General features: G+C 39.7%; 46 protein-coding genes (1 of these 46 running past the window's edge). 18 read left to right on the top strand and 28 right to left on the bottom strand.

Annotated elements, in window-relative coordinates; all coding sequences use genetic code 11:
- On the bottom strand, positions 1-83 hold the 5' portion of the coding sequence (locus tag WAA15_RS20240) for a DUF7935 family protein (protein WP_337044655.1). It extends 442 nt beyond the left edge of the window; only the first 83 of its 525 coding nucleotides appear in the window; its start codon is at positions 81-83; its stop codon lies beyond the left edge, outside the window.
- 113 nt (positions 84-196) lie between these two features.
- Between WAA15_RS20240 and WAA15_RS20235 the strand changes: the two genes are divergently transcribed.
- From WAA15_RS20235 to pnuC, 3 genes are all read left to right on the top strand, one after another.
- On the top strand, positions 197-475 hold the full coding sequence (locus WAA15_RS20235; protein WP_337044654.1) for a HesB/IscA family protein: 279 nt from the start codon (positions 197-199) through the stop codon (positions 473-475).
- Between the two features lie 133 nt (positions 476-608).
- Positions 609-4,259 carry a sensor histidine kinase gene (locus WAA15_RS20230; protein ID WP_337044653.1) on the top strand — a complete coding sequence of 1,217 codons (3,651 nt, stop codon included), beginning with the start codon at positions 609-611 and terminating at the stop codon, positions 4,257-4,259.
- A gap of 84 nt (positions 4,260-4,343) precedes the next feature.
- Entirely contained in the window at positions 4,344-4,997 is a 654-nt protein-coding gene (gene pnuC, locus WAA15_RS20225; protein WP_337044652.1) for a nicotinamide riboside transporter PnuC, read from the top strand.
- Between the two features lie 38 nt (positions 4,998-5,035).
- Here pnuC and WAA15_RS20220 read toward each other — a convergent pair whose 3' ends face one another.
- Complete coding sequence (locus WAA15_RS20220; RefSeq protein WP_337044651.1) at positions 5,036-7,387, bottom strand: prolyl oligopeptidase family serine peptidase; 2,352 nt, start codon at positions 7,385-7,387, stop codon at positions 5,036-5,038.
- A 275-nt stretch (positions 7,388-7,662) separates the two neighbouring features.
- Between WAA15_RS20220 and WAA15_RS20215 the strand changes: the two genes are divergently transcribed.
- On the top strand, positions 7,663-9,762 hold the full coding sequence (locus WAA15_RS20215) for a BatA domain-containing protein (RefSeq protein ID WP_337044650.1): 2,100 nt from the start codon (positions 7,663-7,665) through the stop codon (positions 9,760-9,762).
- Between the two features lie 89 nt (positions 9,763-9,851).
- Here the strand turns inward: WAA15_RS20215 and WAA15_RS20210 are convergent, their stop codons facing one another.
- From WAA15_RS20210 to WAA15_RS20175, 8 genes are all read right to left on the bottom strand, one after another.
- On the bottom strand, positions 9,852-10,355 hold the full coding sequence (locus WAA15_RS20210; protein WP_337044649.1) for a DUF6265 family protein: 504 nt from the start codon (positions 10,353-10,355) through the stop codon (positions 9,852-9,854).
- A 106-nt stretch (positions 10,356-10,461) separates the two neighbouring features.
- On the bottom strand, positions 10,462-11,514 hold the full coding sequence (locus tag WAA15_RS20205) for a 2-oxoacid:ferredoxin oxidoreductase subunit beta (RefSeq protein WP_337044648.1): 1,053 nt from the start codon (positions 11,512-11,514) through the stop codon (positions 10,462-10,464).
- A gap of 4 nt (positions 11,515-11,518) precedes the next feature.
- Positions 11,519-13,321 carry a 2-oxoacid:acceptor oxidoreductase subunit alpha gene (locus WAA15_RS20200; RefSeq protein WP_337044647.1) on the bottom strand — a complete coding sequence of 601 codons (1,803 nt, stop codon included), beginning with the start codon at positions 13,319-13,321 and terminating at the stop codon, positions 11,519-11,521.
- A 57-nt stretch (positions 13,322-13,378) separates the two neighbouring features.
- Positions 13,379-15,175 (bottom strand): FAD-dependent oxidoreductase, encoded by a 1,797-nt coding sequence (locus WAA15_RS20195; RefSeq protein ID WP_337044646.1) that lies wholly within the window; start codon positions 15,173-15,175, stop codon positions 13,379-13,381.
- A gap of 128 nt (positions 15,176-15,303) precedes the next feature.
- On the bottom strand, positions 15,304-16,701 hold the full coding sequence (locus WAA15_RS20190; RefSeq protein ID WP_337044645.1) for an NAD(P)(+) transhydrogenase (Re/Si-specific) subunit beta: 1,398 nt from the start codon (positions 16,699-16,701) through the stop codon (positions 15,304-15,306).
- Between the two features lie 42 nt (positions 16,702-16,743).
- Positions 16,744-17,049: an NAD(P) transhydrogenase subunit alpha gene (locus tag WAA15_RS20185; RefSeq protein WP_337044759.1), complete on the bottom strand. Its 306-nt coding sequence runs from the start codon at positions 17,047-17,049 to the stop codon at positions 16,744-16,746.
- 61 nt (positions 17,050-17,110) lie between these two features.
- Entirely contained in the window at positions 17,111-18,229 is a 1,119-nt protein-coding gene (locus WAA15_RS20180; protein ID WP_337044644.1) for a Re/Si-specific NAD(P)(+) transhydrogenase subunit alpha, read from the bottom strand.
- A 136-nt stretch (positions 18,230-18,365) separates the two neighbouring features.
- Positions 18,366-19,598 carry a carboxypeptidase-like regulatory domain-containing protein gene (locus WAA15_RS20175; RefSeq protein ID WP_337044643.1) on the bottom strand — a complete coding sequence of 411 codons (1,233 nt, stop codon included), beginning with the start codon at positions 19,596-19,598 and terminating at the stop codon, positions 18,366-18,368.
- Positions 19,599-19,784: 186 nt separating this feature from the next.
- Here WAA15_RS20175 and WAA15_RS20170 point away from each other — a divergent pair, with 186 nt between their 5' ends.
- Positions 19,785-20,216 carry a (4Fe-4S)-binding protein gene (locus tag WAA15_RS20170; protein ID WP_337044642.1) on the top strand — a complete coding sequence of 144 codons (432 nt, stop codon included), beginning with the start codon at positions 19,785-19,787 and terminating at the stop codon, positions 20,214-20,216.
- A gap of 66 nt (positions 20,217-20,282) precedes the next feature.
- Here the strand turns inward: WAA15_RS20170 and tatC are convergent, their stop codons facing one another.
- The 5 genes from tatC to WAA15_RS20145 all read right to left on the bottom strand — a co-directional run bounded on the left by tatC (position 20,283) and on the right by WAA15_RS20145 (position 26,610).
- Positions 20,283-21,161, bottom strand: a complete 879-nt coding sequence (gene tatC, locus WAA15_RS20165; RefSeq protein WP_337044641.1) for a twin-arginine translocase subunit TatC — start codon at positions 21,159-21,161, stop codon at positions 20,283-20,285.
- 50 nt (positions 21,162-21,211) lie between these two features.
- Positions 21,212-21,823, bottom strand: coding sequence for an OmpH family outer membrane protein (locus WAA15_RS20160; protein ID WP_337044640.1), 612 nt, complete (start codon positions 21,821-21,823; stop codon positions 21,212-21,214).
- Between the two features lie 125 nt (positions 21,824-21,948).
- Positions 21,949-22,305, bottom strand: coding sequence for a hypothetical protein (locus tag WAA15_RS20155; RefSeq protein WP_337044639.1), 357 nt, complete (start codon positions 22,303-22,305; stop codon positions 21,949-21,951).
- A gap of 45 nt (positions 22,306-22,350) precedes the next feature.
- Positions 22,351-24,810, bottom strand: coding sequence for a penicillin acylase family protein (locus WAA15_RS20150; protein WP_337044638.1), 2,460 nt, complete (start codon positions 24,808-24,810; stop codon positions 22,351-22,353).
- A 294-nt stretch (positions 24,811-25,104) separates the two neighbouring features.
- Positions 25,105-26,610 carry a xylulokinase gene (locus WAA15_RS20145; RefSeq protein WP_337044637.1) on the bottom strand — a complete coding sequence of 502 codons (1,506 nt, stop codon included), beginning with the start codon at positions 26,608-26,610 and terminating at the stop codon, positions 25,105-25,107.
- Positions 26,611-26,798: 188 nt separating this feature from the next.
- On the opposite strand from WAA15_RS20145, the gene WAA15_RS20140 reads away from it, so the two are divergent.
- Both WAA15_RS20140 and WAA15_RS20135 read left to right on the top strand, forming a co-directional pair.
- The gene (locus WAA15_RS20140) at positions 26,799-28,349 is read left to right on the top strand and encodes an NFACT RNA binding domain-containing protein (protein ID WP_337044636.1); all 1,551 of its coding nucleotides are present in this window, start codon (positions 26,799-26,801) and stop codon (positions 28,347-28,349) included.
- An 85-nt stretch (positions 28,350-28,434) separates the two neighbouring features.
- Positions 28,435-29,055 (top strand): pseudouridine synthase, encoded by a 621-nt coding sequence (locus WAA15_RS20135; RefSeq protein ID WP_337044635.1) that lies wholly within the window; start codon positions 28,435-28,437, stop codon positions 29,053-29,055.
- Between the two features lie 20 nt (positions 29,056-29,075).
- On the opposite strand, the gene WAA15_RS20130 is transcribed toward WAA15_RS20135, so the two are convergent.
- From WAA15_RS20130 to WAA15_RS20105, 6 genes are all read right to left on the bottom strand, one after another.
- On the bottom strand, positions 29,076-29,684 hold the full coding sequence (locus WAA15_RS20130; RefSeq protein WP_337044634.1) for a TerD family protein: 609 nt from the start codon (positions 29,682-29,684) through the stop codon (positions 29,076-29,078).
- Positions 29,685-29,696: 12 nt separating this feature from the next.
- Positions 29,697-30,254: a TerD family protein gene (locus WAA15_RS20125; RefSeq protein WP_337044633.1), complete on the bottom strand. Its 558-nt coding sequence runs from the start codon at positions 30,252-30,254 to the stop codon at positions 29,697-29,699.
- Positions 30,255-30,265: 11 nt separating this feature from the next.
- Positions 30,266-31,075: a PspA/IM30 family protein gene (locus WAA15_RS20120; RefSeq protein ID WP_337044632.1), complete on the bottom strand. Its 810-nt coding sequence runs from the start codon at positions 31,073-31,075 to the stop codon at positions 30,266-30,268.
- A gap of 244 nt (positions 31,076-31,319) precedes the next feature.
- The gene (gene recA / locus WAA15_RS20115; RefSeq protein WP_337044631.1) at positions 31,320-32,387 is read right to left on the bottom strand and encodes a recombinase RecA; all 1,068 of its coding nucleotides are present in this window, start codon (positions 32,385-32,387) and stop codon (positions 31,320-31,322) included.
- Positions 32,388-32,429: 42 nt separating this feature from the next.
- Complete coding sequence (locus WAA15_RS20110) at positions 32,430-32,666, bottom strand: hypothetical protein (RefSeq protein WP_337044630.1); 237 nt, start codon at positions 32,664-32,666, stop codon at positions 32,430-32,432.
- A gap of 11 nt (positions 32,667-32,677) precedes the next feature.
- Positions 32,678-33,217: an SRPBCC family protein gene (locus WAA15_RS20105; protein ID WP_337044629.1), complete on the bottom strand. Its 540-nt coding sequence runs from the start codon at positions 33,215-33,217 to the stop codon at positions 32,678-32,680.
- 452 nt (positions 33,218-33,669) lie between these two features.
- Here WAA15_RS20105 and WAA15_RS20100 point away from each other — a divergent pair, with 452 nt between their 5' ends.
- From WAA15_RS20100 to WAA15_RS20090, 3 genes are read left to right on the top strand one after another with little or no spacing between them, the layout of a single operon-like run.
- On the top strand, positions 33,670-34,755 hold the full coding sequence (locus WAA15_RS20100) for a hypothetical protein (protein ID WP_337044628.1): 1,086 nt from the start codon (positions 33,670-33,672) through the stop codon (positions 34,753-34,755).
- 57 nt (positions 34,756-34,812) lie between these two features.
- Positions 34,813-35,907: a helix-turn-helix domain-containing protein gene (locus tag WAA15_RS20095; protein ID WP_337044627.1), complete on the top strand. Its 1,095-nt coding sequence runs from the start codon at positions 34,813-34,815 to the stop codon at positions 35,905-35,907.
- A 54-nt stretch (positions 35,908-35,961) separates the two neighbouring features.
- On the top strand, positions 35,962-37,026 hold the full coding sequence (locus WAA15_RS20090; RefSeq protein ID WP_337044626.1) for a serine hydrolase domain-containing protein: 1,065 nt from the start codon (positions 35,962-35,964) through the stop codon (positions 37,024-37,026).
- Between the two features lie 105 nt (positions 37,027-37,131).
- Here the strand turns inward: WAA15_RS20090 and WAA15_RS20085 are convergent, their stop codons facing one another.
- The gene (locus WAA15_RS20085) at positions 37,132-38,640 is read right to left on the bottom strand and encodes a cytochrome c peroxidase (RefSeq protein ID WP_337044625.1); all 1,509 of its coding nucleotides are present in this window, start codon (positions 38,638-38,640) and stop codon (positions 37,132-37,134) included.
- A 357-nt stretch (positions 38,641-38,997) separates the two neighbouring features.
- On the opposite strand from WAA15_RS20085, the gene WAA15_RS20080 reads away from it, so the two are divergent.
- The 5 genes from WAA15_RS20080 to WAA15_RS20060 all read left to right on the top strand — a co-directional run bounded on the left by WAA15_RS20080 (position 38,998) and on the right by WAA15_RS20060 (position 47,915).
- Entirely contained in the window at positions 38,998-40,575 is a 1,578-nt protein-coding gene (locus tag WAA15_RS20080; protein WP_337044624.1) for a Na+/H+ antiporter, read from the top strand.
- Positions 40,576-40,642: 67 nt separating this feature from the next.
- Entirely contained in the window at positions 40,643-41,680 is a 1,038-nt protein-coding gene (locus WAA15_RS20075) for an MBL fold metallo-hydrolase (RefSeq protein ID WP_337044623.1), read from the top strand.
- Between the two features lie 47 nt (positions 41,681-41,727).
- Complete coding sequence (locus tag WAA15_RS20070; protein ID WP_337044622.1) at positions 41,728-42,471, top strand: hypothetical protein; 744 nt, start codon at positions 41,728-41,730, stop codon at positions 42,469-42,471.
- A gap of 446 nt (positions 42,472-42,917) precedes the next feature.
- A complete protein-coding gene (locus WAA15_RS20065; RefSeq protein ID WP_337044621.1) occupies positions 42,918-46,526 on the top strand; it encodes a M1 family aminopeptidase in 3,609 nt (1,202 codons plus the stop codon).
- Positions 46,527-46,703: 177 nt separating this feature from the next.
- Complete coding sequence (locus WAA15_RS20060; protein WP_337044620.1) at positions 46,704-47,915, top strand: GTP-binding protein; 1,212 nt, start codon at positions 46,704-46,706, stop codon at positions 47,913-47,915.
- 60 nt (positions 47,916-47,975) lie between these two features.
- Here WAA15_RS20060 and WAA15_RS20055 read toward each other — a convergent pair whose 3' ends face one another.
- The 3 genes from WAA15_RS20055 to WAA15_RS20045 form a co-directional block, all read right to left on the bottom strand.
- A complete protein-coding gene (locus tag WAA15_RS20055) occupies positions 47,976-48,806 on the bottom strand; it encodes a fumarylacetoacetate hydrolase family protein (protein WP_337044619.1) in 831 nt (276 codons plus the stop codon).
- Positions 48,807-49,006: 200 nt separating this feature from the next.
- Positions 49,007-49,909: an alpha/beta hydrolase gene (locus WAA15_RS20050; protein ID WP_337044618.1), complete on the bottom strand. Its 903-nt coding sequence runs from the start codon at positions 49,907-49,909 to the stop codon at positions 49,007-49,009.
- A gap of 80 nt (positions 49,910-49,989) precedes the next feature.
- Positions 49,990-51,006 carry a zinc-binding alcohol dehydrogenase family protein gene (locus tag WAA15_RS20045; protein ID WP_337044617.1) on the bottom strand — a complete coding sequence of 339 codons (1,017 nt, stop codon included), beginning with the start codon at positions 51,004-51,006 and terminating at the stop codon, positions 49,990-49,992.
- A 402-nt stretch (positions 51,007-51,408) separates the two neighbouring features.
- Between WAA15_RS20045 and WAA15_RS20040 the strand changes: the two genes are divergently transcribed.
- Both WAA15_RS20040 and WAA15_RS20035 read left to right on the top strand, forming a co-directional pair.
- Positions 51,409-52,446, top strand: a complete 1,038-nt coding sequence (locus WAA15_RS20040; protein WP_337044616.1) for a LacI family DNA-binding transcriptional regulator — start codon at positions 51,409-51,411, stop codon at positions 52,444-52,446.
- Positions 52,447-52,560: 114 nt separating this feature from the next.
- On the top strand, positions 52,561-53,250 hold the full coding sequence (locus WAA15_RS20035) for an SAM-dependent methyltransferase (RefSeq protein WP_337044615.1): 690 nt from the start codon (positions 52,561-52,563) through the stop codon (positions 53,248-53,250).
- Between the two features lie 91 nt (positions 53,251-53,341).
- Here WAA15_RS20035 and WAA15_RS20030 read toward each other — a convergent pair whose 3' ends face one another.
- A complete protein-coding gene (locus WAA15_RS20030) occupies positions 53,342-53,785 on the bottom strand; it encodes a hypothetical protein (RefSeq protein ID WP_337044614.1) in 444 nt (147 codons plus the stop codon).
- Between the two features lie 543 nt (positions 53,786-54,328).
- On the opposite strand from WAA15_RS20030, the gene WAA15_RS20025 reads away from it, so the two are divergent.
- Complete coding sequence (locus WAA15_RS20025) at positions 54,329-54,922, top strand: hypothetical protein (protein ID WP_337044613.1); 594 nt, start codon at positions 54,329-54,331, stop codon at positions 54,920-54,922.
- A 13-nt stretch (positions 54,923-54,935) separates the two neighbouring features.
- Here WAA15_RS20025 and WAA15_RS20020 read toward each other — a convergent pair whose 3' ends face one another.
- Entirely contained in the window at positions 54,936-56,174 is a 1,239-nt protein-coding gene (locus WAA15_RS20020; protein WP_337044612.1) for an outer membrane beta-barrel protein, read from the bottom strand.
- A 158-nt stretch (positions 56,175-56,332) separates the two neighbouring features.
- On the bottom strand, positions 56,333-57,568 hold the full coding sequence (locus WAA15_RS20015) for a hypothetical protein (protein WP_337044611.1): 1,236 nt from the start codon (positions 57,566-57,568) through the stop codon (positions 56,333-56,335).
- Positions 57,569-57,671: the final 103 nt, after the last annotated feature.

Below are 57,671 nucleotides of genomic sequence, written 5' to 3'. Positions count from 1 at the left end.
AAGGTCTGGGTAGTGAGGTACATTCCGTACAAAACGGCCGCTGCGGGAATAAGTATTTTTAATAATTCAGCTATTATCTCCATTCTTGATGCTTATTTCAGGATTTTGTTCCGCAAAATTATAAATTACTGCATTAGGGAATATCATAAATGAGTGATTATTTTTGTAAGTAGACTACCGGTATTAATAAAATAAAATGATAACATTTACAGCCAGTGCCAAAGAAGAAATAACGAAGACTTTTAGCTCGCCGGAGATTCCGGCTGAGTATGCCTTGCGGGTAGGGTTAAAAGGAGGGGCGTGTTCGGCTAATTATCTTCTGGGCTTGGATAAAGCTACCGAAAACGACGAAGTGTATCACATAGAAGGAGTGAAAGTAGTAATTGACCGTAAGCATCTGATGTACCTGATAGGAGTGAAAGTAGACTATACCCAAACCGAAACAGGTACAGGCTTTGTAATACTGAAAGGATAATTAAAAAAGTGCAGTTTTGGCATGGTTTTCGTGTAAGTATTTCCTGAGAATTAAATTGGTGAACATGGATTGGCAGTTACTAAAAAGACATCTCTTCCTTATTCTCTCTGTAGTATTTACCATCATAGCTGCGTTGAATTTTTTTATTTTTGAGAAAGATGCCCCCAGAGCATCGCAAGAACACTATGTAAATGCTATCAGAGAAAAAATAAGGGCTGAAATCTTACGGTCTAAAGACGAACTTTTTAACATAGGAACAAAGTATCAGAAAGCTACCGAGAATACTTTCCTGAACTTTGAAACCGCAACAGAATACCCCTATTACATATTTCGTAATGGGCAGTTGGTTTATTGGTCTGACCACCGATTTGTACCAAATTATCAGGATATTGCCGGTAATCAGGAAACCCGCCTGCTTAGTACCGACAACAGCATTTATATTGTAAACGCCATTAAGTTCGGCGACAAAGGCGGAAATGTAGAGGTTTTTTCTTTGATTAACCTTTACCGCAAGTTTCATAACGAGAACGATTACCTGCATAATGGCTATAATCACCACATTTTTACTACTGAACCAAACAACGTACTGAATCAGGCCAGTAAAGAAACTTTTCTGAATATTACCGACGACAAAGGTCGTTTTTTGTTTTCGGTTGTTCCGCCTCAGGTCGAAAAACTTACCGCTTCTAATATTCCAAGCAATACGCTGTTTTTGTTGGCTATCAGTATTCTGCTACTAGGTATTTATATTGTATTCTGGATAGGAAGCCTTATCAGAGCGCATCAGTTTGGGCGCGCATTTGCGTTGTTGGCGGCGTATCTGATATTTATTCGCCTCATGATGCTCTCAAACAGTATCCCGTTTATTGTTTATGAGTCAAATCTTTTTAATCCGAAATTCCTGACCATTAATGGCTTAGCTCCTTCTTTAGGCGATATGCTACTAAACGCCATTGTGGTGCTGATACTGGTGGGGTATCTGGTAACGTTCTTTTATAGGTCAAACACCTATTACAAGTTATTCAAAACCAGTTCAATTTTCCAGTCAGTAGTATCGGTTATATTAGTAGCTACCTCTATTGGGTCTACAATTATATTTTTCCGTAACCTCTGCCATATTTACGAAAAATCGCAGTTTACCTTAGACCTTGCACTGAGTATATCGTTTTCATCCTTGAAAATAGCTACCCTGCTTTTCTACGTTATATTGTCTGTTATTTTCTTCCTGCTGAATCACTTGTTTTGCAGCCTTTTTATTCGTTTGAATAAAGATTATAAAATCGCGCTCATTCGCTGGGTTCTAGGGGTAATAATAGGCTATATTATTGTAATATTGGTAGATGAATTCAGTTGGGGATATCTGGCCGTAGCATTATACTTTCTGTTGATATATGTTAATAAACTGCCTCGCTTTTTTTATACGTTCAAATACAAAACCACTATCTATTTTTTTACGGGGGCTTTTGTTTTTGCATTTATGGCTATGTTTGTTATTTACAGAGAAGAACAAAAAAAGGATTTCTTTGATAAACAGAAGTTTGGCCAGAAATATCTGGCCGAAAATGATGTGTTAGGCGAAGGGCTACTGGCCAGAGTAATACAAACCGTGCAGAAAGATACGGCTATCGGTACCGCTCTTAACAGAGCCTTGCTAGCTCGTGAGCAAACCCAGCAGATTGTAAAAAGTAAGCATCTGGACTTATATTTTGACCGATACGACACCGACGTGCTGGCTTTTGATAAAAATGGCAAATCGTTAGATATTTCGGAAGGAGTCCATAACCTGAATTATTATGAAGAAAACTACAAGAAACCCGTTTATAAAACGGGCAATCCTGATATTTTCTTTGTCGATGATTTAAGCGATAGCTTTATTAAACAATATGTAGTTTTTATTCCTATCAGTAGGGAGGGCAGTCAGGTAGGAAGTGTAGTACTTGACTTAAAACTCAGAGATGAGTTTGCTCAAAGTGTTTATCCTGAGTTATTGATGGATAAAAAATTTGTACAAACCCCTGAAACAAAAAATTATAGCTACGCCGTTTTTGATGAGAAAAACCAGATGCTTTTTACTTCTGGTAATTACAATTATATGCGTAAGTTACCGGTTTCGGTACTTAACGACAAACAACTTTATGAAAAAGGCATTGAACTTAATGAGTATAACCATGTAGGTAAAATCGGGCAGAACGGGCGTAAAATAGTTATTTCATCAAAGCACCAGATATGGCATAATATATTCCCGAATTTCTCATTCCTGTTTCTGTTATCAGTACTTTGTATTGTGTTTGTGATGCTACTTTATACCATGAAGTATAGCCTCAGAAACATGAATGTAAATTTTTCTACCAAAATTCAGTTATACCTCAATGCGGCTTTTCTGGTTCCGTTAGTATTGGTGGTAATGATTACTCTGAGTGTTATTAACTCAACTTTTGTGAGTAATCAGGAAAAAGCATATCTCGACAACACCAAGAATATTACTTCAACCGTACAGCTTCAACTCGAAAACTTCATTCAGAAGCGTATGAGCAGGGCATTTCTGGAGCAGGAAATCAATGACTTGGCACATGATACCAAACTAGATATTAATCTGTATAATCTGGATGGCAAACTAAACCTTACGACGCGCCCTTTGGTATATGAATACGGACTAATCTCTAATTTTATTAACCCCCTTGCATACAGACGCATTATTGAAGAAAAAGAAAACGAAGCCTTGTTGACCGAAACGCTCGGAAGCCTTAAATATAAAACCGCTTATATGAGTATTAAAGGGCAAGACAGTAAGCCATTAGGGGTAATAGGTATTCCGTTTTTTGATGCTAAACCTGCACTCGACCGTCAGGTGACAGAGGTGGTCGCTTCTATTCTGAATATTTTTACATGGCTTTTTCTGATTTTATTGATTATCTCGTACTTCGCTTCTAATATTCTCACGAATCCGTTAAGAATAGTTGCTCAGAAATTGAAGAAAACTAATCTGGATAAGTTACATGAACGCCTCGACTGGAACTCAGACGATGAGATAGGGTTATTGATGCGGGAATATAACAAGATGCTTAAAAAACTGGAAGAAAGTAAAGTGGCACTTTCGTTAAGTGAAAAACAAACTGCGTGGCGTGAGATGGCCAAGCAGGTGGCACACGAAATCAAGAATCCGCTAACACCAATGAAGTTGTCTATTCAGCAACTACAACGAACGCTCACTGTCGATAATCCTAAGGCTAAAGAGCGGATTGAGCGGGCTTTGAACTCGTTAACAGAACAAATTGATAATATCAGCGAAATAGCCAATTCGTTTTCTGAGTTTGCAAAAATGCCAGTACCACGGAACGAGGTATTTGATTTGGTGCCTTTAATTCAAAAATCGGCCGATTTATATGCCGAAGATGAGAAAATTGCCCTTAATGCTTATATCAAAGAAAAAGATGCGTGGGTATTAGGCGACCGCCAGTTTATGAGCCGCGTTATTACAAACCTGATAATTAATGGCATACAGTCAGTGCCGGCTGGTAAAAGACCTATTATTAACTTAAGGCTTTATCGTAGTGAAGACGACAAAGCAATTATTGAGATTCAGGATAACGGTTCGGGTATTCCTGAGAACCATCGCCAGAAAGTATTTTTACCAAACTTTACTACTAAAGTGGGCGGCTCAGGCTTAGGCTTGGCAATGGCACGCCGTGGAGTAGAACACGCTGGAGGAAATATCTGGTTTGAAACCGAAGATGGAAGAGGCACAACTTTCTTTATTGATTTGCCTTTGGCTTCGCCGAAATAACCTTAAAGCTCTCCAAAGAAAAAAGGCATTACACTACAAAATAACAATTACAATCTCCTATATTGGAGGCAAAAGTGTAATGAAATGGATTTCTTTGATATTAATAACATATTTTTTGAGCTACTAGGGGTAAAAATGAGCTACCTTGAGTTTTATGCAACCCTGACGGGCCTAATTGCGGTAATACTCTCGGCACAGGAAAATGTCTGGAGCTGGATTGTAGGCTTAGCCAATGTAGTACTGGCCTTTATTATGTTTTATCAGATACAACTGTATCCTGATATGTTTTTGCAAATCTTCTTTTTTATTACCAATCTGATTGGGTTCTGGCAATGGAAGTTTCCTAAGCAACAGGAGGCTAACCAACGAAACGAACTGAAAATAACACAATTATCGCTTCAACAATTTGGGCTGCTTACTTTAATAGGTTTATCAGGTACTTTTTTATTAGGCACTTTTGCGAAGAATCTGAGCGGATGGCTGCCACTGGTTTTCAGTAAACCAAGTGCTTTTCCTTACATGGACTCATTCACGACTGTAATGAGTATTTTTGCAACTTTTTTACTAATACGCAAGAAGGTAGAATCGTGGTGGGTATGGCTGGGTGTAGATATTATCAGTACATATATGTACTATATAAAAGAAGTGAAATTATATGCCTTGCTGTATGCGGTGTTTTGTATAATTGCCTTGTTTGGCGCACTTAGCTGGACACGGGAGTATAGAAAATCTTTATAAAAAACTATGGGGCCATAGTGTGGCCCCTAGTTTACGCGCTATTTCAGGCGTTCTTCAAATAATTTTAATATCCTTTTGTATTCGTCCATCCATGAAGTTGGTTCCACAAAGCCGTGGTCTTCCATCGGATAACTTGCCATTTCCCAGTTTTCTTTTCTTAGTTCAATCAGCCGTTGCACCAATCGGTAAGAGTCCTGAATATGAACGTTTACGTCTACCATACCGTGGCAAATTAGCAAGTGTCCTTTAAGTCCTGCCGCATGGTAAATAGGCGAACTTTTACGATAAGCCAGACTATCAGTCTGTGGCTCGTTCAGAATGTTGGCTGTATAACCGTGATTATACGCTGCCCAGTCGGTTACAGGGCGTAGTGCAGCTCCAGCGGCAAATACATCAGGCGTGGTAAACATAGCCATCAGCGTAATGAATCCACCATACGACCCACCATAAATGCCTATTTTTTTAGGGTCAATGCCATATTTTTCTACCAAAAGTTTAGCTCCATCAACATTATCGGTCAGGTCTTTGCTACCCATAAACCTATAAATACCAGTACGTGAGTCACGCCCATAGCCTGCGCTGGCGCGGTAATCAATATCAAGTACGGTATAGCCTTTATCTACTAATAAGTTATGAAACATATACTCACGGAAATACTGGCTCCACCACTTATGTGCATTTTGTAAATAACCTGCTCCATGTACAAAAATTACGGCTTTTTTATTTTTAAGTTTTTTGGCAGGCTCATAAATTCGGGCATAGATGTCAACGCCGTCGCGGGCTTTAAAAGAAATTACCTGTGCATCTTTCCAGGCATAAGCTTTAAATTCATCTGTTAATGAGGTCGTAATTTGCTCGGCCGCAGCCCCTGAGTTGTTTTCCTGCAAAAACAATTCCCACGGTTTATTGATGTATGAATAACGGATAGCCAGTTTGGTTTCATCTGGCGACAAGGTAACCTCATTGCCACCTTTCATGCTTGTTAATTTTATTCTTTCGCCACCATTTACCGACATTTTATAAAAATGCGTTTCGCCCGGGTGAACCTCGTTGGTGCTTAAATAAAACCATTGCTTATCGTTTGATAATTGTGCCTGTTGTATTTCAAATTTACCGCTAGTAAGTTGCTTTTTCTCGCCTGAAACCACATTAATAGTATACAGATGAGAGTACCCGTCTGCCTCTGACTGGAAGAACAAAGTTTGGGCATCAAGCCAACCTATATTGCCTGTGCTAAGCGTAAAACCAATGCCGGGGCCGCCAATCCATGCTTCGTCATGCTGGCGGTCAAGTAGTTTAAGTTTTCCCGTGGCTGTATCGAGTAGCATAAGCCAGCGGTCTTTGTTATCAAAAGAGCGAACCACAACTACGGCATACGCACCGTTTTCCGACCAGTTGGGGCCTACAATAATCAGTTTACGGCCAGCGGGTTTCTTTTGAGTAGTGTCTTTTTTCGGATAATCCTTTAAAAACTCTGGTTGTTGTGTAATACCCGCTAAATCTTTTGTATTGATTTGATAAACGGTGTCTCTCTTGGTGTCATAAATATAGCTCTCATAACTACTCATGGGGCTACCTACTTTTGTGCGTGCAGGTAGGTCTTCGGTATAGCCCGATTCTGTTACGTAGCTTGGTACAACTGTATTTTTTGCCCCACTTGCCGGTGTAGAGAGGCGGTAAGTAATATAGCGTAGGTCGGGGCTAACTAAAGGTATTTCAAGATTTTTACCTTCCAGATAAATTTCTTTCGGGCGTTTAGGTTGGTCGGCTTTGGTATTTTTTTCTGTTTCTTCTTTCTTTTCTTTACGCTCTTTCAATACTTCAAACATAGCCAGTTGGTCGGCTTTCAACCATTTTTCTTCTTCGTTTAGCTTCGCTTCAGTTTTTTTATTACCCTGAATAAAATTCGATAGCTGCGTAATACTTCCATCGGCCAGACTTAAACTAAATATATTGCCATTTCTGAGAAATATAATTCTGGTTTCATCGCCACTGAAATACGGGTTCGACTCCCGTTCAATAGTATTGGTCAATTGCTTGATTTTTAATGTTTTGTTGTACATTAAAAAAAGTTCTCCTTGTTTTTCGTAAACTTTCATGGAGTTGTCACGATTATAAACTCCTGTTTGCGCAGGCAAACTCCTTCTTTCTTGAGGCGATACTTTTACAGGCGTTTTGTCAGGAAGAACAATTTTATAAAGTGAGTCACTTTTGTTTCTATCTGGATTCCACGAGAAATAAATGGTTTTTGAATCTTCCGACCAAAAAATATTACTTGGCGAAGTACCTATCCATTTATAGGGTTCCTGCATAATTTTTTCGACGGTGAGTTGGGCTTTGCTGGTTAGGGCATACAATAAAACAAGTAGTAAAATGAAGTGTCTTTTCATGTGATTCAGGGGGGTATTTAGTTTTGACAAAATTACTGTATTTTATTAAGTTTGCTAATGCTTAGCAAGTTTTTGATGAGTGCTGCTGCTAGCATATAACAACAGATAGCCACACGAGCCTCCGAAAAAACAGTTTTTTATGAGGCTTTGGCATAATAATTGGCTTACAAGCCTATATAAGCACAAAATAACAGCACAACATTGAAAGGAATTTCACACTTTTACGTTTAATTATAAAACTATTCAATTCATATACCCTTTAGGGGCTTGGTTATATGCAGTTTCTCTTTCCGTCTTTTTTATGGGGTTTATTGGCAGTTGCGGTGCCAATTATTATTCATTTATTTAACTTTCGTCGTACTAAAAAGGTATTCTTTACGAATGTAGCCTTTCTGAAGGCAGTCGAAACTGAAACAAGCTCATTCAGGCGTATCAAGCAATGGCTTATTCTGGCAGCACGTGTGTTGTTTCTGGCTTTTCTGGCACTGGCATTTGCACAGCCGTTTCTGCCAGCAAAAAATGCTAGTAGTGGCCGTTCGACAGGTTTGGGGGTAAGTAGTCTTTATCTGGATAACTCATTGAGTATGCAGAACACAACCGAAAATAAAAGATACCTCGATTTGGCCGTAACCAAAATAGACGAACTCCTTACGTTGTTCCGGCAGTCACCAAACGTACAGTTGGTAACAAACGATTTTTCGGGCGAAGACCAAGCCGTAACTAACGCAACTAAAGTAAAAGACCGCCTTACGTCGGTCGGATTATCGCCAAACCCACGTACCCTCGAGAACGTATACAAACGCCAGAGAAGTCTGGCACAGAAACATAATGCAAGTGCCAGTAATCAGTTTTTCTGGTTTTCTGATTTTCAGAAAAGCACAGCAGGAGACCTGAGCAAGATTAAAACAGATTCGTTGGATAAACTTTTTCTAGTGCCTGTACAAGGTAAAACCTCTCAAAACGTTTTTGTGGATTCCGTATGGTTGGCTTCGCCTTTCATCAGAGAAATGCAGAATAATGTGCTTTATGTTAAAGTATTTAATTCGGGTGGCAGCGAAGTAGAGAAACTACCCGTAAAACTTTTCATTGACGATGCACAGGCCTCAACGGCTTCGGTCGATATTGCGCCTAATGGCTCGGCAACGGCTACTTTTAACTTTACTGTGAAAGACAAAGGGTTTCATCGGGGAAAGGTGTCTTTCGATGACCAACCTGTTACCTTTGATAACGACTACTACTTCGTGCTGGATGCCTCGCCTGTAATTCAGGTACTACATTTATATCAGCAAAGAAGTGCCGCCGACTATATCGGAAAAGTATTTGATAACGACAGCCTTTTTGCTTACCATGCGTATAGCGCAAGTAACGTAGATGTAGGGCAGTTCAAGAACGCTAACCTGATTGTGCTTGAGGGAGTTGAAGCAATAACAGGCACGTTCAGGGCAAGCCTTGAAGAGTTTATCCGGCAGGGTGGAAGTCTGCTTGTATTTCCGCCGTCAAACCCTGAACTAGACGATTACGGGCAGTTTCTGGGCGCATTTGGGATACAAAGCATTAGTGTAAACAATCAGCCTCCGTTGCCTCAAAGCCACTTACCTGTGGCAGAGCCTAACAGGCAGAACCCATTCTATGCCGATGTATTTGAGCGTACTACCCTGCAAGGAGTAGCCAATACACCTGCTATGCAGCCTGTTCTGAACTGGTCGGGAATAGGCGAGAAGATACTCACGTTTAAAAGCCAGCAAAATTTTATTACAGTTACCAATGCTTATCAGGGTAAAGTGTATCTGTGTGCTTCACCTTTAGAAAAAGCCTATGGTAATTTTGCCGAACACGCATTTTTTGTACCAACTATGTTTAAAATAGCGTCGATGAGCGTAAGGCAGGAAAGAGCCGCCTATAATTTCAGTGAAGGTAGTATTACCCTTGACCTCCCAAATATCAAGAAAAATGCAACTTATAAGTTAACCAGTGTAGCTAAAACAGGCACAGGTGGTAAAATTGAAATTATTCCTATTCAGAGAATTACGGGGAATCAGCTAACACTAGAATTGCCCAAAGCTACACAATTAAGCGATAATCAGATACTTGAGTCGGGTTATTATGAATTGCAGCTTGATGGAAAAACCGAGAAGTTGCTGGCGTTAAATCATGATAACGAAGAGTCGAAGATGGAGTTTTATACGCCTGACGAATTAAGGAAGTTTTTTGCCGGACAGAAAAATGTAACGATTTTTGATAATTTGCTGGATGGCGATTTTGTGAAAACTTTTCAGGAAAGTAACGTAGGTACACCCCTCTGGAAATATTGTATTATACTGGCTTTAGCCTTTTTACTAGTAGAAATCCTGTTAATTCGGTTTATGAAAGGATAAAACTCGCTACTTGGCAAAGAGTCATTGTATTAAAAATAACAAGCGCATCAGGCCATGATGCGCTTGTTAAATATATAAATAACCGAGCATTATTTAACTGCATTAAATATAAACAGGTCGGTAAATACCCATTTTCCACTTTCCTGTTTACCGCGCTGAACAACTAACTGGTTTTTATTTCTTTTTTCATAAATGATACGAATAGAGCCATCTTGTTTTTCAAAAAGTGCCCAGTCTTTTTTAGCTTCAATAAAGTTATATCGGTCCGACACCTCTTTTTCTTCAACACTAATCAGGCCGGGTTTAAAATGTTTTACCAGTACAACAGGTCCTTTTTCGGTTTGTTCAAAAATAAGCATTTCGTACATGGTTACTTTGTCATCTTTCATCATACGAATGAAACCTGTAAGGTTGTCGCCTGCTGGTTTTGCCCAGAAAGCCTCAATAGGACCACCATTAAATGTGCCTTGCCAGTGGCCGTGCATAAAAGCTACTTCATTGAGTGTGCCGTTGGCCTGTGCAAATACGCTGCTAATGCCTGAAAAGCTGATAAAAAAAACTAGAAATAAAACTTTGAACGTCGATTTTTTCATAGGAATAGTAGATTAAGGGTTGATAATCAGAAATAATGTACACAAAAATAGGACTTATACATGAAACTTATATAGCCATGTATAAGCCCTATTATAACTTTATGGGTTATCGTAAGCTCTGATTCAGTGCTTCTAAGGCATCAATACCCGGGCAAAGAACATCCTCTTTTAGCATATTCAGAGGGGTTTCACACGTGCCCAGTACTTCATGTAAATTTTGTGTTTCAGGCTCTATGTAAATTAAACCTGTTAAAATTTCGCCTTTGCTTTTAGCATTTTGCAGGGCTATCATTGCCGATAATTTATCTTCTGGATTCCACCCTTGATTCAGTTTTTGCAGATTCAGCACCGAACCATCATGCAAGGTTACTTCTTTGCTGTCGCCTTCTTCATAGGTAGTAGTAATTTCTTCCATAGACGGCACAAAATCAACGGTAGAAGTAGCCTCTATGTGTTCACGTACGTAATCATACGATTTGGTTGACCCTGTATTGTTATTGAATGTAACGCAAGGTGAGATAACGTCGATTAGTGCAAATCCCGGGTGGGCCATAGCCGCTTTTATGAGCGGAATTAGCTGGGTTTTATCACCTGAAAAACTACGTGCTACAAAAGTAGCTCCGAGTTCAAGCCCTAGCCCTACGAGGTCAATGGCATTAAACATATTGGTTGAGCCAGCTTTACTGATTGAGCCTACATCGGCCGTAGCAGAATCTTGCCCTTTGGTTAACCCATAACAACCATTGTTCATGACAATATATACCATGTTCAGGTTGCGGCGAATGGCATGCACAAACTGCCCCATACCAATAGAGGCCGAATCACCATCGCCTGAAACACCAAAATATATTAAGTCACGGTTGGCCAGATACGCGCCCGTAGCCACCGAGGGCATTCGGCCGTGAACAGAGTTAAACCCATGAGAATTACCCAGAAAATAGGCTGGTGTTTTAGAAGAACAACCAATGCCCGATAACTTAGCTAAACGGTGTGGCTCTATTGCCAGTTCAAAACAAGCCTGAATTATGGCACCGCTAATGGAGTCATGCCCGCAACCTGCACAGAGTGTCGACAAGGCTCCTTCGTAGTCCTTTTTCGTATAGTTGATTTTGTTTTTCGGTAATTTTGGGTGCCGAAATGTTGGACGAATGTATGTCATCTGATTAGTTAATTGCTAAGTTTTTATTGATTTCTTCAATAATTTTATCGGCTGTGATAGGCATTCCATCATAGTTTAGTACCCGAATGAGTTTTTTCGGATTTATCTCCAGCTCATTAATTAATAATGAGCGCATTTGCGCATCGCGGTTTTGTTCAATAACAAAAACAATTTCATGTGTTTCAATGAATTGCTCAACATCTTCATTAAACGGAAATGCCTTTATACGCATGGCATCGAGTACGATTTCTTGCTGACGTAACAAATCAATGGCTTCTTCTGACGAATAAGTTGAGGTTCCAAAGAAAATTACACCCATAGGGCTCATGTTTTTTTGCTGATAAAAATAGGGCTTAGGCACAAGTGTTTTAGCGGTGTCCCATTTTTTCGACAATCGTTCCATGTTTCTGACATACACAGAACCGTCTTCAGTATAGACTGCGTATTCGTCACGAGAAGTACCACGTGTAAAATAAGAGCCTTTGGTTGGGTGTGTGCCCGGGTATGTACGGTAAGGAATACCGTCTCCGTCTACATCAAGGTATCGTCCGAAACGTCCCATATTTTCGAGGTCCTGAGCATTCAAGACTTTCCCTCTGTCATACTTTCTTTCCTGATTCCAGTTAAAAGGCTCGCATAGGTGGTCATTCATGCCGAGGTCGAGGTCGGTCAGTACAATGATGGGTGTTTGCAGGCGTTCGGCCAAATCAAAGGCATCGGCGGTTAAGTCAAAACATTCTTTAGGGTTGCTCGGAAACAGTAGTACATGTTTGGTGTCGCCATGTGAAGCATAAGCTGCAATAGTGATGTCAGACTGTTGCGTTCGGGTAGGCATACCTGTTGATGGCCCTGTGCGTTGAACGTCAATTAATACAGCAGGAACTTCTGCAAAGTAGCCTAAACCGAGAAACTCGTTCATTAAAGAAACACCCGGGCCGCTGGTGGCCGTAAAAGACCTTGCGCCATTCCAGTTAGCACCAATTACCATCCCGATAGCAGCAAGCTCATCTTCGGCTTGTACAATGGCATAGTTTTTCTTTCCGGTTGCTTTATCTGTACGGAATTTTTTAGCGTATTTATCAAATTTTTCAACCACCGAAGTAGAAGGCGTAATAGGATACCAAGCAGCTACGGTAGCACCGGCAAAAACAGCCCCTAAAGCGCAGGCACCGTTGCCGTCAATCATAATTTTGTTGCCTACGTTATTTCGTCTTTCTACACGAATATCAAGCGGGTAAGAGAAGTTTTCATGTACGTATTGGATTCCCAACTGTAACGCCTGAATATTAGCCGGAATCAGTTTTTCTTTCCCTTTAAATTGTTCGGCCAGTAGCTGTTCTAATACCCCAAATTCGATGTCGAGCAAGGCAGAAAGCGCACCTACGTAAATAATATTTTTAAATAGCTGCCGCTGGCGTGGGTCGGAGTACTGTTCCATGCAAATCTGCATTAACGGAATACCAAGATACGTAATGTCTTCTCTGATGTATTCTTTGTGCAGTGGTTTGGTGCTATCGTACATGAAATAACCACCCGGGCGCACACTCTCGACATCTTTAAGCATGCTTTGAGGGTTAACAGAAACCATCAGGTCAATGCCATCACGACGGCCGAGGTAGCCTTTTTCGCTGATTCTGACTTCGTACCAAGTAGGCAACCCCTGAATATTGGACGGGAAAATATTTTTAGGTGTAACCGGAATTCCCATCCGAAAAATGGCTTTGGCAAACATACTGTTGGCACTGGCCGAGCCAGTACCATTAACATTAGCAAAGCGCACTACAAAATCGTTAATGAGTTTTGACATATTCCTTCCCCAAAGGAGAGTTTTTATCGTGATTAAAAAAGGTCTTGATTAATTAGTTTAAGCGTGGGCTGTTTGGCAACCGTGGTGCGCTTTTGTAACATTATAGAAAAACTTCTGCATATCCCACGCAGAGGTTGGGCATCTTTCAGCACATAAGCCACAATGTAAACAAACATCTTCATCTTTTACCATGACTCTACCCGTGGCTAAGGTTCCAGATACTAACAGTTCCTGTTCCAGATTAAGTGCTGGAGCCATCAGGCGTGTACGGAGGTCTTCTTCTGGGCCGTTTTCTGTAAAAGTAATACATGAAGTAGGGCAAATATCCATGCAGGCATCGCACTCAATACAGCGATTGGTGGTAAAAACAGTCTGTACATCGCAATTGAGGCAACGCTGTGCTTCTTTAAAGCCTGCCAGTTTATCAAAACCAAGCTCAACTTCTTTTTTGCGGTCTTTCAGCGTAAGGTCTTTGCTGGCTTGTGGTACTACGAAACGGTGGTCGTTGGCTACTACGCTATCATAACTCCATTCATGAATACCCATTTTCTGTGAAATTAGGTTAGTAAATGGCGCAGGGCGTTCGTGAAGTGCTTTGCCTTGACAGAACAAATCGATTGAAACGGCTGCCTGATGCCCCTGTGCTACGGCAGTAATTACATTCTTAGGGCCAAGTGCGGCATCTCCTCCGAAAAATACCTTTGTATGGGTTGATTGAAACGTAACAGGGTCAACTTTAGGCATTTCCCACTTGTCAAACTCAATGCCTAAGTCGCGTTCAATCCATGGGAAGCTATTTTCCTGCCCGATGGCTACCAGTACATCATCTGCTTCGATAAAAACGTGGTCTTCTCCGGTAGGTACAAGCGAGCGTTTACCTCTTTCATCATAAACAGCTTTCACTTTTTCAAAAGTCATGCCTTTTAACTGACCGTTTTCTACCACAAACGACTTTGGTACGTGGTTATCCAGAATCGGGATGTCTTCGTGCATGGCATCTTCTTTCTCCCACGGCGAGGCCTTCATGTCGCTGAATGGGCTACGTACCACTACCTTTACGTTTTCGCCCCCTAAACGGCGCGATGTACGGCAGCAGTCCATAGCGGTGTTTCCTCCACCCAGTACAATTACATTTTTGCCAATTTTGCTGGTATGTTCAAAAGCTACACTAGCCAGCCATTCGATACCAACATGAATATTGGCAGCACCTTCCGTACGGCCGGGTAAATCGTTCAGGTCGCGGCCTTTAGGCGCACCTGTTCCGATAAAAACGGCATCATAATTTTGTGCAAGAACATCTTTAAGGCTTGAAACATACGTTTTAAAATGGGTATGAATGCCCATTTCAAGGATATTGTTCACTTCTTCATCAAGTACGGCTTCGGGCAAACGGAACGACGGTATCTGGCTGCGCATCATGCCGCCTCCTTTTATCTGCTCGTCAAATACGTGTATTTCATAACCTAGCGGAGCAAGGTCACGGGCTACGGTAAGCGAAGCAGGGCCTGCGCCAATTAGTGCAACTTTTTTGCCATTACCAATGGCCGGAGCTTTTGGAATCAGGTTTTTAATATCTCCTTTATTATCGGCGGCTACTCTTTTTAAGCGACAAATAGCTACTGGTTCTTCTTCTACACGTCCGCGTCGGCAGGCGGGTTCACAGGGTCTGTCACAAGTACGGCCCAATACTCCCGGAAATACATTTGATTCCCAGTTAACCATATATGCTTCTGTATAACGCTCGGCAGCAATAAGTCTGATGTATTCAGGTACAGGGGTATGCGCAGGGCAGGCGTACTGACAATCTACTATCTTATGATAGTATTCTGGGTCATTGACATTTGTAGGTTCCAACGGTTGAATATTTTATATTTAAATCGTAAGTAAATCTACTTAATTCTTTTTTTGAGTACCAAATAATATTCTGTAAAAATATAAAAGTGGCAATTATTATATGATATTTTGTCAATAAAGTACAAATTTTACATTTGTTTTAGCTCACTAACCAGTTTTGTTAGCACCCCTTTGGCATCTCCGAAAAGCATACTGGTTTTTGGCTGATAAAACAGCAGGTTGTCGATACCTGCATAGCCTGCATTCATGCTACGTTTGTTCACGATAACATTACGGGCATTTTCTACGTCCAGAATAGGCATTCCGAATATCGGAGAAGATGGGTCTGTTTTGGCAGCAGGGTTTACCACATCGTTGGCCCCTACAACCAACACTACATCGGTTTTGGCAAATTCAGGATTAATATCTTCCATTTCTACTAGTTTATCGTAAGATACATTACTTTCTGCTAGAAGTACATTCATGTGGCCGGGCATACGGCCAGCTACCGGATGAATGGCATATTGTACATCAACGCCTCTTTCTTCAAGTAGTGTTTCCAGTTCATGAATTACGTGTTGTGCCTGCGCTACCGCCAGCCCATATCCGGGTACAATAACTACTTTTTTAGCATAGTTCATCAGAATAGCGGTATCTGAAATAGAAATATCTTTGATACTCCCTTTTACGTCGGTCCCAGTGCTTGCACTACTTGCACCAAAGGCTCCGAAAATAACGTTGCTTAACGGGCGATTCATGGCTTTACACATAGCCAATGTAAGAATAGTACCAGCCGAACCTACCAGAATACCTCCGGTGAGCATAACCTGATTCTGGTAAAGGAAACCTCCGAAGGCAGCTGCCAGCCCAGTAAAAGAGTTTAACAGAGAAATAACCACGGGCATATCTGCTCCACCAATAGGAATCACAAATAAGACTCCGTAAATAAGTGCTGCCACAAATAAAATGATAGGCAAAAGTAACTCTTGGGGTTGTGCATAAACAATATATGCTCCAAAAGCTATTAGGGCTATCATAACAACCGTGTTCAGAATGTTATAAGAGGGTAGCCTGATGGGTTTTCTCATGGTTTCGTTGAGCTTCAGGAAAGCAATAACACTTCCGCTGAAAGAAACCGAGCCTATTATCATGCCGGCAATAATAGTAGCTAAAGCCCCCGTTTTGCCTACATTATGTTCGTATTCCATGATGCCTATCAGAGCCGCACAGGCTCCGCCCATACCATTAAAGAGCGAAACCAGTTCGGGCATTTTAGTCATTTGTACCCGATTCGCCGTTAACCAGCCTGCCAGTGACCCTATGCTTATGGCCACCAGAATCAGAATTATTTTGAGAGGTTCACGCGTGGTGTAGCCGTCGGGGTGGTTGTAAAGCAGAATAGTTCCGGCTATGGCTAAGGCCATTCCGAAGGCTGCATACAAATTACCTTTGCGGGCGGTGTCGGGGTGGCTTAACATTTTTAAGCCCATTACAAATGTGACAGACGCTATTAAATAGACTATATCAAGAATATATTTTATTTCCATTGTCAACGGCTAGTTGTTAGGATGAATAGTTGATTTATAAGCTTATTTTTTCTTAAACATTTCCAGCATCCGGTCGGTAACGGCAAAGCCGCCCACTACATTAAGGGTGCCTAAAACTACTGCCACAAAACCCAATGCTAATGCCAGTATGTTGTCGGCAGGTGTGTTGAGCATAACAATAATAGCCCCGACAATTACTACACCATGAATTGCATTGGCTCCACTCATTAAAGGAGTATGTAAAACAGCAGGTACCTTTCCGATGACCTCTACCCCCACAAATACAGACAATATAATAATGTATATCATCTGGATATTTTCGCCGAAAAAACTAACTATGTCGTTAATCATGTTTAAATAAGCTTATATGATGAGTTGCAATATGAATATACAGATAGTGAAAACTGTGTTAGACAGATACCGACGGATGTACAATACTACCATTATGTACAATCAGAGAACCTTTGGTTATTTCTTCGTCTAATTCCCATTTAAAACCATCTTTAGTGGCCAGATGAAGCAGAAAAGTAGCAATGTTTTTGGCATACAGTTCGCTGGCATTCAGCGGAAGTAATGAAGGGATATTCGGCTCGCCTACAATAGTAACACCATGTTTTACTACTGTTTTGCCATATTCGCTACACGCACAGTTACCCCCTTGCTCAACAGCCATATCAACAATTACCGAACCGAGTTTCATACGTTTTACTACTTCTTCGGGTACGAGTAAAGGAGCTTTTTTACCCGGAATTAAGGCCGTGGTAATAACGAGGTCAGCTTCGCTGATATGTTTGGCAATAACCTCCTGTTGCTTTTTCAGAAAATCTTCCGAAACACCTTTTACGTAACCACCCTCTATTTTAATGGAGTCATCGCCTTTAACTTCAATGAATTTACCACCTAACGACTCAACCTGTTCTTTGGTTTCGGGGCGAATATCACTTACCTCTACTACCGCACCCAGTCGTTTGGCGGTGGCAATAGCCTGTAAGCCGGCCACACCTGCTCCCATTATTACCACTTTGGCTGGTTTAATGGTGCCTGCGGCAGTCATGAGCAGTGGGAATATTTTACCTAAATGATAAGCTCCTATAATAACAGATTTGTATCCTCCCAGATTGGCCTGAGAGCTGAGTGCATCCATTTTCTGGGCGCGTGAGATACGCGGGATGGCATCAACCGAAAAGGCAGAAATGCCTTGCTGTGCGCAGGCAGCTACCAAATCTTTGTTAGTAGCAGCGTACATAAACGAAATACTTACCGCACCTTTTTTCAGATGGCTTACTTCGTCAGTAGTTAAAGGATTAACTTTCAGCACTATGTCGGCACCTGAAAGTAAAGAATTTTTGTTCTTTTCAATCTGTACACCAACGGCTTCATAGGAAGCATCATCAAAAAAAGAAGACATTCCGGCTTCTTTCTCAATAGCACATTCAAATCCGGCTTGAATCAGTTGTTTGCAGACTTCTGGGCTTAGGGCAACACGTTTTTCGAAAGGCTTGGTTTCTTTGATTATCGCTATTTTCACAGGGCTTGTCAGCTTGGTTTTATGTTGCCACTAATGTAGAAATAATTCAAATATTTATCAATATATTTATAAATTAAATTAAGGGGCCTTTTTTTTAATATAGCTTTTAAAAATAGCGGTATGTATAACAGAAAAATTAGTTAGAAGGTGCTTGGGGGAGGTAGTCTAAGGGTAGTAATTCACCTATTTTTTCATATCCCCAGCGTCCTTCAAAAATAATAGCCAGTGGATTAATAAGATGCCCGTTGCGCTCAACAATAGTTGACGGCTCGAGCAGCGACAATGTAGAGGTTTGAGGAATGTTTTTTTGCCCTGTTTCCAGAAACTGTGCTTCTTCAAACTCTTTGTTATAAATAACGTATAGGTAGTTGTCAAAATTTAATATGAATGCTTCGCCTTGTTGTTTAATTATTTCGTCTTCTTTCAGCGGAGTTCTGACCAGATACTGCACATATTTAGAAAACAAATTTGTTGGTACTTTTTTGAGCGATTGATTAATTCTGAGTTTAAGGTCGGTTGAATCAACGCTTATTTTTTCTCTCGAAGCCTCGCTGATAATTTTTCCGGTACTGTCACGTTGTTCGGGTTTCAACGGAATCAGATACGGTTTTTTCTGTTCTCTGATTAATGTATGAATTTCAAAGCCTTCGGCTTCCAGTTTTTTCTCGGTTAGTGCCTTAAAAAAATGTTGTGATGACCCATAATAGGCGATGTCACGGTTTTTGAGCCATTGTTGTTTCTTTTTATCGCTTTTGGTTTGCATTTCTTCAAAAAACGGATACCCCCAGTAAGAAAGATACTGTTTAGTGAAATGATACCTGAATTCTTCTAACTGATATTTTACTACATAGCCAAGCATCTTATTTTCAATTTCGAGCGGTTCGTCGGCAGTAATAATCAGTTCTGAATTATCTTCGTTCATACTGAAAATCAATGCCTCAGGGTTTTTTAATTTGCAAGCTGCCGAAAATGTTGTTTTTCCGAAAAAGCCTTCCTGAAAATAAGGGAAATATCTCTTTAAGCCGTTTTTGATGCGTTTAATGGTTACACCTTTCAGTTCAATGGCATCGGGTTGAAGCATAATCAGAAGGGGGCGTTTCAGGGTATCTGCGCGCATTTGTAAAGAAAAAGTACGGTAACCTATATAACTGATTACTAAATCGATAGTGCCAGAAGGTGCGTTTGTAATTTTGAAATGCCCTTTTTCATCGGTTTGTTGCCCTTTGGTGGTATTACTGATAAATACATTGGCAAAGGGAAGAGGCTTTTTGTCGTCTACGCTAATTACTCTTCCTTCAATAGTAGTCTGGCTATAAACCAGTACAGGTAAACTGGCAAGTAAAAAGCAAAAAATAAAAATCCGGGTCATTCTCAATTCTGGGCTAATCGTTTATCATAGGTTTTACAAATGTATAACTAATTAATTAGTTACTCGTATATTAAGTACTAAAAAATATGAGAATATTACTGTTCTACATGAAGCACATAGTTACGTATAGCCCAGATTTGATATTGAAGCGGAGATTCGTTAATATTGAATAAAATTTTTAAACCCATGGAAGAACAAAGAAAAATTGTTAAAAAATACCCTAATGGGGAAGTAACGGTTGTTTGGCAACCAGAAAAATGTATTCATTCTGCTATTTGCTTTCGTGGGTTACCACATGTATTTGACCCACGCAAACGCCCGTGGGTGACACCTGAAAAAGAAACAAACGAAAAAATAATGGAACAGATAGATAAATGTCCGTCAGGGGCTTTATCTTATATCAAGACGGAATCAGCAGAAGAAACACAAATTGAAACAGAAACAATTGTAGAAACCACCAAAAACGGGCCGCTGATAGTATATGGCAATATTTCGATAAAAGATTCAGAAGGAAATATTACAAAAAAACATAAAGTTACGGCTTTGTGTCGTTGTGGGTCGTCCGAAAACAAACCCTTTTGTGATGGCTCACATATTAAAGTAGGTTTTATTGCTTGAATAAGCTAGTAGTAAAAAAGCCACTTTTCCATCGGGAAAGTGGCTTTTTTAATGATATTATTACGTTTAATTATCTGATGGTTTTTCATCCAACGAAGCTAGCCGTCGTTTTTCTTCTCTAGCCGAAATAATAATACTTATTTCATAAAGAATATAAAGCGGGAATGCCACTAACAACTGGCTTGTTACATCGGGCGATGGCGTAATAACAGCCGCTACTACCAGAATAACTACAATTGCATGTTTACGATAGGTGCGCATAAACTTAGGCCCTATAATACCTATTTTGGTTAACACAAAAATAGCAATAGGTAGCTGGAAGGCAACACCACAAGCTAGTGTAAGGGTAGCCAGTAAAGAAATGTAAGAGCTAATATCAAACTGGTTTTGAATAGTGTCGCTAATCTGGAAATTAACCAAGAAGTTAATAGCTAAAGGCGAAACAATATAATACCCGAACAGAACTCCTGAGAAAAAAAGAAAAGTTACATAAAATACTGCACCTCGGGCCGACTTAACCTCGGAGGGTTTCAGGCCAGGCTTAATGAATCGCCAGATTTCCCAGAATACATAAGGAAATGCAAACACCAGACCTATGATAGCAGCAGAAGTAAAAGCCATAATAAATTGGCCCGAGACCTCGCGGCTCATAAGGGTAAACTGGAGCTTATCTACACAAAGACCCGGCGCACCAACCAGATTCCCGAGCTTACACATCATGCGGTAAGTCCAGAAGTCAACTTTCGATGGGCCAAGAATTACAATATCATAAATATCTTTAATGTAGAAAAATGCAAAAACCATGAAGACAACAATGGCGATAGCTGCACGAATCAGGTGCCACCGAAGTTCTTCCAGATGGTCAAGAAACGACATTTCTCTGCTTTCACCTTTTTCTTTTTCTTCGTCGTCGTAATCAAAATACGGAGTTTGGTCTAATGGCATTTTATTTCAATAATTTTCTTTATATACGCTAAACCCGTATAACGGATTTATTATTTTTTGCTTGTGCTATCTTTTTCGATATTTATTTTGCCGCTTTTTTTGTCTTCAGCATATTTTTTGTTTAGCCCTTCCAATACAGCGTTTGTAATATCAAGGTCTTCTTTGGCATATAACACACCGCCACCTTTCGAGTACCCGATTACCATATCATATTTATCGCCTGCATTGAACTCTTTCAGGTAATCATGAATTTTGTTCAGAATATCTTCTGTTTGTTTTGCTTCTTCTCTGGCTAGGTCTTGTGCGTTTTTATCACGATAAGCCATAATGTTTTGTTCTTCCTGTTGCAATTGCATTTGTGTTGTTTGGGCCTGCTCTTGAGTCATGCCACCTTGTTGTGCTTTTTGTTGGAAGAACGCAACTTTATTCTGGAAGGTACGGGCTTTATTAGCTAAGTCATTTTCAAGTCTGAATCTTTTGTTTTCAGAGGCTTTTGCAATGTCTTTATAATAATCATATTTGGTAAGTAGGGTATCGGTGTTTACATAAACTATGCGGCCTGCCACCTGTTTAGCACCTGAGGTACTTGAAGTAGAAGAGGATTTATCACAACCCCATGCGATAAGAGCAACTAATAAAACGAAAACTGAGAGTTTTTTCATGCGAAAATTAATTTGCGTACTATGTGTTTATACGTACTATGAATGTGTATTTTAATGAATAATTTTTTTCAGCTAAAGGCTGCAAAGATAAAAAAATCCCTCTAAAAAAGAGGGATTGGTATACTTTATTTGATTAATTGCCTAAAATGATAACCCGCTAGCGCAGAAAAACCTGCTACCTGTGAGCCAATAAGTGCCATAATAAAGAAAAATGATATAGAATAAGGGATACTTTTCAGAAACTTAAGGCTTTCTGAGAATAACCCACCAATGCGCTCAAGCATAATACCCCCGCTCGAAATGTTCAGACAGGCTGCGTAGGCTATCCAGAGCGTGGCTATGGCACCTGCTCCGGCCAGGTAGGCTGCTTTGGGCGATTTTGCCTGCCACATAGCTATAATAAAAGCCACAGGAGCAATAACCCACCAAGGCAGAAAAAGTTGTGCTACGGCACTTATAACAAGAATAAGAATGTATACCATCGGATAATTTCGTTTTTAGTTTAAATATTAATATAAACCAGTTGCCTATTTCTTAGGAGTTATTTTAGTAGTTGATACAATGCGGCTGCTTTTTTCATTTTGGTTTTTCATGAATAAAAGCTCGTTCAGTTCGCCTTTGGCCCATTTATCAACCATGTTGTCATAATAAACACTACCGGGGTTTCCAGATTGCCCACCCGGATATAGCCCATAGGCTTTAGGCCATGCTTTATCTAGCTGTACCACCATGCGCCACGATGGCCCGTGGGTTTCGGTAGTAGCATTAACAATACCGGCACCCCCACCATTCGGGATATCCTGTCTGCCGAAGCCCGGTAATCTGCCCAAATGATTAATATCTGTGCTTTTTACTTTTGTCCATGCCCATTTTTCTGTATCAATAGGGCCTAGTTTAGCCTTTAATGAATCAACGGTAGCCTTGAAACTACCCTTTACTATATCCTGCACGGTTTCAACTTTATCTTTGGTGTTCAGGTTGTCAAACCATTTGGCATCAGGCTGATTCCTTATCATGTCCCATGTACGGTCTTTAGTAGGGTAGGCCATCAGTGCTTCAGTATCTTTCGTGGCAAAGTCATCTTCCCAAATCCAGTATCTTAGTTCTTTTATCCATCTTTCAAAAATAGTAGCACCAATTTCGTTAGGGTCATTTTTCATGTTCCATTTAACAAGTATTTGGTAAGCCTCGTTATTTTTGTTGGAAGGGTCAGTATCCATGATTTTCATTAAATCGGGTAGCAAGCGACGAGCCTCTACATTAAAGTTGTCGTTCTGCACCGAGCGCAGGCTGTCAATAGTAGCTTTTTGCATAGCTTCTAGCCGCTCGTTAATGCGTATGCCTCTTTCTGACGGAGCAAATTTCCAACCTAAGTAATAAGGGTAAGTAGGGTCTGTTGAAAACTGATTAGCCGAACTTACAAACCCACGAGGTGGGTTTTTCACGGTCGGGTTCTGTTCAACAGGAATCCACCCTTGCCAATCATGAGCAGGGTTTGAGCCATCCAGAATAAATTTGCCTTGTTCTTTCCATTTTAATGGCAGTTTACCATTTGGTGTAATAGCAATATCGTTTTCGTTGTCGGCAAAAACAAAGTTCTGCGCCGGAGCTATATAATAGGTAAGGGCCTTGCGGTAATCGTTATAGTTTTTAGCGCGATTCAGATAATAGAACACCATTAAGTCGGTAGTGCCAACATCGTGGCCTACCCATTTCATGGCATGGCCCACAGGTACATTCTGGCTGAAATTGTTTTTGCTGGCATTATTATAAAGTATAGGGCCATGATGTGTATAATAGACTGTATCTTTTAATGGCTCGGTTTTACCTTTTATTTTAAACTCTTCAATCTGCATGGTTACAGGCTTCCATGCGCCATTGTACCAGTATTCTTTTTTGTTTTTATCTTTGAATTTTATCTGGTAGAAATCCATTACGTCAGACCCCACATTAGTTACGCCCCAAGCCACATCCTTATTAAAGCCAATGGTTACGCCTGGCGTTCCGGGCAGGCACGCTCCATAAACATTCATGGTTGGAGTACATAACTGCATCTGATACCATATTGATGGTAAAGTAAGCTGTAAATGTGGGTCATTGGCCAGAATAGGCAAACCCGTAGCTGATTTACTACCGCTTACGGCCCAGTTATTACTACCAATTTCGGGAGCGGGCGAAGCTACATTATAAGCTAAAGCGTCTTTGTCGGCTGGTTTGGCGGCAATTTCGCTGGGTACAGGTGGTACAGGTACAGGTGTGAAATCCCATTTGGTCCCTACCGGAATAATAGGAGACTCCACAATCGGGTAATCAGGGAATAGGTCTTTTACTACATCAGCACCGTATTTGGCCAGTGCATTACTCATTCTGAAATCGTCGCTTCCGCCATTGAGCACATTACGCATATTCATGAGCATCAGAATGGTTTTGTAGGGCGACCACTCTTCGGGCTGGTAACCTATAATTTTATATTCGACGGGTAAGTCTTTGTACGATATTTTTTTCAGATAGGCATTTACTCCGGCAGAATAAGCATTCAGAATCTGTGATTGTATGCTATTAGTGGGGATACTCGCCGAAATCTTTTTGGCTGTTTCGGCCATGCCTAAACGGCGGCTGTATCGGTCAAGTTCCAAAGCTCTTTCTCCGACTACTTCCGACAACCTGCCGGCAGCAGCAAGTGTGTAAAACTCCATTTGCCACAGGCGGTCCTGAGCTACAAGATACCCTTGTGCAAAATAAAGGTCTTCGTCGTTTTTGGCAAATACGTGTGGCACGTGGTTGTCGTCAAATATGACTGTAACCTCGTCTTTAACGCCATCTAGCTGAAGGTCATCAGCGGAATTACGGGTGATACCATTTTGCCAGAAACCTTCAAACGGGCTGAATAATTTCCCGAGGGCTGGTAAGGCCCCTAACGGACGGTTGAAGGTATATGTTAAGCCAACGGCAATTAACAGATATACTACAAACTTAATAAGTTTCATAGATGGTTCAGTGTTGAAAAAGTAGAGTTATGGTTAATGTTTTAATAAAAGCGGGCTATTCAAAGGTTACAGCATAACGTACATTCAACTATATCAATAAACAGTCGGTTTTATTATTGGTTTTATCTTGCGAATGTAAAAAAAAGAATTGAAGATTTTATTATTTGATTAATTTTTAGGATTTTTTTAATAAGTATTTAAGTCGTAAACTACCCGAATGTAAATAATAAAATAAAAACAGGTTCAATCAATAGCAATACTGATTGAACCTGTTAGAAGGACTATTCCAGCATATTAGTTTTGCATTAATTTTTCCAGAATAGCTTTCCATGAACCATAAACCTCCTGATAAAGACTTACGTCGGCTGCCTTTGGTTCAATTACCTTTAGTTTTATGAGTTTACTCATGGCTTCTTTAGGTGTAGCATAATATTTTACTCCAAAGCCTGCACCTAAAGCGGCTCCTTTTGCGCCGTCGGTGTCATATAATTCAATAGGAGTATTGGTTACATTTACTAAAGCCTGACTAAAAATATCACTTAAAAACATATTGGCTTTTCCTGCCCTGATTACCTTTGGCTCAACGCCATTGGCTTGCATAATGCCAAAGCCATAATTCAATGAAAATGCAATGCCTTCTTGCGAAGCTCGGAAAATATGCGCCTGCGAATGAAGGTTAAAATTAAGGTTATGGAACGATGCCCCCAGAATCCGGTTGTTTAGCATTCGTTCAGCTCCGTTTCCAAAAGGCATAACCAGTAAACCGTTACTACCGATAGCCACCTTACTAGCTTGGGCATTCATTTCAGGGTAAGTCAGGTCTTTGCCAAAATTATCTTTTACCCAACGGTTCAGAATGCCTGTTCCGTTGATACAGAGTAAAATACCAACCCTGTTTTCGCCCCCCAGTTGATGATTCACATGGGCAAAAGAATTAATGCGTGACTGCGAATCGTAAGAAATCTGGTCGCTTACTGCATACACTACCCCTGAAGTACCTGCCGTTGCAGCAATTTCGCCCGGATTGAGTACATCGAGCGAAAGAGCATTATTAGGTTGGTCGCCAGCTTTATAAGTAACCGGAACACCCTTACTAATGCCCAGTAGTTGAGCAACAGGAGCAGTTACTTTGCCGTGTTCGCTAAAAACTGGCCTGATTTCAGGAATCATGCTTTCATCAAAACCATAGTATTTTAGTAAATCAGCCGAAACACTGTTGGTCTGGAAATCCCAGAAAATACCTTCTGATAAGCCCGAATTCGAAGTAGTTATTTCGCCGGTAAGCATCATAGCTATGTAGTCGCCCGGTAGCATGATTTTATCACATTGTTCAAAAACATGAGGCTCGTTGGCTTTTACCCACGCTAATTTTGAAGCTGTAAAATTACCCGGAGAATTAAGCAGATGAGTCAGACAAGCCTCTTCGCCTATGTCGGTAAAAGCCTTATCGCCGATTTGTACGGCTCTGCTATCGCACCAGATAATGGAAGGTCTGAGTACTTGCTGATTTTTATCAACCATCACCAACCCGTGCATCTGGTAGGCAATCCCAATCGCACCAATATCTTCTGGCTTGAAAGGGTTTTTCCCTTCTTTTCCTAAAGCATTTACACGTTTAATGGCTTCAATAGTATTGTTCCACCACATTTCGGGGGCTTGTTCGGCCCAACCCGGAAAAGGCGAGGAAATAGGGGCTTCAACGTCGGGGTATTGTGCAGAAGCTATTACTTGTTGCGTTTCAGCATCTACCACAGATGCCTTAATAGAAGAGGTACCAATATCGATTCCGAGCAGTAACATATCTTGGGTTGAATTTTAATTGTCAAAGTTACACTTTATCGTAAATAAAAACAAAAGCAATTACAGAAAAGCACTGATAAGCCCTTACTAGCCTGCCTGAATTTGTTTCGGAAGGGTTTCATATAAAGGGCTTTTAAGAAACTTTACTGAAATTAACGTACCTTTGTAAACCATTTACTATTAAAGTTGTGCAAAATAATTATTATTTCTTACGGCAGCTAACCCAACAAATCGGAACTAAAATTACTGGCTTGAAGCTCATGGAATGTTTTAGTCAGGAAAAAGATGAGTTGGTGCTGGGTTTTGCCGCTGCCCGCGGGAAAAAGAAAAACTATAAAGAGTTTTTTATTAAAGCCGTTGTGTTTCCTGATTTCTCATGTCTGTATTTTACTGACCAGTTTGAGCGTGCCAAGAAAAACAGTATTGATTTATTCAGCCAGATAATTGACCTCGATGTAATAAGCGTAAGACAATTTTTAAATGAACGGTGTTTCGCCATTAATTTTGAACAGGGTTTTTCGCTTGTTTTTAAAATGTATGGCAACAGGTCGAATATTATACTTTTTCAGCAGGATGACGTGATAGACCTTTTTCATAGCCGGATTGTAGCAGATAAAAATCTTAAAATTAGTACGCTCGACCGCCCCATTGACCAATCTTACGAAGCATTTCAGGCAAACCAGCAGCACTACCACAAGTTGTTTCCGACCTTTGGGAAGATAGTTAATCATTATCTGGCCGAGGGTATTGTTTCTTGGGAAAAAATACAGCAAATACTCCAACAACTCGAAAAACCACGCTATTATATCATTCGGTGGGAGCATCAACTGCATTTGTCGTTGTTGCCTGTGGGAGAAGTCATTCAGGAATTGAACGAGCCAATCGAGGCAATCAATGCTTTTTATGTTCTTTATAATAAAGTAAGTACACTTGATAAAGAAAAGGCTGAGGTTCTTCGTAAACTAAATAAAGAAAAAAAGCAAACAGACCTATACCTGAAAGATGCTTACCAACGCATGTACGCCATTGATTCTGAGATTAAAAATGAAGAAATCGGGCATATTTTAATGGCTAATCTTCATCAGATACCAGAACGGACTGAAAAGGTAGAGTTATTTGATTTTTATAGAAACCAGAATATCAGTATCAAGCTAAAATCAGACCTTTCGCCGCAGAAAAACGCCGAGCATTACTACCGCAAATCGAAGAATGAAAAAATCGAAATAGAGAAACTCATCGAAAATATAGAAAGCCGAGAAGCCTTATTAACAACTATTCAGCAGCATATAGAGAAAATTGAACAGGCCGAAAACCTAAAAACCCTACGAAATTACCTTAAAGTCAATAAACTTACCCGTACATCAACACAGGTAACTAATTATAAGGAATTATTCAAACGTTTTGAAGTAGATGGATTTGAAATTCTTGTAGGACGAAACGCCAAAAACAACGATCTACTGACACAACAATATGCTTATAAAGAAGACCTTTGGCTACACGCCCGTGACGCGCAGGGGTCGCACGTGATAGTGAAATATAAGGCCGGAAAAAAAATTCCTAACAACGTAATTGAAGCGGCAGCGTCGCTGGCTGCTTATTACTCCAAACGTCGTAACGAAACGCTGGCTCCGGTGATACTCACACAAAAGAAATTTGTCAGAAAAACTAAAGATTTGGCCGAAGGACAAGTAATTGTAGAAAAAGAAGAAGTAGTGATGGTTGAACCTAAAGTTTTATAAAAGAAATACAGTGTAATTCATGACTTTCAGGAACAGGCTTCAATATTTATTAGTAAAAAAGCTAAGGGTTTCAAATAAACAGGCTTTGGCAATAATTTTATCAGACACAGTATTGGTAAACAACGAGCCAGTTTGCACTAATATAGAACTTACCCAGACTGACGAAGTAAAATACGAGGGTAATATACTAAAAGAAGGTAAAAAACTAATTTATGTTGCTTTTTACAAACCACGGGGCATAGAAACAACATTAAACGAGGGTATACCTGATAACCTGAAACTTATTTTGCCTTTTGAAGATGAGGTTTTTCCGGTTGGCAGGCTAGACAAAGCCTCGGAGGGTTTGTTATTATTAACCAACGATGGAACCCTTTACGATAAAATACTTCGTAATGAACATAAAACAGAAAAGGAATACATTGTTACTGTTGATAAAAAAATTGATGCGCTTTTTCTGACTTCAATGGCCAGTGGAATTAAAATTATGGGTAAAATGACCCTGCCTTGCCATATAGAACAAATAAACGAATATACTTTTAAAATTATTCTGGTGCAGGGGCTGAACAGGCAAATCAGGCGGATGTGTTACAAGTTACATTATGAAGTCCTAAGCCTGATACGTGTTCGGATAGGAACGATTCAACTGGAAAACCTCCAGTCAGGCCAGTACAGGTTTTTAAACAATATTAAAGCAGGAGAGGTGTAGGGTTCCTCTCCCGAAAAATATTATAAATACCTGCTTTGAATAAGCTGAATGGTTTCGCCAATATTTTTGGCTTTGATAGGCTCCCCCAGCGCCGTAAATTCCCAGCGTCCGCCTTGTGTTCTTTTCAGGCAGGCCATTAGCATCGATACGTGTCCTTGATAAGATACCTCAGAAGATAAATTAAAACTAGCAAAAACCTTTGTCGGATTATGATGTTTACCTTCCATAATTCTGATTTTTGAATAAGGTATAGTAGCAAAATCTTGTTGTTTGTATGAGTTCAGATAAAAGAAAATACTTTCTACCGATGGGTCAATTTTTTCAAGATTGATACTAATCACCTCATTATCTTTGTTATCTGCACCTTTGTCGCCTGTTCTGTCATCACCACTATGTTTAATGGCGTTATTTCTTGAACGCAGATGGTTATAATATATCGTTTCAAGCTCTGTTTTGTCTTTACTGAAAAGCGACACGGAACTATCGAGGTCAACAGCTTCGCTGGTATTAAACAAACCCAGAAAAGTTTTATGTTGAATACTTCCCCAATCGAGTCCTATGGTAATTTCTTTCAGGTCAATTCCGTTTTTTTCTAACGAAATTCTTGAGTTTTTAGCAAGATTTATCATTTAGATATGTGGTTAAATGAATAAGTCGACAATACCTTGCAGTTCAGTTACCGAACCTTGCGAGTCTGCATGAAAATACCACTCATCGCCCGATTTTTTAATGCGGGCAAATATCAGGGCATTTTCGTTGAAGTGTGAGGCATCAAGGTCATATTTGCTTATTTCTTTCTTTGTTTCTACATCAATAATTCTGACGTAAGCATCTTGAAGCAAACCAAAGTTATGGCCTCGCTTGACAGCGTCATGAATAGAAATACAAATGGCAAGTTCTTTGGCTTCAGGCGTAATAGTAGCCAGATTAGCCAATATAATTTCGTCATCGTCTTCTGCCGACCCCGAACGGTTATCACCCAGATGTTCTATTGCTTTATCGGGCGATTTGGTATTGTTGTAAAAAATGAAATAATCATTGTTTAACAAACGCCCGTCTGCTGCCAGAACAAACACCGATGCGTCGAGGTCGAGACGCATACTTGTTTGTTCCCAGCCTAGGCCAATCATTATTTTGCTGAGTTTGGTTGTTTCTTTGCTTAAGTTGATAAAACCACCTTTTTTTAAGTCAATTGACATTTTATTTTTATTTATTGGTTGAAAAAATCGTTTAATCGTTTGTTTATATCTTTAGTTGAATCTGCTTGTTGTGGCAGTTTTTCTGTGTTTTTATTCATTTCCTCAAATTTTCTTTGTATTTCTTCCAGTTTTTCGACCTGCTGCTTTTGGCTAGCTACTGACAATTGATTTTTTAAAGTTTCCAAATCATCAGTCACAGTCAGGTTTGTTTCAATCTCCTGAAATTCTTTTATGAGGCTACTACCTGCCGAGTTTAAGGCGGTAAGACTTTCGGCTTCAGCCGATAACTGGTTAATTTTATCTTCATACTTGCTCATATTGGCTAATGCACTGGTATTTAAACCGCTTATTGATGCCGAAATCTGTTTTTGAGCTTTAGCACTTTCAGCTTTGGCGGCATATATGCGTTGTTTGGTTTTTGCTTCTTCCAGCTTTAACTTGAAGTCGTCAAGCTGAACGGCTAGTTGCTGCACCATTTTTCGTGAATGCTCGGCCAGAGCTTTGTATTCGGTCTCTTTTTTTTCGGCTAATGCTTTTTGCAAGAGGGCTTTTTTTGCTAATGCTTCATTCCCATTTTGCAGTGCGATACTTGCCTTCTGATACCACGTAATTCCTTCCAGTCTGAATTGTTCATGGTCTTTTTCGAGCCTTTGCTGGTTGGCCATCGCAACCGCTAATGCTTTTGTTACTTTTATTATAGCTTCTTCCAGTTCAGCTACTGCCAGTTTCATCATCTGAACGGGGTCTTCTATGTGGTCAAGGGCATCGTTGGCTTTCGCTTTACTGATATTTAATAGTCTTTTGAGTAGATTTGAGAGCATTTTTTTCTTGTTTTTGTGGGAGCAAAACAAGTGGAGGGCAAGATTTTTCTCAAGATACTTTTGATGGCAGGATAGAAATAATGACGGCGACGTTTGAAAATTTGATGAATATCAGCAGCTTATCTATAATTTCAGAGACGAACACAAAAACTATTAACGTACAACTGGCAGGTAGCAGAATAAAAAAAAGGTCACCCAGCGGGTGGCCTTTTTCGATCCAAACTTATATCCTAATGTATCTATTTTATTCTTCGTTATCTACAACGCCATCTTGGTCACCCGGTTTGGTATCCATCAGGGCATCGGCGTTTGTAGCTACGGCAGCCTTGATTTTTTCTTCAAGTTCTGCCATCAATTCAGGGTTGTCTTTCAGCATATCTCTTACACCATCACGGCCTTGTCCTAGTTTACTACCGCCGTAAGAGAACCACGAACCTGATTTTTTCACAATTTCAAGGTCAACTGCCAAGTCAAGTACTTCACCGGCTTTTGAAACGCCTTGTCCGTAAAGAATATCAAATTCCACTACCTTGAACGGAGGAGCCACTTTATTTTTTACAACTTTTACGCGGGTACGGTTACCTAGTACATCTTCGCCATCTTTGATAGCACCAATACGGCGAATATCGATTCTGACCGAAGCATAGAATTTCAAGGCATTACCACCGGTAGTAGTTTCAGGGTTACCGAACATCACACCGATTTTATCACGTAACTGGTTGATGAAAATACAGCAACAGCCAGTTTTATTGATGGTTCCGGTAAGCTTACGCATCGCTTGTGACATCATACGTGCCTGAAGACCCATTTTGCTATCGCCCATATCGCCTTCAAGTTCGGCTTTTGGTACAAGTGCAGCTACGGAGTCAATTACACAAATATCAATAGCTCCTGAGCTAATCAGATGTTCTGCGATTTCGAGTGCCTGCTCGCCGTAATCAGGCTGAGAAATGAGCAAGTTTTTAGTATCGATACCTAATTTTTGTGCATATACGCGGTCAAAGGCGTGTTCTGCATCAATAAACGCAGCTATACCGCCACCTTTCTGTGCTTCTGCAATTGCCTGCATGGCAAGAGTTGTTTTACCAGAAGACTCAGGTCCATATATTTCAATGATACGTCCTTTAGGAAAGCCATTTACACCCAACGCAAGGTCCAGGCCAAGTGAACCCGTAGAAATAGAAGGGATTTCTAAAACTTTTGTGTCGCTCAATCGCATAACCGTACCTTTACCAAAAGTTTTATCTAATTTCTCCATCGTTGTTTGGAGAATCTTCAATTTGTCGTTGCTGTTGTCTTTTTCTGCTGCCATTTTTTAATAATTGAGATTAGAATTTGTTCTAAGTTTGTGAAATTATTTATTATTTAATGTGTCGGTAAGTGAGGTCGAAATGAAATTTTCATGAATCAGCCTTTGAAAATTGGCTAATAAATTTGACACCACTAACACATCCTGAATTTTTTTATCAGTTTCTTGCTGACTTGCCATTTTTAACAAATCAAAGCAATCTAAACGTTTTTTTTCGTTTTCAATTGTGTTCAAAAAATCTTTAACACGTTTGCTCTTGTATTTTGTTTTAAATCCAGCCATTTTTTTAACAATTATTTTTCAAGTATACTTTTTAAATTTGTTAAGCCATCGGTTAAATCTTTGCCAATCATTTCGTTGATGTTCATGAAAGCCAGCATCAGGTTAGTCGGATACACCATTTTTCCTTGAAAACCCCATTTTACTTTCGTATGGGTTGAGTCAATACTTTGGGTTGTCATATAAGCAATATCAGTTGATTTAATTGGCTCAATGAATCTTAATTCATAATCAATTCTTTCGCCATCAGCAATTTTTTTGATTTCCTGCTCTCCTTTGCCTGCGTCGCCGTTTTCGCTATCCCAAGCCGACACAAACCCCACAGTGCCATCTGTACCTTTGTATTCTTTTTTCATGTTGGGGTCTAGCTTTGCCCATGCACTATAATTGTTCTGGTTTTTTAATAATTTAATATACTCAAATACTTCTGCCTTAGGTTTATTGATGGTAATCTCTTTTTCAACAGCATATTCCTTTTTAATAAATAGGGCAGCTATCAAAGCAAGTGCCACAATACCAAGTATTGTAAGCAGGATAGTTTTTAGCATTTTCATTTTTATAAAATTTAAGGTTAATATTCATTAGAGTTATACTGTGTTGCTGAATACTATTTATTAGCCTTTATGCACAAAACAATTTTATCTACCCAATACCCCGTGGCATTTATTCCTTACTACCTGCTTTCAGCCATTGTTTATTAATAATTTTAAAATGAACCAGTATCATTAGTTTTCATTTTTTATCTTTACTTTTCTGTTTAGAAAAAAGTCAGGCTTTTTTGGTATAACTTTCAAAGATGAATTTTATAAAAAAAATACAAACTTAATTTTTGAAAAAATAACTTAAAAATCAGACTTTTAAATAACACCTCTTGAATTATCTTTTTATTAACTCTTGACCTTTTGAACGATACAAAGGTATATAAAATTAAAATATTATGTGTATAAAAAATGATGAACGGTTTTTTTTAATGATGAACGGATTTTTAAATTGGAAAAATTTTTGTATGGCAATTTTAGTGCTGATTTCTGCAAAAAATTACGCACAGACCAGTACAAACGCTCTTGAAAGTACTTATTCTTATAATAGGAATAAACTAGGAAAAGTACAATTTAATATTTCGGCTTTAGGATATGTCCGAAATAACGAATATTTCAACGAAATCACAGATGGTTATACCTTGTTTGGTTACTATCTGAATCCGAAAATCAGTTATCAGCCACACGAAAAAGTACAGCTTGAGCTAGGTGCTTTTGCACGTAAAGAGTTTGGTAGTAAGGGGTTACAAGAACTGCAACCTACTTTTACGGTTCGGATACAGCAAAATAACTGGCGTTTTCTTTTTGGGAATCTGGAAGGAAATCTTAACCACCGCATGATTGAACCGTTAATGAGTTTTGAACGCCTGATTAAAGCTCCGCTTGAACATGGCTTACAGGTTAAATACCAGAAAACCAACACACTTAAAAAAACAAATACGACAGACGAAACTTTTTTTGACTCATGGCTTGACTGGCAGCGTAATACGGGTCCGGGGCAAAGCAATCAGGAGCATATATGGGCGGGTCTTTCGTTTTATAGCCCTGCTATTGTGGTAATGGGCATTAAATTAAAAGCACTGGCTCAAGGAAGTGTTTTCCACATGGGTGGGCAGAATATCCAGTCAACGCTGCCTGTGCGCACCTTACTAAATACTGCTTTGGGTGTAAGAGTACAAAAGGATTTTGGCGGTAACCAAAGCCTGATTGCAGACAATTATTATGCAGGCTATTTTGAATCACCCTACCAGGGAAGTGCCTATTACCTGAATACTTACTGGAAACACCCTAAATATCAGATAGGTTTAAGCTACTGGTTCGGGCATTTCTTTAATTCGCCTATGGGTAATGATTTATTTCAGTCTGAATCTCGTAAATTCAATAATACAGACCATTATGAGCCATACAGAAGTATTCTGATTTTAAGATTAGTAAGAGACTGGAAAGTAATAGATGGGCTGAATATTTCGCTAAGGCTTGAACCACACTACGATGTTCAGAACAATATTTTTGAACATTCAGAGGGGCTGTATTTAAAATATCAATTGCCATAAAAGTTAATTTATACGCTTATTAATTTACAGATATTCGACATAATTGTGTTGCTTGGCATGGCACAGGGTTTTATCTGTGCCATGCTGTTATTACTGCATCGGCCGGTGCAGGTAAGTAAACGCATATTGGCTTTTATTTTATTAACATTCCTGATACTGAGTTTTAAAATTCTGCTTCATACCTTAGGATTGTGGCAGTTAGCATATTGGCGGTATTTGCCACTAGCTTTTGATTTGCTTATTCAGCCGCTTTTTTATATCTATGCTCTTTTGCTTACACAAAAACACGAGCATCTGCTGCGTAAATACTGGTTTCATTTTATACCCACCATGTTGTTTTTTGTGCATGCCTTATGGGTATATGTTGTAGTACAACAAACCACCGATATTCACCAAAAAGATCTACTGGCAGAAAGCCTTTACTATAACCGTGTCAAAACAATTGAAGATATACTCTCGGTTATTTCAGGGGGTATTTACTGGTTTCTAAGTTTCAGGCGCATACAAGCATACAAACAGTGGCTCGATACCCATATTGCCGATGCGGGGTATCCGAGTTATAACTGGCTTCGTAATGTTTTAATCGGGCTAAGCATCATGGTTGTATTGTTAATGATTAATATCTCGTTGGATGTTTTCTTTAATCTGAATGCAAAATTTTTCATCAAATGGCAGTTTTTTTATTTTTATTTGGCTGTGTTGGTATATTATTTAGGTTTTGCGGGGTATCAGCAAAAGGATTTTGAAATAAGTTTTTTGTCAGAAAAACGCTCGGCCATATCTTTAGATAAACAACAGATAACAGCCATAAAAGACAAGCTACTCAGGGCAATGAATCAGGAAAAAGTTTTTCTGGATGCTGAGTTAAATCTTCAAACATTAGCAAAAAAAATAGGCGTAAGTGAAACCGCACTTTCGGTGGTAATCAATAATGAATTTCAGAAGAACTTCAGAAACTTTATCAATGAGCAACGAATAGAAGAAGTGAAACGTAAACTTAACAATACTAATTATAAACACTTGTCTATCTTGGGAATCGCCCTCGAGTCGGGGTTTAATTCAGAAGCTAGTTTCTACCGTGTATTCAAAACCGTAACGGGGCAGTCTCCTAAAGATTTTATGCAAAAAAATAACTCTCAAAACACTTTTTGAGAGGATTATCCCTCTATTAATGATTTTTCTTTGCCAAAAAACTTAAAAACAATCATGAAAAAGCAAAGAAAAATCATCATTGCAAGTGTATTACTGTCAGGTGCCACATTTTTTATTTCGTGTTCGCCCAAATTCTGGAATAGGCCCAATACAAGCTATCAGCCATTACCTGAAATTACCTCACTAAAGAAAAAAGATAAAATAAATGAGGCTTATCAGTTTCTGGAAAAAGAAACCCAATATGATGCTTTTATTGCGCTCAGAAATGATAGCGTATTGGCCTCGTGGGGAGATGTAAGTCTGCCTATCATGACACACTCGGCCCGAAAAAGTATTATGAGCGTACTTTATGGCATTGCTATCGACAAAGGGTTAATTCAACTAAACCAGACGTTGGGCACATTAAACATTGATGATAAAAAAGCCCCTCTTACAGCCCTTGAGAAAACCTGTACGGTAAGAGATTTACTGATGTCACGTTCGGGTATTTATATAGAAGCGGCAGGCGAAACCAAAGAAATGAAAGCGGCTCGCCCAAAGCGAGGTATGCACAAGCCCGGAGAATTTTTTTATTACAACAACTGGGGCTTTAATGTATTAGGAACCATATTTGAACAACAGACACGCCTCAGTATTGGCGAAGCTATTGAAGAATGGTTGGCCAAACCTTTAGGTATGAAGAAGTTCAGAGCTAATTACGTGATTTACAAGCAGCCCGATTACTCAGAACACAGGCAGTATATTATTTTCATGACAGCAGAAGACTTGGCCCGTATAGGAGTGTTAATGCTGAACAATGGTTATTGGAAAGGGAAATCGATAGTGTCGGCAAGTTGGGTGGCCGAAAGTACTCAACCCTACTCGGAAGATAAAGGGAACGAACCTTTTGACCACTATGCTTATTTATGGCTGAACGACACCGACGAGGGGACTTTCTGGGCCTCGGGTTGGGGAGGGCAATTCATGATTGTTGACCGGCAGCATAAACTCGTGGTTGTTTCGCGTAACGATACGGGGCGGTCGCTTTTACAACAAGGTTTATTTATGTGGAAAGGCAAACAAGCCTCAAGGCAGCACCATCAGGATTTACATCACCTGATGATAACCGCCTGCCAGTAAATAAATCATTGAGTTTGTGGGGTTCCTGAATGTTTTTTAGTAGGCATTCAGGAACATAGCTTTTAAACAGGCAGGCTACTATTTTAATGGCTATATACAGGTGGTTTATCGGGATACAGGCAAGGTCTTATGTTGTAATTCTTTACAATCAGCAGCCAGAAAACTATCATTGGCTGTATCGCTCAGCCATTTCATGTCCGACTTTAAGCATTCAGTAAAATAGAGGGTTTTATCATTTGCTTTAAAAGAAGCAACAATAATATAGAAGTGTTCAGATAGCTCATCGAAGTGGTCGAACTGATGGGCAAAAAAATTTTCTCCCTCAATTATTCGTTTGGCATCAAGAAATATTTTTTCCTGATAGTTTTCAAAAAAGCCTTTTGCTGCGGTATCAGTAATCCGAACTCTGTTTAAGGTTTTAATCAGGATTCGGGCCGCTTCGGCGGCCGATAAGGTGTTTTTTTCTTGAATTGATACCTTAATTCTGAGGTAGGCTTCAATAGCTTGCCCAAATAAAGCCTTTGTGGAGGCATCGGTAACTGTGAAGTTTTTTAATTCGGCATCAATATTTTTTCGGGGAATATCGCTTATGAGTGTGCTTTCTGAGAACAAAGTATTTTTAACAAAGTCTTCGTCATCAAGAGTTTTCAGAAAAGCAATAATCTTTTGTTGTTCATCGGCATTCATCCGAATACCTGTTTGCCCGTCTTTGATAAGAATAGGGTCAAGCGAAGGTGTTTTTTCTACTTTTGTGGTATAATGTTCCAGCACTTGTTCAAGCGTTGAAAACCGCCCATCGTGCATATAAGGCGAAGTATAGGTTAAATTTCTAAGGCTTGGCACCTTGAATCTGAATTTATCAGTCTCCTGTTGGGTTATCTCAAACCGACCTTTGTCGTTATCTTTCGCGGCTAAACCGTTATTCCTGAACGAAAAATCAGTAAAAAGGTCACCCGAATGGCAAGAAGCACATTTTTGTTTAAACAATGCGAGCCCTTCAAGCTCAATGGGATTGAGTGTAATGCCTTCGTTCCGAATGTAGCGGTCATATCTGGTATTGGCCGAAACCATCGTGAGCATAAACTGAGAAAGAGCTTTCAGGAATCGTTCGTTATTGATTTCAGCACTGCCAAAGGCTTTCGTAAATAATTCAGGGTATAGGGGCGAGGTACGTAGTTTTTCCAGTACATTGGCCATCGATTCATCCATTTCTGCCGGATTTGTTATCGGTGACACCGCAAAGAAATCTAGATGTGGCACGCTGCCATCCCAACCAAAACTAGTAGCCCATGCCAGATTAAACAAGGGCATGGCGTTTCGTTTACTGAGCCTGTCGTTAACGCCATGGCTGAGTATATGGCCATGTTGAGTAAAACCCGCCGTTTGCTGGTGACAACTACCACAGCTTATGGTGTTGTCTGACGACAGAACGGCATCATAAAACAAGGTTTTGCCGAGTTCTACACCTGCGGGTGTAATGGAGTTATTCAGGAAGTCATAAGCTGGTTTTGGAAAATTGGCAGGTACCGAAAAAAGGGTAGTTTCTTGCTTGCTTTTAAACGATAAAAAAGCAATCATAATCAAAATAATACCCGTTTTTAGCTTTATGTTCATTAAATAACTGCTGTTTCGGAAGCGGTTTGATGTTTTCTGTCTGAATATTATTAAGTACGATAACCAGCGGGCATTTAGTATTTTAATTAATAAACAAACCCCATTTTTCTGCAAAATAATAAAGCCTTTGGTTTTGCAGAATATTTTCTGAATTAATTTGTAAAACAATTAAATTACTATTCACTGTTATTAAAGAGGTTTTAAACTTACAAATACCCTAATAAGTGTAACTACTTTCTTGCATGAAGTAAAAACAAAGTTAATTTTACTATTAAATTTGACAAGAGTAGTACTTAACCGAGTACATTCATAAAGCCTAAGCTCATAAATATTAACCTACTATAATTGCCTTTTAAAATGCTAGACCATTTTCCTTTTTATCTTATCCTGATAGTCATTATTGTGTTACTGATAATGCTAGCCAATAAAATTAAAGTAGCGTATCCGGTACTACTAGTATTGGCGGGTTTAACAATCAGTTTTATACCGGGGGTGCCAGTGCTAAAAATTGACCCCGAACTGATTTTTATTATTTTTCTGCCCCCATTACTTTATGAAGCTGCTTGGGCCAACTCATGGAAAGAACTCTGGTACTGGCGGCGTATTATAGGTAGTTTTGCTTTTGTAGTTGTTTTCCTGACAGCCATTTCTGTGGCATTAGTAGCTAATGCCTTTATTCCTGGTTTTTCGCTGGCTTTAGGTTTTTTATTGGGGGGTATTGTTTCACCACCCGATGCTGTGAGTGCCAGCGCGATTCTGAGATTTGTAAAAGTACCTAAGCGGATGTCGTCAATACTGGAAGGAGAAAGCCTGTTGAACGATGCTTCTTCTCTGATTATTTTCCGTTTTGCCATGATTGCCGTAGCCACCGGGCAGTTTGTCTGGTATCAGGCAGCCATGAGCTTTAGCTGGATGGTAATAGGGGGCGTGGGTATAGGGTTAATAGTAGGTTTTATTTTTATGAAAGCACATAAGTGGCTGCCAACCGATGTAAACATGGATATTATCTTGTCGCTGGTTACACCGTATGCCATGTATATTGCTGCCGAAGAATTGCATAGCTCAGGGGTTTTAGCAGTAGTAGGAGGGGGGCTTTTGTTATCAAACCACAGGCATCGTTTTTTGAGTGGTTCATCTCGCTTGCGAGGCGAAAACGTGTGGCAGAGTCTGGTGTTTTTGTTGAACGGCCTTGTTTTTTTATTAATTGGGCTAGACCTGCCCGAAATAGTGTCGGGTCTGAAAGAAGAAGGAACCAATTTCTACGAAGCCACAGGGTATGGTTTGCTCATTACGCTGGTTTTAATCATAGGCCGAATGATTGCTGCCTACGGGGCCGTGGTGGTCACCAAAATTGCTAGTTATTTTATTACAGTGGCCGACAAAAACCCGGGTTTGAGAGGACCTTTTATTCTGGGCTGGACGGGTATGCGTGGAGTAGTTTCGTTGGCTGCTGCTTTATCTATTCCTGCTACTTTGGCTAATGGTGCTTCTTTTCCGCAACGAAACCTGATTCTGTACATAACTTTCGTTGTGATACTGGTTACGTTAGTTTTACAAGGGCTGACCCTGCCTGTGGTAATCAGAAAAATACATATACCGCAATATAATGACCATCTGTCGGAAGAAGAAACCGAACTACTGATTCGGGAAGAACTGGCAAAAGATTCATTAGGGTATCTGACCGAAAACCATCAGGAAGAACTGGAAAATAATCTGGTTTTAAAACATCTGGCAAGCCATTGGGAAATCCAGTTACAATCGGAAGAAAGAACAAATATGCCTGAAAGCGTAAAAACAATTTATAAAACTATTCTTGAACGGCATCGTCATTTATTACTGGAAAAAAACAAGAATATGCAACGTATAGATGAGGAAATCATAAGAAAGTATCTGCATCATATAGACCTTGAAGAAGAAAAAATAAATCTGGATTAGCAACATTTTCAAGAAACTGAATGTTCTCTGAAAACACGCCTACTATTGATTATTTAAGCAACAAAGAATGAACCTAGCTAAAAAATTCGGGCAGTTTCCTGACAAGAAACGAAAAGCCTATTTTAATACACTTTCTAATTATAAGAACGGACAATTCCAGAATCAGGTTCTTACACCCGCTTTGGCCGAAGGAGCAAATATGGCTAAAGTACTCTGGAATTTTTTTGGAAAGCACCCCGATACGGAACCTAAAAAAATAATAGAAACTGTTGAGACTGATTTAAAAAATATACCTTCCACCGAACAGGTTTTAGTCTGGTTTGGGCATAGTTCTTATTTCATTCAGGCAGATGGTAAAAAGTTTCTTGTTGACCCTGTATTCAGCGGAAATGCCTCGCCTGTACCAAACTCTATCAGGCCATTTGCCGGAACAAATTTTACACAGGCAGAAGATATACCCGAATTAGACGTACTTTTTATCTCGCACGACCATTGGGACCACCTCGATTATGAGACCGTACAGAAGCTACAACCCAAAGTAAATAAAGTAGTTTGTGGCTTGGGAGTAGCCCAGCATTTTGAATACTGGGGTTGGGATAAAGATAAAATCATTGAAAAAAACTGGTACGAAAGCGCCGATTTAGGTAATGGGTTTCAGGTTACCTTAACACCTGCAAGGCACTTTTCAGGTAGGTTATTTGCACGAAATATATCTCTCTGGACATCCTTTGTGTTACAGACTCCATCAAAAAAAATATTTCTTGGGGGCGATAGTGGCTATGGGCCACATTTTAAAGAAATAGGTGAAAAGTTCGGACCTTTTGACCTAGCTATTATGGAGTGCGGGCAATACAATCAACAATGGCCTTATATACATTCTTTTCCTGAAGAAATCATTGAGGAAGTAAAAGACCTGAAAGCCAGTAATTTTATTCCGGTGCATAATTCAAAATTTAAATTGGCACAGCATCCTTGGTATGAACCATTGCAACGGGTTACAGTGGCTGCCGAAGCGGCTAAAATGCCCATCATTACGCCAAGAATTGGTGAGAAAGTTGACCTGAACGACACAGGTAAAGTCTGGAGAAAATGGTGGCAAGAATAAACGTGAGAATAAGGTGCCAGAGATAAAACTTTAAAATACCCGAGCCAATGCTGAAAAAAGAAAAACTGGAAATCATCAGAAAATATTACCCCAATGCTTTAACTACCATTGATACAGTAAATAAAATCATTGATTTCGTGGAAAATGAACTGGAACTTGAAACCGAGCAAATCATGATGGCTGATAGTATTTGTAGCGACGACGTGAATAGTATTCAATATCCGGTGCGCTCTCGTGAGTTTCTGGGGCCATTTAAAATGGGTGGGCTTGATGGTTTTCCGTTTACAGGTTTAACAGGTATGGGCGCTTTTGCCAGTCATGTGCCCGACAACGGAGCCGTATTTGTATATTATGGCCCGCATATTGGTATTTCAAAAGATGGAACCATCGGGCAGATTCAGCGGTTTGGGCAAAATCAGAAATCTGATTGTTGTGGTGCTGCCAAAGGAGCCTTGAGCAAATTATTGAATAATGATATAGAAGCGGGCAAAATAACCGAAATGGATTACCAGATGAATACCATTGAGCAAATAATTTATGCCCAGAAAGACCGAATTATTAATGCCACACTACCTTTACATGAAACCACCGAAGTAATTTATGAAGCCATTGATAAAAGAATTCTGGAACTCGTAAAAGCAACTCGATATAATTGCAGATATGTTATTCTGATGGGTGTTATCCTGATAAATAGTGACATAGAAATTGGTTCTTTTTCTTCGGCCAGAAGATTTGATATTATCCATCTGAAAGACAATAGCCGGCAAGATTTATTGTCTCTTTTTAATTGACTCACGCACTAATTTGCCAGATACGCCGCAAATAGCTGCAAAACTGTTGCCTGAGGGTTATCGTTCGTGCTTACTGATTTTTCCTCACTAATTGTTGATTAAAATTTCTCCACAAAAATTGATTCATTGCTTTGCATAACAGTTTTATATTTATTTACTTTGTTTTTAAAAGTACTTTTCATTTTTGTTAAAAATAAGAAATGCCAATAATGCGTTGCATCAATCTTATACCAGTGAGAAGAGGTTGGATTTTCTCAAGCAGATGTTTCTAAAACTAACCCTGATAGTATTTGGGTATTGAATAATTTACCATTTATGCGTTTATAGATAGAGAAATACCCAACAATAGCTTTGAAAAATGAGTACCTGATTGAGAAAATAGCTATTTAAGTACTACGGATAGAGTATTATAAAAACAGAACTATTGATTAGCAAGAAAAGAATTTATGAATTTTCGGGAGATTTTTCGTTTTGAGTTCAACTATCAGTTACGCCGTCCGTCGGTATGGCTGTATTTCTTTATATTGTTGGCATTTGCATTTTTGCTTATGAGAGTAGCCGCACCCACCGACGGAAGCTATATGAATGCGCCTGCACAAGTTGCGCTGCTCTCGGTTTTTGCAAACCTTGTCTGGCTTCTGATGGCAGCTTCTATTACAGGCGATGCTGCCGCACGTGACATTCAGACACGTATGTATCCGCTCATATACACTACTCCGGTTAGTAAAGCTGCTTATTTATTCGGGCGTTTTTTTTCAGCCTTTATGCTTCACGCCATTGTTCAGCTAGCTGTGCCTCTCGGTATTTTATTAGCTGTATTTATGATTAATACAAGTGCTGGGGCAATCGAAACTTTTCGCTTAAGCACGTACCTGAGTGTATATGTTTTTATTAGTTTACCTGTAATTTTTGTTGCTACGGCCGTGCAATTTACTGTGGCAGTTTTAAATGGCCGAACCATCGCAAGTTATGCAGCCAGTATATTACTTTTATTTGTGTCTCAATTTATTGGGCCAATGGTAGCCCATTTTTCAGGTAAATGGGAAATAGCCAAATTAATAGACCTTATCGGGATAGTGAGCCTGGCCAGAGAAATGGAAACATGGACACCTATCCAGAAAAATACTCGATTGGTTACAGCAGATAGTACGTTTCTTTTAAACAGGGTTCTGTGGATGGGTGTGGCATTAGGTTGGCTGGCCTTTGCCTACCTACGGTTTCAACTCAGGCAACCTTACCCGAACAACTGGCTAAGCCGCCTTATTAAAGGCCGGAAAACCACTTCTTCTCTGCCAAAACAAGTTACAAATAAGTTTCCAGATGCTTGGCTGCCTCATAGCAGCTTTGTTCCGGCATTTAATCGCACCTTTGGCTTTTATACCCATGTTCGTCAGATACTTGCTATTGCTCAGGCATCATTCAGCCAAATAGCCAAGAGTTTTGCAGGGCTAACAATTATTGCTTTATATGGGTTGATTACTGTGGTGTTCGGAGCCACTATTATGCAGCATATTGATGTGCCTTTGCTCCCCACTACTTCACAGGTAATAAATTTAATAACTTCGCCTGTAAGCAGCGTAAAAACACCGTTGGTGATAGTGCCTGTACTGCTTGTTTTTTATGCGGGGGAGTTGGTATGGCGTGAACGTGAAGCACGTATTAACGAATTAACAGATACTACTCCTGTAACAGAATGGAGCCTTTTTTTAGGCAAATTATTGGGTCTTGGACTGATAATTATTGTCTGGATGTTAACGTTGATGCTAGCCGGAATCCTTTTGCAATTGGGTTTGGGTTATCATAATTTCGAAATACCTGTTTATCTGCAAACTCTTTTGGGCTTCCAGTTTATTGAGTACCTGCTTTTTGCTTGTCTGGTGCTGGCTATACACGTATGTATTAACCACAAATATATCGGACATTTGTTGGCATTCGGGGTTTTAGGTCTGATAGCTTTTGCTCCTAAAATTGGTGTTCATCATAAACTACTCATTTTTGGTGCTTCTCCGGCATGGTCATATACGGATATACAAGGGTTCGGTGAGTCGGTAACACCGTGGTTATGGTTTAAGGCTTACTGGACAGGCTGGAGCCTATTAATAATAGTGGTTGCTTCGTTGCTTTGGTCGCGTGGCAAAGAAGAAGGTTTCATCAGACGGCTTCAACAGGCAAAAGCTCGGTTTACACGCGCTACACGCATCGTTGCGCTCATGGCTGCTATATTTGTAGTAGCATCAGGCGGGTACATTTTTTATAATACTAATCTACTGAATGATTATCAAGTTGTTTCGGACAATAAGGCAAGACTTGGAGCATACGAAAAACTTTACGGTAAATACAGGTATATTCCCCAACCTCGAATAACAGGCACTAACCTTTATGTGGATGTCTATCCCGAAGAGGAGAGAGTAATAATACGAGGAACCTATTCTCTCGTTAACTACACTAACACACCCATAGATACTATCCATCTGGCTGTGGCATCAGGGGTAAAAACTAAGGTGATTAATTTTAATAAGCCCGCCAGATTTATACTTGAAGATGCGCAGCTTGGGCATAATAGTTATAGGTTAGAACAGCCTCTGCAACCCAGCGATTCTATAAACCTGAATTTTGAGGTCTATTACCAGCAAAAGGGTTTCACCAATAATGGTGTTAATACGGCCGTCGGTAAAAACTATACCTATTTTACAAGTAAAGACTGGCTGCCAGCCATCGGGTACCAGCCTATTCGTGAATTAACCAATGCCAGAGACCGCCAGCAATATGGTTTGCCTCCACATCCTGCTATTCCAGCTCTTGAAGATAAAAATGCACGTTTGGGTCGTCCTGATGCAGAACGTATCAACTTTAATGCTGTGGTAAGTACTACTAAAAACCAAACTGCCGTATTACCCGGTAAATTACAACGGAAATGGACAATAGGCGAACGCCAGTATTTTCATTACAAAACAGACATTCCTATTCCGAACGATTATGCTCTTTTTTCGGCCAATTATGGTATATACAAAGCCCAATGGAAAGGGATTGAAATTGAGATATTTCATCATCCGTCGCATACAGCTAATTTAAGCCGTATGGTACGAGGTATACAGGCGGCACTCAACTATGGTGCCTCTCACTTTGGCTCTTACCCATATAAGTATCTTAGATTGATTGAGCGTTCCAGCCAGCATATTGGTTTACACGCCGAAGCTACTACCATCGATTACACCGAAGGGTTCTCATACCTGAATATTGACAATAAGCAAAAAGGAACCGACCTAGTATTTGCCGTAGTAGCCCATGAAGTAGCGCATCAATGGTGGGGTAATCAGTTAATACCTGCCAGAGTAGAAGGCTCGCCATTGATAAGTGAAGGGCTAGCTGTTTATACCGAAATGCAGGTGGTAGAGGAAACTTATGGCCAAGACCAACTGAATCGACTACTTACAACCCTGAGAAAAATGTATGAAATGCCACACACACGTGCCTCTGTGCCTTTACTTCGGGCTTCTGATTCCTTTCTGGCTTATCGTAAAGGACCTTTTGCACTCTATGCCATGAGTAAATACATAGGTAAACAACAGATGAATGTGGCACTCAGGAGTTTTTTTAATAAATATGGCGGAGGTGAGCCTCCGTTACCGACCACGCTTGATTTATATCATGAACTAAAGATAGTTACGCCAGATTCGCTTCAAACCCTGTTGCACGATTTCTTTGAAGTAAACACCTTCTGGCAGTTTAAAATTGAACAGGCCAAAGCCATACAAACCCCAAAAGGCAACTGGCAGGTAATACTTGATATTGAGGTGCAAAAGCAGGTAGTACATCAAAATGGTAAAGAAACAGTACTACCTATGCACGATTGGGTAGAAATAGGTGCTTTTTCGGGTAGTGGGCATGAAACTAAATCAATGAATCCAATTTATTTGCAAAAGCATCAGATTGGCTCTGGCAAACAGAAACTCATATTCACCGTACCCCATAAGCCCACCCGCGTAGGTGTAGACCCACATTATTTATTAACAGACCCAACACAACAAGATAACAGCAGGGTAATAAAATATTGAGCTGGTCTAAAGATACAAATAAGGCATTAGATACTTTTGGGCGTTGTATTTGCATCAATATTTTGTTTGGTAATACGGTTCTTCTGGAATTTCTACAATATATTTATGCAACATAGTTGCATATTTGTAGTTGTGATTTATTTTTGCAACATTATTGCAAAAATAAATTAATACAAAATGAAGAAACTACCCGTAACTGTGCTGTCAGGATTTTTGGGAGCCGGAAAAACCACATTGCTCAATCATATTCTGCATAATAAAGAAGGGCTGAAAGTAGCCGTAATTGTAAATGATATGAGCGAAGTAAACATTGATGCTCAGTTAGTTGAAAAGGAAAATACTTTATCACGCACCGAAGAACGCCTTGTAGAGATGTCGAATGGTTGCATTTGTTGCACCCTGCGTGAAGACCTCATGATAGAAGTAAAAAAGCTGGCTAAAGAAAACCGATTCGATTACTTGCTCATCGAGTCTACGGGTATTTCAGAACCTGTGCCTGTTGCACAAACTTTCAGCTTTATTGATGAAGAAACCGGTATTGATTTATCTGAATGGGCCTATATAGATTGCATGGTAACAGTAGTAGATGCCTTCAATTTTAGTAAAGATTTTGGTTCGATAGATACCGTAAAAAGTCGGAATCTGAATGAAGATGAACAGGATTACCGCACGATTGTAAACCTGTTAACCGACCAGATTGAATTTGCCGATGTAATTATTCTTAATAAAACTGACCTCATAAGCCCTGCCCAGTTAGGCGAGTTAAAAGCTATTATTTATTCACTAAACCCCGTTGCTAAGCTGCTGGAATCATCGTTCAGCAAGGTAAATCCTAAAGAGATTATCCATACCGGACTATTTGATTATGAGAAAGCCGAAACTTCAGCCGGATGGATTCAGGAACTGGAAAACCGTAAGAATGGAAATGAGCATACCCCTGAAACAGAAGAATATGGCATAGAGAGCTTTGTTTTTCGTGATAAACGACCTTTCCACCCTCAACGCTTCTGGCACTACATATCTGAAAACTGGCACGCGGGTATTATCAGGTCAAAAGGTTTGTTCTGGATAGCATCAAGGCCAGACGAGGCACTAAACTGGAGTCAGGCCGGAGGTTCGCTCAGGGCTGAGCGCGCGGGTGTGTGGTGGGCTAGTATGCCCTTTAATGTGCGTATCCGGTACGCTTCATTTGTGAACAATCAGAAACAGATTGAAAGCCGTTGGGATAAACAATTCGGCGACCGCCAGAATGAATTAGTAATCATAGGTCAGGATTTAAATCGGCATCTGCTTATCAGCGAACTAACCGGCTGCCTTTGTACAGAAGCAGAAATAAAACACATGGAAACAAAAGGTAAGTTTCAAGACCCTTTTCCGTTGTTTAATTAAAATTTTTATTCATAGCCTGAAGTGTTCTTATGCTTCGGGCTATGAATAAAAGTAGCATAGTTATTCTACCGTATTACTTAAAGTACCAATGTTATCAATAGAAATATGCACGGTATCGCCCGTAATCAGAGAAAAACTATCGGGTGGCACAATGCCTGTGCCCGTCATCAGAAAACAGCCAAACGGAAAACTACACTCAAATGTAAGATATTTTACTAATTCGGGTAGTTCACGTTTCATCTGGCTCAGGCGTGTTGACTGAGTAAAAATTTGTTTGCCTTCTCTTTCAATTTCGAGCAAAATCTGTGTTTCTTTTGTCAGGGGTTCTTTCAATACAAGAATGGCAGGCCCTATGGCTGCACTTTTGTCATAGGATTTTGCCTGTGGAAGATACAATGGGTTTTCGCCTTCAATATCACGCGAGCTTACATCATTTCCAATAGTATAGCCTGCTATTTCGTTATTTGAATTAACAAAAAGAGTAAGTTCAGGCTCAGGTACATTCCATTTTGAGTCTCTGCGTATCCTGATATTTTGTTTGTGGCCTACTGTACGGGCAGCCGTAGCTTTGAAAAATATTTCGGGGCGTTCGGCTGAGTAAACTCTGTCATAGAAATCTCCGCCCCCTGCATCTTTCGATTCCTCCATACGGGCATTTTTGCTTCTCAGATATGTAACACCCGAAGCCCAAACCTCTTGTGAAACAATAGGAGCTAATAAAAAATCGGTTATTTCAAAACTCGTTTCTGGCTGCTTACCAGCTAACGAATTTTCAAGGAAATCGTACAGGTTAGACTGGTTGATTAAAACATCAAAACTACTTTCTGTAAATGAATAGAGGTTACCTTCGTGTTCAACAAATGGTCCTTTTGTAGTATTATATATTTTCATTAATGTGGTTAAATGGTTTGAAATTATTTGATAGACGATACGCTCATGAGATGAAATTTAACCAAAGCCACTCATACGCATAATTAACAATGCACCTTCTTGATTACAGGCCGTTAATTTGTATATAGTACTGCCTGAACATCAAAAAGGTACATCCGCTAAAAAATATTTTTCAATTAGTATACTCGTAGAGCTAATACCTAGCGTATCCAGCCATTGCGTTTTAGCCAGCCAAATAGTGGTTCCATCCAGCCTTCATGACGGAAAATAAAACCGTGGTCGCCTTTAGGGTAAATGTGCATTTCGACCTCGACTTTCTGGTGGCGTAGCTTTTCAAAGTAGACAATACTGTTGTCAACGTCTACCACTTTATCATCGGCAGTATGGGTAAGGTAGGCAGGTGGGGTGTTAGATTTTACCTGAAGTTCGTTAGAGAATAGTGTAATATCGGCCACTGACGGATTTTTGCCTATCAGGTTTTCTCTTGAACCCTTATGCGCAAGGCTATCTGTCAGGCTAATGACCGGATACACCAGAATCTGAAAATCAGGTCTTAAACTGGTGTTATTACTGTTTTCGATATAAGGCGTTTCGAAATGTGTTGCCGCAGTAGAAGCCAGATGCCCCCCTGCCGAAAAACCCATAATACCAATTTTATTTTTATCGATGTTCCATTGAGCGGCATTCTCCCGAACCATTTTAATTGCTTGTTGGGCATCCTGCAAAGGGCCAATTTTTTTGTCGGTCATGGTTGCGTTATCGGGCAAACGATACTTTAAGACAAAGGCTGTAATACCTTTTTTTACCAGCTCTTTTGCCGTATTAATTCCTTCGCCCTGATACACTACTACGCTATATCCACCCCCCGGAACAATCACTACGGCTGTACCCGTTGCTTTGTCTTTGTCGGGCCTGTAAACTTCGAGGGTAGGGGTAGTAACACCTCTCAACACACCCGTATTAGCTCCTGATTCTTTTACATCTGATACTTTTGAATTAGGAATGGCTGATGGGTATAGCGGCAAAATTTCCTGTGCCTTAGCCATGTAAGATGTTAACGACACTAACAAAACTGCTGTTGTTTTTATAAAGGCGTTTTTCATAGTTCGGGTAATAAGTTTTTTAGATAAATACAAACATCATATTGTTGTACAAGCAAAAATAAACAAATGTATTAAATTAGCTAAGGTAGCTCTACCATTGCCTTAATAACTCCGTTTTCAGGATTTAGCCAGCTTTCAAACTGGTTTTTTACTTCATCAAAAGGTACTCGATGCGTAATGTAGGTAGTGGGGTCTATGTCTTTGTTTTTCAGGCAACTGATAACATGCTCAAAGTCTTGTCGGGTAGCATTGCGGCTACTCATAAGTGTCCCCTCGCGTTTATGAAACTCAGGGTGGCTAAAAGCGATATCGCCTTTCTGTAAGCCAATCAGAATGTATCTTGCGCCATGTGCCATATAACGAAAACCGTTATTAATCGCCTTTAAACTTCCTGTGGCATCTATTACTACGGTAGGCATATCCCCTTGGGTAATTTCGGCCAATTGTTCAACCACATCGGTATCAAGTGCATTTACTGTATGTGCAACGCCGAGTTTATTCTGGCAAAAGCGCAGGCGATGCTCGTTAATATCTAAGGCAATTACTTTGCCTCCGGCTATACGGGCAAACTCCATTGCTCCCAACCCGATAGGGCCTGCACCTATAACCAACACGTATTCGCCGGCTATAACATTGGCTCTGCGGATACCGTGCGCGCCAATTGCAAGTGGTTCTACCAAAGCCAGTTCGTCGAAACTCAAGCCTTGTCCATGAATAAGAGTCGATGAAGGAACCGATAAATATTCAACCATGCCTCCATCAATATGTACGCCACAAACCTGTATCTGAGTGCAGCAGTTGGGCTTGCCTGAACGGCAGGCAATGCAGGTTCCACAACTAAAATAAGGAATAAACGTAACGGCTTCGCCTTTGGTAAACTCAGGGGCATTGTCGGCCTCTACCAGAATGCCCGATAACTCATGCCCAAGAATACGTGGGTACTGAAAGAAAGGCTGTGTGCCTTCAAAGGCGTGTAAGTCTGTACCACAAATGCCTATGCGCTTAATTTGTATAATGGCTCTTTGGGGGGCGGGCTGAGGTTTTTCTGTGGTTATATAAGCAAATTCTCCGGGTTGGTTACATATCAGTGCTTTCATGTTTCTATTCAAAAATAATAAGTGGTGTAAGTTGGCCTATAAAGTTGGTTTATGTTAATCAAATGGTACTATTATGAGCATTGGTCGGCGTAGCTTTACGCCATATAATACGCTTTTTAATGGTTTTGAAATCGATTGTAAAAATAAAAAGCTATCCTGATTTATATAAGATTTTTATGAAAAAGATATAAAACCTGTTAATCAGATAAACCTTAAAACGTACACAATTAACAACAAATATACCAGATACCCGACTAGTTTTCGGTTGTAAAACCTTTTTATTAGCTTTCTTTGAAATTTATTTTATATTTGACAAAATTGTTCACATCTGAGCCGGATTTTTATCAGATGTACATAAAATCACCAACCTATTATTTATGAATACTTCATTATTGTTTTAAGATGGGTAAAAGAAGAATAACTATTTATGATTTGGCCAAAGAATTAGGCATTTCGGCCTCTTATATTTCAAGGGCATTAAACGACCACCCCTCTATTAATCTCAAAGTACGGGCGCATGTCAAGCAAAAAGCACAGGAACTTAATTATAAACACAACTCACAAGCGGCTAATCTGCGTCGGGGTACTTCTAAAACCATAGGGGTTATTGTCCCCCATATTAATCAGAATTTCTTCTCCGAAGCCATTGCCGGTATTGAAGAAGTATGCTTTGAACATAATTACAGCCTGATTATTTGCCAGTCGCACGAATCATTTGTAAAGGAATGTAAAGCAATTGATACACTTATCCGGCAGAATGTAGACTGCCTGATAATTTCTGTTTCGGCCGAAACTCAGTCTGCCGAACATCTTCAGACTGTTAAAAATAGCCAGATTGATTTAATTCAGTTTGACCGATGCATGGACCAGATGACAGGATTCAAGGTTTTAAACGATAACAGAGATACAGCTTTTAAAGTTACACAACTAATGATAGAGCAAGGATACCAGAAAATTGCCTTTCTGGGAGGGCCTAGCCACCTGAATACATTTAAACGTCGGAAAGAAGGTTTTCTGACTGCCATTGCAGAAAGCACGTTAAGCATACCTCCTCATTTTATTATTGATGATATACTGGCACCTGCAAAAGCGATGGAGGTAGCCAGACAACTTTTGTTATCGTCAGAAGTGCCTGATGCTTTTCTGACCGTTTCTGACCACCAGTCGCTGGGTGTTTTGCAAACGGCTGAGTCTTTGGGCTTAAAAGTACCCGACCAATTAGGGATTTTTGGTTTCGCTAACGAAACCTTTGCATCAATGATTAGGCCACCGCTTTCGTCGGTCGAGCAAAGAAGCAAAGAGATAGGAAGAAGAGCGGCCCAAATTTATTTTGAGCATTTGCTACATAGAGACGAAGAAGACTTGACAGATAAAGAAGAAATAATTAAAAGTGAAATACTGATTCGTGCAAGTGCTTTAAGAAGACTTTTATCTGCATGATTTTCTAGTATTCGGTATTCTATTTTGTAGAAAAGTCTTACAACTTTAAACGATTCGCTACATTTGTGTTTTGTTTGATGCCTGACACACGATTGTAACAATCGTGCAATTACCATGACTATTTTTTTAATTCCCACAGTACTGGCCCCAGATACACAAACCGATGTGTTGTCGCCTCAGGTAATAGAGGTGATAAAAAATCTTAATGTGTTTTTTGTGGAAGACCTCCGTACCGCCCGACGTTTTATTAGTAGCCTGAAACTGAATAAAGTGATTGATGAACTCACTTTTTTTGAACTCAATAAAGATACTCCTCCTGAGCAAACCATGGCGCAGCTAAAAAAACTCAGGACCGATGCAGGTATTATCAGCGAGGCTGGTTGCCCGGGTATTGCCGACCCGGGTGCTGTGGCTGTAAACTTTGCACATCAATTAGGGTATAAAGTAAGCCCACTAGTTGGCCCAAGTTCTATTTTACTGGCTTTGATGGCTTCGGGTTTTAATGGCCAGAGCTTTATTTTTCATGGGTATTTGCCCATTGATAAAACCGCTAGAGTAAAAAGCCTGAAAAGCCTTGAACAAACGGCTAAAACTAAAAGCCAGACACAGATTTTTATGGAAACACCTTACCGTAATAATCAGTTGTTTGAAGATATGCTTCAAAACCTGAACCCTGATACAAGGTTATGTGTAGCTGCCAACATTACTGCATCGGATGAACTCATCAGAACTTTGACCGTAAAAGACTGGAAGAAACAAAAGCCAGACCTCCACAAAAAGCCTACTATCTTTTTGTTATTGTAGAAACCTTGAAACACTTGCCAGATTTCAGATGAACGTGCCTATGCTGAAATCTGGCAAAATATATACTTACAGAAAGTTTTGATACCAGCATTTAAAGAGACCAGTTGAAACTTCGCAGAAAATTTTGTTTTTCAGAATATGTATTATATTTCCTTACAGTGCAGGCGGCAGCAACATTCCGGTCATCAACATTCACGATTGATATATTGCCATATTCGTCTTGAGAAACGTAAAAATTATCAGCCGTGTAGTTAGGGTATCGTTGCGAAGTTCCTGGATAAACCGGATTATAGCCTGCTATTCGGGTTCCCGCTGTTGTTTTCTCAACCCTCATTGTTTGTTCAACCATACGCGTGTTACCATCGCTGAAATAACGCACACGCATTTTGCCAATGCCTTCATTCCAATCCATATAAAGAGCCGACCTGTATTGAGTAATACCCACCGTAAAAATTACTTCATAAACGTCTTGTGCCTTTGAAGTTAAAGAGCAAAGCATTACAGCTGCCATAAATAAAACTTTACTTACTTTCATAGTCTTAAAAGTTTAAAATGTTATCAACTAATTTTGTGTATATAATCTGTTTTCAGGAGTAAAATATACTATTTCAGAATTTCTCCGAAGTAGTAAGGTAGGACTTGTGTGGGCTTGTTTGACTATACTTGGCGTAGGTGCTTAATGCAAGATATAAAACAATAGCTGTAATTATTAGTAGTAAGTAGTAATTTTATTCTACGGTCTATTTTTGATTTGGTAAGTGATTTTTTTCAGAAAAACCAGACTTCATGCCACCTGTTTAGAGGGGAGTTAGCCTGAATACATATTTCAAGTTAGTAATTAATTACACACAATTTCATAAAACTATTCCCCGTAAAATACCTGTTTTCTGCTTATAACAAAACGTAAAAAGGGTAGATGTTTCCACATATAGTTTCTATCCATAGAAAAAATTTCCGGTTGCAGTATATTCAAATAAAAAGAATTGCCTTTACGCTGTTTGTAGAGGCTCGTTAATAGCTGGCATAAGTTTTTTATGCTAAGAAGTAAAACGATACTTTAATGTTTAATATACTGGTCATGAAAAAAAATATTCCTTTACAAAAGGAAGGCGGAGCCACTGACGCTGTTTCAGAAAAAACTTTCGCCACAGAAAAACAGGCTAAGTCTCATTTTCAGGTAGTGAAGCAACGGCTTTTAGCTATTAACCATTGGCATAAACTGGGAGGGGAAGAAAAAGCCAAATTTACCTTGTTTGATGCTAAAGGCGATGCCATTGAACGACCACCCATGATAGGTGACTATATACGCATAGATATACCCGGCCCGCTTAACAAATCGGGAGATGGTTTTGATTGGGTAAGGATAGAAGCATTTGAAGAAGATGAAGAAATGCACGAAGAGTTTGTTAACATTAGGGTCAGGCCGGCTAATAATCCGCAGAGTAAAGAGCCTGTTACTGCACATTTCTTTGATGATGTTGCAACAAGTAGCTTTTTAATCAGGCGCGCGCATACCAAAATAAGCACCGAAGTACACGGGCGTAACGAAAAACCCAATATTGAAGACGTAAACTTTGTAGAAAAGGTTAGAAATACTTTTGTGGCGTTAGGAGGAATATTCGGTGCAAGTAAAATTCAGTGGAAAAGTTTTACGGAAGGACTATTAACCTGATAATATAGCTAGGCTAGTTTCTCATTTTACCGAAATTCCATTTCAGGGTTATCTCAATGCGATTAGTGGGTGTGGTATTAAAAACGCCTGCCGAAAATCCGTTACCCAGTGTGCTACGGGTTTCGAGCATTAAGCGTTTGATACGCATACCAATTCCGCCTATTAAGCCTTGTTCTGTATTTCGGGCAAGTGTAGAAGTTAAATCGGCTTTTGCACCATCCATATCTTTAATACTGCTGGCATCGCTTATTACAATGGCATTCGAGATACCCGCAATGATATAAATAGATGGCTCGCCTACATAGAAGGTATAACGGAAAAGATTTTGTAAGCCTATGTAGCGTATATCATAATGATAGAAATGTTCTTGGTCATGAGCCGTACTTTTCAGAGAGTAGGTATGGATTTCGTTCAGAATTGCAAATCTGCCTCGGCCTCTGGCAAAAACATAATTCAGAAAAACACCACCAGCAGGGGTAATACTGCCGTTACCTTCTAAAAAATTATATGTATTAGGGCCAATCGGTACCACATGTGTAATGCGCGAATACCCCGCTCCGGCTATGATGCCATATTCCCATTTACTCCTTTGGTTTTGTGCAGCAGGTTGCAGAATAATCCTGAAACACTCGTTGTAACTATCAACAAGTTTTTTCATGTCTTTCTCGTAATAACCCGTGTTCTGGATAGGTAGTTTTTTGCAGGCATCGGCCAGCAGGCTGCCTAACTGCATTTCATATTGCTTGAATTTTGCTGTTTTATTTTCAGTTTCGATGATATGATAAACAAGCGGTTCAAGTTTTTTTCCGTTCTGAATAAGAAAATGCTCTTCTGAATCTTTATCAACAAATAAATAGAGGGTAACCTTACCTGTGGATAGTACCCTTACAAAAGCGTTTTTCTGAATTAATTGTTTATTTCGGTTAACGTAAGCGCCCAGACTTGGAAATACAATCTTACTACCATTGCGAGGAAGTTTCTCAATGGCAAAACTTAAAGAAGTATAGGTTTCTTGATTAAAATCAATGATGAACCCGCTTAATTCGTTGCTACTATAAACGAAACTGGATTGGTTTATTTCCCGCTTAAAAAATATTTCGAGTGGGCTTTTTATCCATTCTTTATAATCAATGTATCCGCTTAGGGTATCTTTGTCAAGCGTAATGAGTTTACCCTTAATAAAGTTTCTCTGAGCAAGGCATGTCTCGGCAATAAATAGTAAGAAGAGAGCGGTTCTTAGTTTAGTTCTCATAATTGCAGCATTACCTTCTCAAAGATATTGAAATAATGTAGTTTATTAGCGTAAATCTGAATAAAATTTATTCAATAGTCAATAAACGTATTTTTAAAAGAACAATACCCTAACCGATTGATAATAAACATGTTAATCATTCATGATTATACGTTATACTAACGCCCGATTTTGCCGAAATTAAGTTTAAGCCATAAATCAATTCTGTTATTAGGTATAGTAGTGCTTGCCCCTGTTGAATAACCGTTGCCACGGGCGTATCGGGCCTCTAAAGAGAGCCTTTTATAGGTAGTTCCTAGACCTAGTAATAGCCTTTGTTCGTCATTTCTGAGTGTATAAGAACTAAAATTTTCGATAGAGCCGTCCCAGCGTATAATGTAGCTTTTCTGCTTAATAATGAAGGCATAAGACAAACCCGCTGTGAGGTAAAGCGAGGGTTGGCCGGCTAGTACACCATAGCGGAATAAATGTTGCATACCCAAATAAGGCATATCATAATGATAAAACTGATTATCATAAGTGGCATTGCTTTTGAGATAATAGGTATGTAGTTCGTTCATGACTGCAAACCTGCCACGGCCTCTGGCAAAAACATAATTCAGAAATAACGCTCCAACAGGTGTAATGTTGGCGTCGCCTTTTACTGTATAATTACGGAAAGGAGTTGCAAATACGTGTTTGAGGCGAGTATAACCTGCACCAGCCATTAGGCCGTACTCAAGTCGCCCTCCACCTGTGGCAACAGGCGTTGTTTTAGGCGTAGTTCTGAAACAGTCATTATAACTATCAATCAGTTTTCGCATATTATTCACATAATAATCTGTCTGATAGAAAGATAATTTCTTGCAGGCGTCTGTCAGCAGATTTGCCAGTTGGGTCTGATATTGCCTGAATGTGGCATTGTAATGCTTGGTTTCGATGATATGATACACAAGTGCTTCGAGTGTATCGCCGTATTTAATCAGAAAATGCGCTTCTGAATCTTTGTCTACAAAATGATAGAGTGTTGCTTTTCCTTCTGACAAAACTCTCACAAAAGCACTTCTCTGAACAATTTGCTTATTGCGCCGCGCATATTCTTTCATGTTGTTAAACATCGTTTTATGATTACTTCTAGGGAAATACTCAATATCGAAATTTAACGAATGATATGTTTCGTGGCTAGAGTCAATAATAAAACCCGCTAGTTGTGTATGGCTATAAACAGTAGAAGTTTGGTCAGGTGTTTTTCTGAAGGCTATTTCAGTAGGGCTTATAATCCATTCTCTATAATCGATATAACCACTTAGGGTGTCTTTCTCAGCGGTGATAATGCTGCCTTTAACAAAGTTTTTTTGAGCTAAAGAAAGCTGGGCTGTGAAAAATAGGAAAGTAATAATTAACTGGAATCTCATTTTTAGTACACAACTAAGGTTTTCTCAAAGATAATAAATAATGCGAATAATGGGTTGAAAGAGCAGAAATAGAGCCAAGACAACTAAGACTTACTTTTATGGT

This window comes from Emticicia sp. 17c (assembly GCF_037153985.1).
Taxonomy (GTDB): Bacteria; Bacteroidota; Bacteroidia; order Cytophagales; family Spirosomataceae; genus Emticicia.
Note: the sequence above shows the minus strand (reverse complement) of the source record. Positions and strands in the feature narration are given on the sequence as shown.

Coding starts and splice junctions, on each gene's coding strand:
- WAA15_RS20235 (WP_337044654.1), top strand. CDS start 197: ATGATAACATTTACAGCCAGTGCCAAAGAAGAAATAACGAAGACTTTT.
- pnuC (WP_337044652.1), top strand. CDS start 4,344: ATGGATTTCTTTGATATTAATAACATATTTTTTGAGCTACTAGGGGTA.
- WAA15_RS20220 (WP_337044651.1), bottom strand. CDS start 7,387: ATGAAAAGACACTTCATTTTACTACTTGTTTTATTGTATGCCCTAACC.
- WAA15_RS20215 (WP_337044650.1), top strand. CDS start 7,663: ATGCAGTTTCTCTTTCCGTCTTTTTTATGGGGTTTATTGGCAGTTGCG.
- WAA15_RS20210 (WP_337044649.1), bottom strand. CDS start 10,355: ATGAAAAAATCGACGTTCAAAGTTTTATTTCTAGTTTTTTTTATCAGC.
- WAA15_RS20205 (WP_337044648.1), bottom strand. CDS start 11,514: ATGACATACATTCGTCCAACATTTCGGCACCCAAAATTACCGAAAAAC.
- WAA15_RS20200 (WP_337044647.1), bottom strand. CDS start 13,321: ATGTCAAAACTCATTAACGATTTTGTAGTGCGCTTTGCTAATGTTAAT.
- WAA15_RS20190 (WP_337044645.1), bottom strand. CDS start 16,701: ATGGAAATAAAATATATTCTTGATATAGTCTATTTAATAGCGTCTGTC.
- WAA15_RS20175 (WP_337044643.1), bottom strand. CDS start 19,598: ATGACCCGGATTTTTATTTTTTGCTTTTTACTTGCCAGTTTACCTGTA.
- WAA15_RS20170 (WP_337044642.1), top strand. CDS start 19,785: ATGGAAGAACAAAGAAAAATTGTTAAAAAATACCCTAATGGGGAAGTA.
- tatC (WP_337044641.1), bottom strand. CDS start 21,161: ATGCCATTAGACCAAACTCCGTATTTTGATTACGACGACGAAGAAAAA.
- WAA15_RS20160 (WP_337044640.1), bottom strand. CDS start 21,823: ATGAAAAAACTCTCAGTTTTCGTTTTATTAGTTGCTCTTATCGCATGG.
- WAA15_RS20155 (WP_337044639.1), bottom strand. CDS start 22,305: ATGGTATACATTCTTATTCTTGTTATAAGTGCCGTAGCACAACTTTTT.
- WAA15_RS20150 (WP_337044638.1), bottom strand. CDS start 24,810: ATGAAACTTATTAAGTTTGTAGTATATCTGTTAATTGCCGTTGGCTTA.
- WAA15_RS20145 (WP_337044637.1), bottom strand. CDS start 26,610: ATGTTACTGCTCGGAATCGATATTGGTACCTCTTCTATTAAGGCATCT.
- WAA15_RS20130 (WP_337044634.1), bottom strand. CDS start 29,684: ATGATAAATCTTGCTAAAAACTCAAGAATTTCGTTAGAAAAAAACGGA.
- WAA15_RS20125 (WP_337044633.1), bottom strand. CDS start 30,254: ATGTCAATTGACTTAAAAAAAGGTGGTTTTATCAACTTAAGCAAAGAA.
- WAA15_RS20120 (WP_337044632.1), bottom strand. CDS start 31,075: ATGCTCTCAAATCTACTCAAAAGACTATTAAATATCAGTAAAGCGAAA.
- recA (WP_337044631.1), bottom strand. CDS start 32,387: ATGGCAGCAGAAAAAGACAACAGCAACGACAAATTGAAGATTCTCCAA.
- WAA15_RS20110 (WP_337044630.1), bottom strand. CDS start 32,666: ATGGCTGGATTTAAAACAAAATACAAGAGCAAACGTGTTAAAGATTTT.
- WAA15_RS20105 (WP_337044629.1), bottom strand. CDS start 33,217: ATGAAAATGCTAAAAACTATCCTGCTTACAATACTTGGTATTGTGGCA.
- WAA15_RS20100 (WP_337044628.1), top strand. CDS start 33,670: ATGGCAATTTTAGTGCTGATTTCTGCAAAAAATTACGCACAGACCAGT.
- WAA15_RS20095 (WP_337044627.1), top strand. CDS start 34,813: ATGGCACAGGGTTTTATCTGTGCCATGCTGTTATTACTGCATCGGCCG.
- WAA15_RS20090 (WP_337044626.1), top strand. CDS start 35,962: ATGAAAAAGCAAAGAAAAATCATCATTGCAAGTGTATTACTGTCAGGT.
- WAA15_RS20085 (WP_337044625.1), bottom strand. CDS start 38,640: ATGAACATAAAGCTAAAAACGGGTATTATTTTGATTATGATTGCTTTT.
- WAA15_RS20080 (WP_337044624.1), top strand. CDS start 38,998: ATGCTAGACCATTTTCCTTTTTATCTTATCCTGATAGTCATTATTGTG.
- WAA15_RS20075 (WP_337044623.1), top strand. CDS start 40,643: ATGAACCTAGCTAAAAAATTCGGGCAGTTTCCTGACAAGAAACGAAAA.
- WAA15_RS20070 (WP_337044622.1), top strand. CDS start 41,728: ATGCTGAAAAAAGAAAAACTGGAAATCATCAGAAAATATTACCCCAAT.
- WAA15_RS20065 (WP_337044621.1), top strand. CDS start 42,918: ATGAATTTTCGGGAGATTTTTCGTTTTGAGTTCAACTATCAGTTACGC.
- WAA15_RS20060 (WP_337044620.1), top strand. CDS start 46,704: ATGAAGAAACTACCCGTAACTGTGCTGTCAGGATTTTTGGGAGCCGGA.
- WAA15_RS20055 (WP_337044619.1), bottom strand. CDS start 48,806: ATGAAAATATATAATACTACAAAAGGACCATTTGTTGAACACGAAGGT.
- WAA15_RS20050 (WP_337044618.1), bottom strand. CDS start 49,909: ATGAAAAACGCCTTTATAAAAACAACAGCAGTTTTGTTAGTGTCGTTA.
- WAA15_RS20045 (WP_337044617.1), bottom strand. CDS start 51,006: ATGAAAGCACTGATATGTAACCAACCCGGAGAATTTGCTTATATAACC.
- WAA15_RS20040 (WP_337044616.1), top strand. CDS start 51,409: ATGGGTAAAAGAAGAATAACTATTTATGATTTGGCCAAAGAATTAGGC.
- WAA15_RS20035 (WP_337044615.1), top strand. CDS start 52,561: ATGACTATTTTTTTAATTCCCACAGTACTGGCCCCAGATACACAAACC.
- WAA15_RS20030 (WP_337044614.1), bottom strand. CDS start 53,785: ATGAAAGTAAGTAAAGTTTTATTTATGGCAGCTGTAATGCTTTGCTCT.
- WAA15_RS20025 (WP_337044613.1), top strand. CDS start 54,329: ATGAAAAAAAATATTCCTTTACAAAAGGAAGGCGGAGCCACTGACGCT.
- WAA15_RS20020 (WP_337044612.1), bottom strand. CDS start 56,174: ATGAGAACTAAACTAAGAACCGCTCTCTTCTTACTATTTATTGCCGAG.
- WAA15_RS20015 (WP_337044611.1), bottom strand. CDS start 57,568: ATGAGATTCCAGTTAATTATTACTTTCCTATTTTTCACAGCCCAGCTT.